Source organism: Microbulbifer maximicatervae (SeqCode), from assembly GCF_052467825.1.
This window is the reverse complement of the sequence record NZ_CP174327.1, coordinates 3,017,744-3,075,414: the sequence shown is the minus strand read 5'-3', so window position 1 is coordinate 3,075,414 and position 57,671 is coordinate 3,017,744. Positions and strand designations below refer to the sequence as shown.

Sequence of the window (57,671 nt, the reverse complement as noted above, 5' to 3'; positions counted from 1 at the left end):
CCTATGGCTTTGAAACCAAATTCGAATTTAATGATGGCTGGACTGTTACCGACAAATTCAGAATTTCTGATGTTAGCGGCAGCTTTATTTCCCCCTTTACCGATACTTTCGGCGATTACGGACCACAATCCACACAGGATATGGCTGATACCATTTGTGCAAATGCCGTAGGCAGTAGCGGAGAGGCCATAGACTGTAGCGCCGGCACAACGGTGACTTATGCCAATGGTGAAGAGGCCGAAGGCCTCGCCTATGTCGACCTGCTCTTTGATACAGAAATACACGATTTGGGTCTGATAGTTAACGACTTTAAAGTCGACAAATTAATTGGCGATAATATTGTTGTTTCCGGTGGGTTCTATTACTCCAACCAAAATATCAAAACCAGCTGGAATAGTTGGAATGCCCTAGTTCAAACTGTTGACGGCAGCAATTCTGAAAACCTCACCATAACTGCCAATGCCAACGGAGATGTACTGGTAGATGATGGGGTCTGGTCTGCAAGCTTTCTTTCCTGGGCCTGGGACCTGGAATATGAAACTTATGCACCCTATATGAATGTGGCGATCGACATCGGCGACTTTACCTTCGATGTCAGTGCCCGCCACGATATGGTCAATGCCAAAGGCTCCCTGGTTTCCAGCTGCTGCGGTGGTGATACAGACTACGATCTGAATGGCGATGGTATTATCAGCGATGTGGAAAGTGCTAGCGCTTCCGATGCCTTTGGATTCACCGGCGGCGTCATCACAATGGCCAATGGATCCACCCAGCTCGTTGACTACGATGCAGACAACACCTCTTTCTCTCTCGGTGGAAATTATATTCTCAACGACAGCATGGCTATTTTTGCCCGCTACAGCGAGGGTGGTCGAGCAATTGCCGATCGGCTTCTACAAATTAGCGGCGCCCTCAACAGTGACGGAAGCCTAACCGACACCACCGATGGCTTCGACTCTGTGGACCAGCTGGAAATTGGATACAAACTCTCAACCGGCGATCTGGATTTCTTTGCAACTTACTTCAATACGGTCACTGAAGAGACCAATGCAGAAATCACTAGCGGCTTAACGTTTGTACGCGAGTATGAAGCCCAAGGAATCGAGCTGGAAGCAGCCTACAGTTATGGAGACTTTTCCGTAAATGGAAACCTCACCTGGACCGACGCCGAAATTTCAAAAGATGCCAACGACAGTTCTGTCGTAGGTAATACGCCGCGCCGCCAAGCAGATTTCATTTACACGATTACACCGCAATATAACTTTGGCGATGACTTTACATTTGGTGCAAGCCTCCAAGGGTCTACAGAATATTTTGTTTCTGACTCCAACCAGTTGAAACAGGAAGGTTATGTCCTGGTCAATCTGTTTGGTTCTTATTACCTGACAGAAGACCTTACCGTTTCCTTTAATGTAAACAACCTAACCGATGAATTTGTTGTTACCGAAGTTGAAGAGTCTTACGCAGAAGTTGGAGACATAGTACGCGGACGGGCTATCAGTGGCCGCTCCACCAGCGTCAGTTTCAATTACGCTTTTTGATCGTTGTTCTTCCCTACTCTAGTAAGTGGTTTGCAGTTCTGCCCATAGCTTTGCAAACCCCGAGCGTCTGGCCCCCACCGGCGCTCGGTTTTTTTCTTTAAGAGACAATATAACCAGCTATAAACTATCAGTAGTGTAATTTCGGAAACCATCAACTGATAATACGAATAACTTATGTAACCCGGGGAGCGGATTAGGATGGAAATGCAAGGCAATGCGGTAGATACCTTGCTCGGCGGAATTGAAGCCGGTGGTACCAAATTTAACTGTGTGGTAGCCGCTGGGATTAATGACATCCGTGAGCGAGCCAGCTTCCCAACCACCGATCCAGAACATACGCTATCCAAGGTCGCTCAGTTTTTTCACGAAAGCAGTCAGCGCCACGGCACTGTTTCTGCGCTGGGCATAGCCAGCTTTGGTCCGGTAAACCTGGACCCAGAATCCGCCTACTATGGCTATATCACCCAAACACCTAAAGCTGGCTGGTCCAATACCAATATGGCTGGCTACTTCAGCCAAGCCCTGTCGGTACCAGTTGCTTTCGATACAGATGTTAATGGCGCCGCCCTTGGAGAGCACCTCTGCGGCGCCGCTACAGATGTTAAGAACTTTGTCTACGTCACCATCGGTACCGGTATCGGCGCCGGTATTATGATCGACGGGCAGCTGATCAATGGATCTATGCACCCGGAAATTGGGCATATGTTGATGCCTAGAGACAGCCAAAAGGATTCTTTTAAAGGCAACTGCCCATTTCATAACAACTGCCTTGAAGGACTGGCCTCAGGTCCTGCGATAGAGGAGCGTTGGGGACTGCGTGGCCAACACCTGGAACAACACCACCCGGCCTGGGACCTGGAGGCGGAGTATCTGGCCACTATGTGTGTCAACCTTACCAGCTGCTACTCACCACAGCGGATCATACTGGGGGGTGGAGTGATGATACAGGCGCACCTATTCAATCGCATAAGACAAAAATTCCTAGCCTTAGCCGGTGGTTACTTTCCCCAAGTCTCAGAAAGTAATATTGAACGGTATATCGTTGCACCAAAACTAGTGGGAAGGTCCGGTGAAATCGGCTCTCTGCGGATGGCCCAGCACCTATACAACACTAAAAACGTCATTGCCTAAACCAAGGAGGGGACATCCCCTTCCCGCCCATCTTCTTTTCAGTGGACGTGGTTCCCACGCACAATGTCCCTATTTCTGTGATCACGACCACTTCTTGGGCAAAAACTTGCTATGCAGAGTGATTCCTGCGGCAGTAACCCCCTCCCCAGCTAGCGATTCCCATTATCTATCTGTTAGGCTTTCATATAGATACCTCTAGTAAGCAGGGCGATAACAGGTAAGTTTCAGCGCCCCTCAGGGATAGCAATGAAAATAATTAGATTATTAGTGATAGGTATTCTTAGTGCCTTTTGCCAGCTGGCAGTGGCCGGCAGTGCCGAACCCACAACTTTCACCCGCCCGGGGATACTGTCCTACAACTTTTACTCTGATTTACTAGAGCGTGAGTACATTATTGACATAATGCTGCCTCTCTCGTACACCCCGGAAAACACCGATCGCTATCCAGTCATTTATATGACCGATGGCTTTCTGCATTTCCCTATGACAGCCCCTAACCTTCTTCAGGAACAGGTTCCCGATGAGTTTGGCAATGTCAAAATGCCCCCTGTAATTCTGGTAGGTATCTCCCACGCTTTTGACAGCCCGAATTTTTCTCAGCGAGTAATGGATTTCACCCCCGTGCCTGGTGTGATCAAAGGTGCCGAACTCGGTGGAGGCGCCGATCACTTTCTTGAGTTTATCGAAGAGGAACTAAAACCCTTTATCAATAATAATTTTAAAGGTAACGAAGAAGACGAAACCCTAGTGGGCCATTCCCTGGGTGGGCTTCTGGCTCTCCATGCACTTTTTAACCACACCAATAGCTTTGACCGATATGTTATTGGAAGCCCCAGTATTTGGTGGGCCGATAAGCAAATTTTAGATAGTGAATTGGCCTATGCAGAACGCAATGCCGATTTAGGAAAAAGTGTGTATTTATTTATAGGTGGAGAGGAGACTTGCAGTGAAATCGACTCAGTTTGCGCAGTAAAAGACTTCTCTCAACTAGTAAAAAGACTTAAGTCCCGTAACTACAATAGCCTTACCCTAAGAAAACGTGTATTTGATAACGAGAATCACGGTAGTGTTGTTAATCCAGGCTATGATCGAGGGATAGAAAAGGTCTTTAAGGCTAAGGTACTACCTAGAAAATATTCTTTCTAATAAACTTATTTTACCCTTTAGTAACACAATATTGATTAAGAATGAAATAACCCCCCAAAAGACTGCTTCACAAAATCGTAAGCACAAGAAAATAACCCTTCCCAGCTGTAGTGGCACACTACAGATCGATCTAAGATATTACAAAACTAATAGCCTATATTAGACAATTGACTAATGATCAAAGCCTTAACTGTAAACGATTGGCCAATCAAAAATCATTCTACCTATCGAATAGGCCAGAGAGTATAGATTTCTCTATGGTCCGGCAACAATAAAATCACCTAATCTGTTCTTCAGAGTTACCAGTGTATGGAGAGCCTGGGCATACCCAGGATCTCCCAAACTCATCGAAAAATCGCATTTAACCTAATCCCAGGCAAAGTTTCATCCCTAACAATTACTAGCCACACTTCAACAATTACGTTCTTTTGAAAATGTGCAAAGATTCTCTATGATCATAAACCAACAAATAAGGCTCTCTAAAAATCATAGAAGTAGCTCCTGGAAAACTAACTCCATCTTCTTTATAAAGCCAATCAAACTTATGACTAACTATATCAAATGCACCAATAGCCCCTAGCCTGCGATCTGTTGTAATTATATGATTACCATCAAGGATATAACCATCCCTTTGTGAATGTATGCACACTGATTCAAAATATGACTTATCCTGATAATTATCCTTTAACTTTCCACTTAACAAATCAAAAGCTGCGTAACTAGTTAACATTTGATGAAGGGTTCCTTTATCTTCATCAACCCTTAACCCACCCGAGAAAGTATCTATCTTCCATTCAATACTTCCTGTTTCGAGATCAAAGGCAATTACTTTGTTAGCCGCCTTAAAGGCAAATATGACAATTTCGCTACTTGCCCCAATTAAAGTAGGAAGATGTTTATCACTAGCCAGATCTACAGACCACTTAACCCCCCCCGTCTTTAGATCACGCCTACTAACGCCATTGAGCGATACCGTAAAGGCCCTATTTGTTTCAACCTTTATAAGCTCCCCAAAATTGGACTCCCACAGAATCTTATCTCGATAAACATCCTGAATGCCAACCTTCCCCTGAAAAAGAGAGTAGTCATAATCAGTCGCCACCACAATGAAGTTATCATCGTAAAGGTTAAAGTCACCAATCCCATTTTTAACTGGTACTGATTTCAGTGTGAGCAATTGACCATCAAAAAACTCATACCCATTGCATGAAATACAGACAAGTAAATTATCTTTTTGTATAAACTTATTAAAATTTTCTGCAACCGATAACTCATTTATGACACTTCCACTCTGCAAGTCATATTGCACTACCTTACTCTCTGATTGATAGATTAAAATTCCATCCACCAAAGAACAACCTCTCCTAACATTTTTTATTTCAGATAACTTTATAAACATCTAGTGCATATACCTTAATGTACAAAATCCATAAATGTCAGATGATTTATTAATTGCCCCTGGTTGGCAAAATCCACAAACTGTTGTGGTGAGGTGATTCCATGAGATATAAAGAAATCTGGATTACATGCAAACAAATTACTCGGCTTAGTAGTGTCCTGAATACATTATTAAATTGTCCCTTCACAGCATCACTTATATGGTCACTAAAATAATATTCAAAAATACTGCCACCTTTAATGTACGCTTCAATAGCGGAATCATCGGCGACGACTACCTCCAACATTTCTGTAATTGCATTCTGAGACTGTTTATTTTTGTATATTAAAAATAAATCTTTTTCACTTTGACTCAATTACCAATAGCTAGTCTGCATTTACCTTTTGATAGATATAGACGCCATCTCCACTAGCAAATACCTCTTTATCAGCATATTTTATCATCTTAAGTCCAAAGCGCTTATAAATCAGACTGAATTGTAAATATATAAGAAAAGAGTGGGTAAACCCCCACTCTTGAACTAAGTATTAGTCTAGCGACGCAAATACTCCTCTCGGGTTTTACGCATATTAACTACATGGCTCCTGCTAAGCCGGTCATGAATCAAGTTGCCCCCGAGAAAACAGTTGATAAACCAACCGATCTTCCCAAGCGCCAAACATAAAACAAAACTAACAACCCGCCATAAACCATGCCCATATCCAATGCGCTTGAAATTACGGTTAGTAACGCGATACCCCATTAAGTATTTACCCGGAGTACCCTGGAATCTAGAACTGTCCAATATCCAAGCAAAGAACAAGTACGCAATAATACAAATTCCGCCTGCCTGGAGAGTTGCCTCACTTTCAGGTCTATCGAGAGCGGCCATAAAAACAATTGAAGTTGGGAAGCCAATAACAACATAAATCAGTAATAGATCCAGAACAACAGCTATTCCTCTGGCCAATAAGTGGCCAAAAAAATACTGCTCGTAGTTCTCGACCAACCCTTCACCATTAACCCTTATGACTTCGCATCCCCCGCGAAGCCCCTGTAGTGGATCGATCTCAGACTCATGATTTTCCATGGTCCCGAACAAGCTATCGCACAGTTTTTCATCCAACGACTGGTATAAGTAGGGTGCGTTTCCCCTCCAATCAAATAAACTATCGCAGTACTGTAGGACGTTTGCGGAAACCAACCTTTGGGACTTTCTTTCCCCCTCCTTTTCTTGACCGGACTGATTCAACCGGGTAAAACGATCAAAAATTGAGAGCCCCAAGTTCCAGTTGTACTCCTCATCCAGCATATGCGAACTCTTTGCGAGAAAATACCATCTTTGCTCATCGTTAAGCTCGACATCACTGCTAAGAATTTCGTCTACCTGTTTGAGGACACGCCGATATTCCTCAATCCGCAAGTCTCTTTCCTGTTTCGATACCGCTTGCTCTTCCGAAATAGGTATAACTGCTTCGCTCTGAACACTTGATTCAGCCCTCTCCCCCTCTTTCTCTTCAATTGATACCGAGGGCTCCGACTTTGAAAGGCTTTCGGCTTTTTCTACCGCTAAGGTATCGTTTGTATCATCATCAGCCTGATCTACCCTAGCGGTGGAAACGATAGGTTCTTCGGCTTTTAGGGGGAGTAACTCTGAAGGTAATTCGCTGGATGAGAGGCCGTGATTACTACTCTGCAATTCTACATCGGCTTCTTCCTCTTCCTGCAACTGTTCAGCAAGTTGCAATGCCTGCTTATACGCAGAGTGCAAAACCTGAAACTCCTCAGGTTTTTCATCAGGGCGCGTTTGCTTCAACTTTTTAGCGTAGGCACGCTTGATAGCCCTGGCATCATTGACAGGGGTAATATCGAGGACTGCCCAAGGGTTCATTAAATCCAGTCCTCGCTATCCAACCGATCCAGAATTTCACCGACTTCTGTGCGCGCTTTGGTGATTTCTGTAGGGTTTTGTCGCTCAAGCACACTATCAAACGAAGCCAGCAGTCTGGCGATATACTCCCGCTGTTCACCCAGGCTCGACTCATATAAGCGTTCGCCACGAGCGATAATTGCCTGGTTTTTTTCATCTTCCCTTGGGTGGAACTTTAACTTTGCCAATTTCTCCAAAGCTTCAACTTTTTGTACTTCGGTAAGAGCACCCGGTGTGAATTCAATTAATTTATTGAAATTTTTCCTTGTGGAGACAACAGTAACGTCCACCTCCAGAAGCCCATTCATATCGTAGGTGTAACGAATATCAGCCGCTTCCTCACCCTTTGCTTTCTTAGGCACAGGAACTGTTAGCTCACCTAAGTAAACGTTCTTTTTCACCAGGCGATTTTCTCCCTGGTATACATCGACACACAACTGTGTCTGATTATCCTGAGCAGTCCACACCCGCCTTACAACGCTGACTGGTACAACGGTATTGCGCTCGATAATAGGCATAAAGTAGGCACCGAGCTGCGGATTATCTTCATTAATAACACCAGTTCCCAGGGTATAAGGACATACATCAGTCAGGACAATATCATCCAGTGCCGAGTTCTTTTCTTTTAAGCCAGCCTGAATAGCTGCCCCCATCGCAACGACAGTGTCCGGATCCAAATGACAGGCTGGCAGACGGCCAAACATTCGACCAACCATTGAACGAAACTGGGCCATGCGCGTAGAACCGCCAACCAATACCACTTCATCAATTTTCTGTGGGGGCAAATCTGCATCGCGCATTGCCCGCTCAATTGGCCGTTTCGCTCTTAACAACAGGGGGGTGCTGAGTTTTTCAAACCACTCTGGGGTCACCTGGAATTGCAGGGAGCGCCCATCAAGTTGTAATTCAAGTTTTTGCTCAGGCTGCTGGCTAACTCGACGTTTGGCACTCTCCATTTGCATATATAAGTTTTGCAAATCGCGAGGGCTTAAAGCCTCTTTATTAATATCAAACTCAGTCAGAGCATCATCGATCATTGCCTCAACAAAATCCTCTCCACCGAGGAAGTTGTCTCCGGCACTGGCATGAACTTCCATAATGCCATCGAAAAATTCCAGGATGGAAACATCGAAGGTGCCACCCCCAAGATCTAAAATAAGGAAGTTTCCTTCGCGCTTGTCGTGTAATCCGTAAGCAATGGCAGCCGAAGTTGGCTCGTTAATTAGCCGCTCTACTTTTAATCCCGCAAGCTCTCCTGCCAACTTGGTAGCATGGCGCTGATTATCATTAAAATAAGCTGGGACACTGATTACCGCTTCGGTTACCTCTTCACCAAGAAAAGTTTCAGCATCTTCTTTGAGCGCACGTAAGATTAACGAGGAGAGTTCTGTTGCACTAAATTTCTGTTTCCCCAGGGAAACTTTGTGGTCAGTGCCCATCAAGCGCTTAAACGCAGCCACAGTGGTACTACTGTGATTAATAAGACGTTCTTTAGCCGTTTTGCCGACTAGCAGAGTGCCAGAATCATCAAGCCCCACAACTGACGGGGTCAAAATTTCACCCAAACGATTGGGAATTAGTTTTACCCCTTCATCGGTCAGTACCCCGCAAGCACTATTAGTGGTTCCCAAATCGATACCAATAATGGCCATATTTCCCCTACCTACCCTTGGATTCGAATTGCAAAAACGATCGAATCTATAGAATTTTTAAGACATTAGTTTTAGCTATATTTATGGCGCATTATTCTAAGCGGCCTTGACCACAAATTGCCAGATAAGACACCGCTATAACACAATATCAGGGGATAGGTACTCACAAAGTGAGGCGTGATTAAGCGGTTAGTTGTGGCCCAAAGGGCTGGGCCACGAAAAGATAAATATGAAAATTAGGGGGCGCGACGTTCTATATTCCAGCTTTCATTTTCTTCACGGCGATAAATAAAACGATCGTGCAATCTATTTTCACCCCCCTGCCAAAACTCAACAGCATTGGGCACTACACAGTAACCGCCCCAAAATTCTGGCAATGGAATTGTTTTACCGGCAAAGCGAGCCTTCTCTTTATCAAACTGCTGCTCCAGTTCCTCCCTGGACGAAAGCGGCCGGCTCTGGTGCGAAGCCCACGCGGCCAACTGGCTATCCAGGGGGCGCGACTGGAAATAGGCCTCTGCCTGCTCGCGGGAAACAGGTTCCACCTTCCCATAAACAATCACCTGCCGCTCGAGACGGCACCAGGGAAACAACAGCGACACCTGAGGGTTAACGGCCATATCCCGGGCCTTGTCACTCTGTAAATTGGTATAGAAAACGAAACCCTTCTCATCGAATCCTTTCAGCAAAACAATCCGCTGCGAGGGGTGCCCGTCCGCGTTAGTGGTGGCAAGACACATGGCGCTGGCATCAACTAATTCTGCTTCAACAGCTTCTGCAAGCCACTTGCGAAACTGCTCCACGGGGGTCGGCTTCAATTCAGAGCGCCTTAAACCACCCATTTGGTATTCCCGACGCCATTGATCGATTTCCATGGTGATACTTCCTCGGTTGTTCTAGCTCAAAGTTTATTCAGCGAAGTGCCGGAAGGCTATTGTGCGGCAGCCACCTCGTCAAATTCCGCAAAATCTACTGACAGGTAAAGTAACCCAAGCGTACAAAGTTTCCTGCCGCAGTGCCGGGTGAATCTCAATTTTCCTGCGATATTGCCTGTGAAGATGCAGACTCTGCGGGTGCTTGCACGGCTTTTGGTGGGCCGCTAGGCTCACTGCATTTTTACACGAATAAGGAAAATGGTGCTTATGTCCTCTGCGCCCACATGCGCCCAGGTGCTGATGCGCCTGCTGCGCGAATACCAGGTAGAAAAAGTTTTCGGGATTCCCGGCGTACATACCATTGAACTGTATCGCGGCCTGCCCGGTAGCGACTTGATGCATATCACGCCAAGGCATGAGCAGGGCGCCGCCTTTATGGCAGACGGTTATGCCCGCGCCAGCGGCAAGCCCGGTGTCTGTTTCCTGATCACTGGGCCGGGGCTGACCAACGCAGCCACTGCGATGGCGCAAGCTTACTCAGACTCAATTCCTATGCTGGTTATTTCCGCCGTCAATCGCCGGGAAGACCTTGGCATGGGCCGTGGGCGCCTGCATGAGCTACCCCGCCAAAGCGATGCCAGTCGAGGCTTCTGTATCTGGCAGCACACCCTGACCCAGGCAGAACAATTACCGGAAGTGATGGCAAGGGCATTCCAGCTATTGCAGTCCAGCCGCCCCGGCCCTGTCCATATCGAAATCCCTATCGATTTATTCCCGGCTCCTATGTCCGGCAAGCTGGACGATTACCGCGCGGCACCCAATGCCATGGTACCGGCAGCCAACGCGACAGCTATCGCAACTGCTACCCAGTGGCTGCAAGCTGCCGAACGCCCAGTGATTCTGCTGGGCGGTGGCGCGCAATCTGCTGGAGAGGCGGCAACACAGGTATCAGAAAAAATTGCAGCTCCAGTCTTCCTGTCTCTGGCCGCCAAAGGCGTTGTCGATGAAAGACATCCTCTGTGTGGCGGAGCCAATCTCAGTTTTGATTGCGTGCGTGAGCGAGTGGAAGCTGCCGATGTGGTCTTGGCCGTTGGCACAGAGCTTTCGGAAACCGATCGCAATCTGGTGAAAGAGGATTACGCTTTCTCCGGCAAACTGATCCGCATCGACATTGATCCGGCTCAACTGGTATGCAATGCCCAGCCGGACCTGGCCATCTGCGCGGATGCAGCAGAAAGCCTTCAGCAATTAAGCGAAGCCTTGGTTCAGTGCGAAGAGAGCTCAAAACTGCGCGCAGAAAAAGAAGTTTCACAATTAATCGGTAACTGCCGCAAAGAGTGGTGGGAAGGTTCTGAGGAGCGCTTCCCTTGGGTTGAAGCTCTGCGCGAAGCCCTGCCCGATGAGGGAATTCTGGTTACCGACTCCACACAACTGGCCTATAACACTAACCACGCCTTGCCGCTGTACCATCCTCGCAGCCATATAACCTGCACTACCGGTTACGGCACGCTGGGCTTTGCCCTGCCCGCCTCGATCGGGGCCAAGTTATCCAGCGAGCGGGATGTAGTTGCCTTGATCGGCGATGGCGGCCTGATGTTTACTCTCGGTGAGCTGGCCGTTGCAGTAGAACAGCAACTGCCCCTGCCAATACTGGTTTGGAATAACAGCGGGTATGGAGAGATTCGCGACTTTATGGATGCCGCAGAAGTACCTCAAGAAGGTGTTAACCTTCGCACTCCGGATTTTGTCGCACTGGCAAAATCTTTTGGCGCTGAAGGTTGTCGCATCGACAAACCAAAGCAATTAGCTACGGCAGTCGCAGAAGCCCTGCAACGCAAAACACCAACAATTATCGAAATCACCGCCCCTTGAACTGGCGCGAAGCAAACGGAAGCGTGACATGACAGATTTCAGCAAGCTGCATACCGACAAACTGTTTATCAATGGTGAGTGGCGCGAGCCCCTCGGCACCAGTTCCCATCCTGTGATCAACCCCGCCACTGAAGAAATGATTTGCCAGGTGGTGGAAGGCTCTGCTGAGGATGTGGATATTGCCGTTGCCGCTGCCCGCAGCGCCTTTCGCAAGTGGCGCCATACCAGCGCAGATCAGCGCTCAGCCCTGCTAAATGCCATTGCTGACGGTATGGAGGAGCGCAAGGAAGACTTGATCCAGGCGATCTCACAAACCCTGGGTTGCCCCGCCCATATCACCCGTTGGTTGCATGTGGATGGCCCTATCTACGCCATGCGTTACTACGCCGGTCGCACTTCAATCATGGAAGAAACCGAAAAGGCAGCCCACTCGGTATTAATCCGGGAGCCGATTGGCGTGTGTGGCTTTATTACCCCTTGGAATTACCCTCTGCACCAATTTGTCGGCAAAGTGGCCCCGGCTCTCGCAGCGGGCTGCACCATGATTACCAAGCCTTCGGAAACCACTCCGCTACAGGATTTCGTCATGGCGGAGATTATCGAAGCAGCCGGTGTTCCTGCGGGCGTATTTAACCTGATCCCCGGTGCAGGCTCGGTCGTCGGCGCAGAGCTGTCATCGCACCCGGGAATCGATATGGTGTCCTTTACCGGCTCCACCCGTGCAGGTGTTGAAGTTGCCAAGGCTGCAGCGCCCACAGTTAAAAGGGTAACCCAGGAGCTGGGTGGCAAATCGCCTCTGATTATCACCCCGGATGCGGATCTTAAAGCAGCGGTTCGCTGGGGCTGCGAAGATGTATTTATTAACAGTGGCCAAACCTGCACCGCACTCACCCGTATGCTGGTTCCCGCTGAGCACTATGAAGAGGCGGTGGAAGTTGCCAAGCAGGTGGCTGAAGAAGTGGCCATGGGCACTGATGCCAATGCCTTTATGGGTCCCCTATCCTCCGCTCGCCAGCTGGAAATCGTGCGCGGCTACATCAAGAAAGGGATCGAAGAAGGTGCCCGCCTTGTGACTGGCGGCCTCGATCTACCCACCGAACTGGATAAAGGCTTCTATGTGAAACCCACGGTATTTGCCGACGTTCACAACGATATGGCCATTGCCCGGGAAGAAATCTTTGGCCCGGTGACCTGCCTGATCCCCTACAAGGATATGGATGAAGCCGTCGCCATTGCCAATGACACCGAATACGGTCTGTCCAGTGGCGTATGGGCTAAAGACGCCGAAAGCGCCATGCCTATTGTTCGTCGCATTGAAGCGGGCCTGTGCTTTGTCAACGGCGGTGAGTTTAACTACGACGCCCCCTTCGGCGGTTACAAGCGCTCCGGCAACGGACGCGAGTTTGGTGAGGCCGGTCTCGGTGAGTTTATCGAACTGAAATCCGTACAGCTTCCCGCATAAACTTCTGCACCGCCCTCTAATGGGGGCGGTACTGTTGACTGCTAATCCCCTCCCCGTTATCTTTGCTCGCACATCACGAGAGTGGCTGACGCCAACGCCAACCTGCCGACCGGGGCAAGGTGGTTCTCTCTCTGCGGCACACAAGGCCTGCGGGGAGGATGGGGCTCTACCAGAGCAAACCAACCGGATTAGCGAACATCACTTCGCCGCTTCCACGTCAGTCCTCCATAGTTTTACCATTGGAGGGACCATGTCCGAATCACCGTTTTCCAGTAAAGACATTATCGAAATTCAAATTGCCAGCCAAAGAAGCCACACGGCAGTACGCGCGGTGAGAAGAGGTGATCGTCAGTTGTTGTGGCAACTACTGTTCGACACTGCCGAAGAGGCATTAAAATTTGCCACCAGTTGCCGCGCCAGTGAGCACCCTATTTCGGCCCATGAGGCCTGCGAACTGGCGGGATAAAGTAGAACCAACAGGCGCCGCGAGCTCGCGCCCGTTACCCTGTGCCAAGAGCACCCGACAGGAGCTAAAAACAATACCATGTCAAAGCCAGAACAATTCTTTGAGCACCTGCGCAGCGAACTCAAACAGATCGATGCAGACGGCCTGTACAAACGCGAGCGGATTATTACCTCCCAGCAGGCCGCTGAGATCCAGGTGAACAACGACACCCAGGTACTGAATTTTTGTGCGAACAACTACCTGGGCCTGGCCAACCACCCGGACTTGATTGAAGCGGCCAAACAGGGGCTCGAACAATACGGCTTCGGCATGGCATCGGTGCGCTTTATATGCGGCACCCAGGACATTCACAAAGCGCTGGAATCGCGCCTTTCTGAGTTCCTGCAAACCGAAGACACCATTCTTTACACCTCCTGCTTCGACGCCAATGGCGGCCTGTTTGAAACACTGCTGGGCCCGGAAGATGCCATCATCTCCGACTCCCTCAACCACGCCTCCATCATCGACGGCGTGCGCCTGTGTAAAGCCAAGCGCTACCGCTACGCCAACAACGATATGGCGGAACTGGAGAAGCAGCTACAGGCCGCAGACGCCGCTGGCGCCAAGACCAAACTGATCGCCACTGACGGCGTTTTCTCTATGGACGGAGTTATCGCCAACCTCAAAGCCGTGTGCGATTTGGCCGACCAGTACAATGCCCTGGTAATGGTGGACGACTCCCACGCAGTGGGCTTCCTCGGAGACCACGGCCGCGGCACCCATGAATACTGCGATGTGATTGACCGCGTCGATATTATTACCGGCACCCTGGGCAAGGCCCTGGGCGGCGCTTCCGGCGGCTTTACTTCTGGCCGCAAGGAAATTATCGACATGCTGCGCCAGCGTTCGCGCCCCTATCTGTTCTCCAACTCCGTAGCCCCAGCGATCGTCACCGCCTCCCTGAAGGTGTTGGATATGCTGACTGAAGGCGGCGAGCTGCGTGAACAACTCCGCGACAACTCCGCTTACTTCCGCAAGCGCATGTCTGAAGCAGGCTTTACCCTGGCTGGTGCCGACCACCCGATCATCCCGGTGATGATTGGCGATGCTGCCCTGGCGCAGAAAATGGCTGACAAGATGCTGGAGCGCGGCATCTACGTAGTGGGCTTCTTCTATCCGGTAGTGCCCAAGGGCCAAGCCCGCATCCGCACCCAGATGTCCGCCGCCCACACTCGCGAGCAGCTCGACCAGTGTATCGATGCCTTCATTGAAGTTGGCCGCGAACTGAATATTATCTAAACCAAACAGCGGTGCTGATACGGTAATTCTCACAAGGAATTCACCGGAGCGGCACCGCGCCCTGCCATTTGTAGTTTTAAAAACAATGAAAGCACTATCCAAGCTGAAATCTGAAGTGGGAATCTGGCTTACCGATGTGGAAATCCCCACACCGGGCCACAACGACCTGCTGATCAAGATTCACAAAACCGCAATTTGCGGTACCGACATGCATATCTACAACTGGGATGAATGGTCGCAAAAAACTATTCCTGTCCCTATGGTGGTAGGCCACGAATATGTGGGTGAAGTCGTCGGTATGGGGCAGGAAGTTGCAGGTTTCCAGGTGGGCGACCGTGTTTCCGGTGAAGGCCATATTACCTGCGGCCACTGCCGCAACTGTCGCGCCGGCCGCCGCCACTTGTGCCGTAACACTTACGGTGTCGGTGTAGACCGCCCCGGAGCTTTTGCCGAGTATCTGGTAATCCCCGCGCTCAATGCCTTCAAGATCCCGGATAACATTTCTGACGATCTCGCCTCTATTTTTGATCCCCTCGGTAATGCGGTACACACGGCCCTGTCTTTCGACCTGGTGGGCGAAGATGTACTAATTACCGGCGCCGGCCCTATCGGTATTATGGCCGCAGCAGTCGCCAAACATGTTGGCGCACGCCATGTAGTTATCACCGATATCAATGAATACCGCCTGGACCTGGCACGCAAGATGGGCGCTACCCGCGCCGTAAACGTTGCCAAGGAAAACCTCAGCGATGTGATGAACGAGCTGGGAATGAGCGAAGGCTTTGATGTTGGCCTGGAGATGTCCGGCGTACCCGTCGCCTTCCGCGATATGATCGCCGCAATGAACCACGGGGGCAAAATTGCCATGCTCGGTATCCCCGCAGGTGAAATGGCGATCGACTGGGGGCAGGTTATTTTTAAAGGCCTGATGATCAAAGGTATTTACGGCCGTGAGATGTTTGAGACCTGGTACAAAATGGCCAGCCTGATTCAATCCGGCCTGGATTTAACCCCAATTATTACTCACCAGTTTTCGATCGATGACTTCCAACAAGGCTTCGATACCATGGGATCTGGTGAATCCGGTAAGGTTATCCTGAACTGGAAATAAGTCCCAATGGCTGCGGGATTGCCCGCAGCCATTCTCCCTGTGCCCTCAATTTACCACTCCCCTACCCCAAAATATCTTTGCGTTACCTGCCTGTTTCAACACTTTCGCAGTTGCTGCAGCTTAAATAGTTAACGACTGAAATAGATCTTCTATAACTTCGATTATTTTTTTAAAATCCTGGATCATTAGGTTCCAGCCGACCTAACACGCGATTCATTCAGCATCCCTGAAGCCTCTTTTTTACTGTACATCTTTATATTTATAGCGCCTGAACCTGGTACGATCGGACCGGATCGCTACCGCACTCTACTGCTGCAATAGGTCTTCCGGTTTTTAGTCCAATTGATTCCAAGATAACAATCAGGATAATAAAGATCATATTTACCGCGGCACAAATGTTAAAAGTAAGAACATGAAACTTTATTTAACTTTGGCATTACTTCTTTTTACACCATTTGTCATAGCAGATGAAAACCTCTTCTATGTGGGAACTTGGCAATCAAATGAAAAAAAGACTTTAGCCAGCATGAACAACGTGGAGGACATACCCGAGAAAACCCAAATGCTCTTCCGCTCCAATTTCTTTGGGCGTCTCGTGAATGTAGTTCGAGCAGATTCGTTTGCAACTTACATCATAGGGGAAAAGCCTGAGGCATTGACATTTTCACCACATACGATTGAAGTATTGAGTGCCGATACGATTCGTATCACATATTACGACGAACTCTCCACTTCTGATGAGACACGGATTTTAAAATACGAAAATAACTGCTACTCATTGCCAGTAACAAAATGGGAGTTTAGAGAATATTTTTGTCGTGTTGAATAAGACTCGCAACAAGCAGAAGTATACTCGCGTACTTCGAGTAATCGATCTCAGCTTCCCCCCCCATACTTTGGGAAGTTACACTTAGAGAGACTCTGAATAACTCCATAATACCCCTGCGGATCTTGAAGGCTGCATACGTTAGGCACAGTTCACCGAAAATGACCTGGTTGAAACGCAGCAGCTGTGGCATTCAACCCCCACCCTTCAGGGCCAACAGATTTGTTAAGAGGCTCCATAAGTAATCACCCAGTATGATCAAATACAGGAAGTTTCGAACGATGTTCCCACTTAAGAAATTCTGCTTATCGGCTTATAGCTTATTATTTGAGCAAATATGGTAAATTACTCCGCATCTAATTTTTTACAGATAGCCTTTATCACCCTATCGATTCTAGGTATTGCATTACTTTGGGCGCAAAACCGTTTTACAGCAATGCGATACTTGTTAGGCGCCACTGCATTATTGATGACATTTAATTTTGTAGAAGAAACGAAAGTAGTTAATCTTGGCTATTTAATCACGCCTTCGTTCTCATTATTGATGGGCCCATTATTTTTTGCTGTGGTTGCACAATTAATATCCACCAATTATCAACAACGGCGTAAACACTGGGTACACTTAGTACCAGCAGCAATCAGCTTATTATTTAATCACTGGCCGCAGTGGGTTTTAGCGGCCGGTACTTTAAGTCAGATTGTTTATTTCTCATTAAGTATAAAAGCGCTTATTCGATATCAACATATCTTGCCCCAAAACCGCTCCGATGCTAACAAATTGAGAGCTGATTGGGTTAAGCGTATCCTATGGGTTCTGGTTGGCGTTGCACTGGTGGATGCAGTGCGGCATAACTTGCAACCTTACTTACCCATTCCTCTTTTGCTCAGATGGTACCTTGTTATGCAGCTGAGCTATTTTTTGATTGTTTCTTTGCTTGTAATTCGCGCGGTTAGGGAACCGCAGCTATTTGCGGGTTTAACGGATGGTGAACAAGCCCTGGGCATATCCGTAATAGAGGATTGTGATAAGGGGAAGTGCAAAGCTGACGAAACGACTCAGGCGGATGCGCTTTTCAAGGAGCTTAACAAACAAGTTCATAGTCAACAGCTCTATCGCCTACCAAGGCTATCCCTCCGGGACTTGGCACAACATACAGGGCTTGGAGAGAAAGATATTTCCTGGGCCATTAATCAGGGCTATGGCGGTAACTTTAATGACTATGTTAATGCTCAGCGTTTGGCCGATGTAGTTTCGCAACTTGATTCAGTAAAAGAGAGTGATTCGGACAAGAAAGTTCGTCTCCTCGATATTGCACTTGAAGCGGGCTTTAACTCTAAATCCAGCTTCAACAGCCTATTTAAACGCCACCTTGGGATGACTCCTAGTCAGTATTTAGTAGCAAAACCCCAATAATGGTTACTTTGGACGTGCAAAATCTGGATTTCGGACGCTAGAAGCTGATAATTTTGGCATTTTGGCCTCTTTGATTCGCAAGAGGTCATAATGAAGTTATCTTCCTATTTTTCTCGCTCATGGAAAGCAGCGGTAGCTATTTTAGTTTTCATTAGCGTTGCTGCGCTCGGATCTTGGGGATATGCATGGTACATCCCTCCCTCTTCCTACGGGTTAGCTGAAAAGAATGCTCGTATTGTAGTTACCGATATCACAGTCATCGACACCCAGCATAATACAGCCGCAAGTAACCAAAACCTCGTCATTCAAGGTGGAAGAATTGCCCAAATAACTAGAGATGTAATACCTGAGATTGAAGGCGAGCTGAGGATTAATGGCCTGGGTAAATATGCGATGCCAGGCTTAATCGATATGCACAGCCATGTATGGGGTCGATCCGATCTATTAGCTATGTTAGCGCACGGAGTCACTCGCACAAGAGTTATGGCTGGCAATTCCCCTCAGCGTATTCTCAAAAAATGGATCGATACTGGGGATATAGCCGGCCCTCATATGGTGTTATCCGGTGCACCTGTAAATCAACATTCCCACTATGCCAGTGGCCGACACCACAAGTTTATTGGTAGTAAAGAAGAGGCTCGCCAGCTGGTTCGCCAGCAATATCAACAGGGGTACCAGCAAGTTAAAGTTTATGACGGTTTATTCCGTGAGGTTTTCTTCGCTATAGCTGATGAAGCGAAGAAGCTCGGCATGCCTTTAGCTGGCCACCCGCCTTTTGGTATTACTCTCAATGAATACTTATCGGCTAAACCGCAGTCATTAGAGCATGTGGAAATGATCTTTCAGGCACATTTGAACTACGACTATCAGCAGGAGAGCTTCGATGAAATTGTGCAGCAACTACTAGATAGCAACGTACCAGTTAGCCCTACTTTAATCGTATATGACAACGTAGCACAGATCGCGCAGCTTGGACCAGATTACTGGCACAGCATAGCTGATGATCTCGAGCTCAATCATCCCGCGATAAAAGCAATGGGTGAGCAGAAGGTTAATGGGATACATAGCGCTAAAGCGCAACAGGATTGGCAGGGTAAATCCAACATTTTCGGGGATATGGCCAAGCAGCTAAACCAAGCCGGTGTTGAGATAATGATAGCGTCTGACGGCGGAACCTTCTATACGCCCAATGGCTTGGGCACTATTCAAGAAATGCAACGATTAGTGGAGGTGGGGATCCCTGTTAATGATGTATTGCGAGCAGCAACCCATCACCCAGCAAAAGCACTGGGTATTAGCGATAAGGTGGGCTCCGTTTCCACAGGCTTTAATGCTGAACTATTGTTGCTCGAAGATGATCCACGAGAAAACTTGAACACCCTAACCAATCCCCTAGGGGTAATTTTGGATCAGAGCTACTTCGATAGACATAGCCTTAGTGAAATGAAAGAGCTAGCCAAAAGCACAGGATCGAAAAGTAATTTCTATTTTTGGTGGATTGTGGATAATTATATTTATTAGCGACCTTGCCAGTTAAATAAACTAAGAAAGTATCCCACAAAAGAGAAAGCCCAGCCGAATTAGAAGGGAACTCCATATTAACAGGTAGAGTCATCCCGCAAAATTAAGACATCCAAACCTACTAACACCCTAACTCGGAACCACCTAATTCGGCTAGCAAGCCATACAAACCTCGAACCTAAAGTTTAAAAGTAGATTTTTCAACCTGAGGTTCACTACCAGTGATTCAATGAGTTCGAAGTGCAAATTTACAAAATATAGGCACAAAAATGATCTTATTGGATTTTATTAAGTTTGTTTTAATATCAAAGCTACGTAAAATCGATGGATATGTATCGGCATATAAAGTTTACTTGAATGAGTCTCTATGAGGTCCAAATAAGCTACAAGAGAGACCTAAGAAGTCTGAAAAAGACTCATCTACTTAAAGGAGAACGCTAGAGCAATATAAGAATAAGTAAAAGGCGCTGACCCTAGGTGCTACCAACACCAGGGGCCAGCTAACCACATTGATATCTACACTATCAAAATGGCTATATGCATCATACGCTAGATACCCGCTCGTCTTCAATAAAGTGGAGTAGATCCAGCAGCTTGGAGCGTGTCCTCAAGCTCTGGGAGCGTTGCGCCCGCCTTTTCTTCTTCTATGCCTATCGTTCTCGCGCCCCACCTCTTTCAAATCCCACACATTACTTCTTGAATCTTCCCACTACGGAAGGCCATCTTCTATTTTGAAATTCAGCAGGAACGAAATATGTTAATTTTAAACCGCCGAGTTGGTGAAAACCTCAGAATTGGGGCAAAGATCTCAATCACAGTATTGGAAGTTAAGGGAAACCAGATAAGCATCGGCATAGACGCCCCAAAGTCAATATCTGTGCACCGTGAGGAGGTCTATCTGCGTATTAAAAAGAACAAGCGGTAATAGATAATAGCTACTGATCACAAGTTTGATTTTGTACTACTTAGTGAGTCTATAGCTCGTAAACCCAATAGCGGGAAGAGCTGAAGCAGCGGCTTTGTGTACAGTATTTCAAATCCCATGCCTGATTGAATTGACAGGCATTCAAAGCCAGCAAGATCTATCGAGATCCTCATCCTGCGTACAGCAAAATCACTAACACTCAAAAATAGCTTTCACCTAAGCTCAATAATGTACTCACATCGCCACTATAGAAGCTAGCCGCTTAACCATCTCTCAATGATCAGTGCCAAGCAACAATACTGCACACAGCCCTGCCCTTTAGCTGCTCCACGTCCTTAACTCGGCTAAGGAGAGCCAGAACCTCTCCTTAGCCGCCTTAATACTTTGATCTGTTAAGCAGATAACCACCACATAAATTACTACTTCAAACAAAAATAGAGCCAATTTTCCCCACTAGACTTCTACTACTCAATCGTCAGTTATTCAGAGCAACTGTTCCTAGGATTCCACTCTGTTTATAGCCCACTTTCTGTATATTTTTTGCCGTTTCAACCTATCTTACACGAGGTCCAAATAAAATTAGCAAGCGCTAGCTCGTCATATTTTCGATCATCATGACCGTTATTTTCTTACTAGCGAGAAATAACGCTGAAATAGTATATAATTCAACAAGTTAAGAGCTTTCTGATATTGTTTGATAGTAGTCATGATGATCGTTTTTCCATTTGGTACGATTAGCCCAAATTCTTATAATCTTCTGATTTCACACGGAAATTGATCTCTCTCTAACTAGATTGATTCCGAGATAGCAATCAGGATAATAGTGATCAGAATGATTACTATATAAATGTTATGTGTAAGCACGAATGAAGAATATATTAGCCGGATTAATAGCCATACCACTATCGATAGTGTCGATTATTTCCTGGCCTTACATATACAATTACCACCTCTTTTCGTTGGCACAACTTAAGGATGGTATAAACATCGGCGACCAATATGTTTCGGTGATGGAAAAGTTTGAGCAGTACCAACAGGAGCATAAAGACACTGGCGAGCTACAGGTTAAATTTGAGCCCGAAAGGCTTTTTATATACCACGTAAACGCCTTTGATGATTGCCAACTTATTGTAACATTTAGTTCTACAGGCAAGGTAAGTAACATTGCATACATTGGAGATTAAACACATAACAAGGCGGTCAATGATCGCCTGCGGCTGGACCTCCTTACGCTGCGCTCCAGTCGGCCCATTACCTTGGCGTTAAGCAATAAAGCTATGGCAAATATAAAATTAATTATTTCCAAATTTGAAATTATGGCAGGATGCACTCTAATTCTTGTATCTGTGTTGGCGCATATCCATAGTTATACTTGCTTTTTATTTACAGAAGGATGTGGGATAGCCGAGGGACTGTACGCTTTATATGGCATTGTCTTCGGGTCGTCATTAACAGCCGCTGGTATTATGCTTCTTCACTTTTCAAAATGGCCTGCATGGCTAGGGCAGTTACTTCTAGTGTATGTTGCAATATTCTCGGTTACGGTGTAATAAATGCTTAATAAAGCGTGCTATGATCGCCCTTCAGGCTGGACTGCTAAAAGCGCTGCTTCGCAGCAACACGGCCCATTCACTCAGCGCTAAGCATCAAAAATGAAAATATACGGATATTCTAAGTCCTCAGGTGATGAACTACTGGAATTGGCTGAGGTAACAATTTCGGCAAATCCAGAGTGTCTAAGATCTTTGGCTACTTTTTTGGTGCATTGTGCAGAAAGTACCAATAAAAAAGGCTGCTCCTGGAAGCATGGGCACTTCGAAGAGGGCGAATCTCCACCTGTATTAGTAGTTCACAATCCATATTCGGAGTAATTTATGCTTAACAAGCTAATGAACTTCACGCACGAAGGGCGCGCGCCGGACAGTCTACGCTACGCTTCGGCTGCCGGTTATTAGAGCGTTATGTTTCAAAATGGTAAGGAGTACTTATGAAAGAGAAAGAAGGATTTTTTAAAAATCTGAATCCATACGTGGCCATTGTAATAGCTATGGTATGTGGTTTAGGTTCCCTATACTTCGGCACAAAATTAATCCCAGTATTCTTTGAAGTTGCCGAGCTAATCGACAAAGGAACACCAATTGGGGCTAAAGGCGCAGCTGTAATCGGCTTTCTCGCCATGTTTGGAGTTTTCACCTATTTTTTAGCCCTGTGGTTTCAACTGGCGCAAAAACGAGTCGTAGAGGCATTCTATGGCTAAACATAACAAGTTGCTCAATTTCGTTTCGGTCGCAAAAGACGCGGCCTGCACGGGACAGCCTACGCGTTGCTTCGGCTGCCCATTAGCAAAGCGTTAAGTTTCTATGAGGTTTTGATTAATGTTCAAATATCTATTAGCACTACATATAGCGTTACTTCCTTTGATGACATCGGCTCAAGAGCGAGAACACTTATCCGTCGAAGTTAACGGAAAGAATATAGGCTATGTATGTAAAGGTACCGGGGAATTGACGATACTGCTCGTCGCAGGTATGGGTCTGAACGTGCAATCAACATATAAAAATACATTTAGAAATATTGATCCTGCTAACTATAAGGTGTGTATGTACGATCGCGCCGGATATGGCATGAGCACTTATAGCGATCCAAAAGTTAGAACTATGTCTGAGCTAGCCGATGAGCTAACAACTCTTACTGAGAAGTTAGAATGGAACAAAGTAGTGCTTGTTCCCCATTCGTTCGGAGGCCTAGTGGCAAGAGCTTTTACCAACCAAAAACCTGAAGTTGTTAAAGGTATCGTGTTTGTAGATGCGGCACACGAAAGCTGGTATCAGGACATGAAGTCATCAATGTCACGGGAAGGCTGGAAAACCATGGAGTGGATTATGGATTGGGAGCGTAATCATCACTCTTTCGAGGATTTCGAAGAGGCTTCATCACATACATCAATTTATTCAATTCCCAGTGACTTACCTATCACTGTCATGTCTAGAGGCATTCCTCACGTCAGTATTCGGCAGACGAAAATGAGCTATAAAGATGTAGATACATACACTAAATCATGGGATCGGTCTCAAGAAAAACTAAGGGCTATCACTCGCAATGCGGAGGTAGTTACTATGATGTATGCGTCGCACCTTTTTGACGAATCTGACCCATGGATAGTTATTGAGCACATCGAGAAAATGATCTCAAAAATTGAAAACGAAACTTAACAAGTCAAGTCAAAAGGACGCCAATAAAATTGGCGCCCTTGCTTGAAGCGTTATGCGCATTGAGAATTGATAGGAGACTAGTGGTGAATGGATATGAAAGTTATCTTGATATATCAATGCTTTCTAAAGTTGTCTCTGAGTTTTCGTGGCCAGCACCCTACAAATTGGAGGATGATCTACCGGATCGTTTGATTATTGTATTTCCAAAGTGCGAACTCTATTTTAGCGTAGATGTTGATGGGGAAAGTGAAGTTAGTTTCATTTGGAATACGGGTGGCCGAGAGAACAACATTGAATTAATCGAAGCTCTAATGATTGTTGTTCCAGGCTTTGAAAGAATGAAAGAGCCATTTTCAGAGCTGAATCTTATTAATGATAGATCTTTGCCTGTTACTCCTACAGTCGTAAAAAATAATTTAAGAGATACTTGTACTGTTTTGATAGAATATTTCAGTAAGTCAATTGTGGGCGATTTTAGTTGGGCTGCGAGATACAGCGCATAACAAGCACATGCAATCTGACCTCCGGCCACTGATTTGGGCGTTATGCATCTAAAGGAAATTCGAATTGCCCCCAGTTAGTGAAAAGCTACAATTATTAGAAGATCTTTTAAAAGCAATGCCGTGCATTGGCCGCTGCCAATTTACGTATCATGGCATTGATATTTGCGCTGAATCTAAGATTGCTGGAGCTAGTTATGAATACACATTTAAAAATAGCGCAGGTGTAGTTCTGCAATTTGTTTTTTATCCCGAGTTTAAAGAAGAGCCTGACTATTTGCTTTGCTATATCGAGAGCCCTAAATTTGAAGAAGAAGCTAATTTGGTGTCTATTCTTAAAGAGTTTGACATTAATCTCAACCTATCAAATTTAGATCAATTTCAAGGCGATTTTGGGGCTAAAGCTACGGCGTTAGTAGGTTTAATAAACCAGACGTTGGGTCGCCCAGAATTATCGAATATTCTCGTTGGCATTTCTGGTGTAAGCGTGCCGGCATTTAGTATGCGTGATTAATACATAACAAGTGACTATGGTTACTCGTCAAGTTTTTAAGCCATACTTTCATCCCAGTAGGTGTTATTTTTCACCATCGTATTCAGGATGGTAATCTGCTTTCTCATGCAGGCAATCAGAGCAACCTTTTTAGGTTTGCCAGCGTCGACTAATCGCTTGTACATCGGCTTTAGTTTGGGATGATGCTGTATGGCCGACATGATGGAAACAAACAAAACCGTTCGTACACGATGCCTTCCACCCCGAATATATCTCTTTCCCTGGAAGCTGCCGCTATCACGGTTCATCGGAGCGATACCTACAAGTGCAGCGATTTCTTTACGGTTCAATTTTCCTAGTTCGGGAAGTTCACTCATCAGCGTATAAGCCAATACATTTCCGACCCCTTTGGCACTCAACAATAGGTCGCGCCTTTGCCGCCACTCAGACACACTGTTAACCAGTTTATCCAGTTGCTTGTCGATACCTTGTAACTCTTTCTTGATGGTGTTTAGAATGGTCTGGATAGGTTTGTGTACTGATTTCGGCATCCTCTGAAGCCGATTCTTTTGCATTGTACTCATCTCTAAACACTGACTTCTTACAGCCAGTAAGTCACTGATCTCCCTAAGCTTTTCTGGCTTTAGCTCCGATAGTCTTGGCTTCATGGCCTCACCAAAATGTGCAATATCCATTGCATCTAGCTTGTCAGTTTTGGCGAGGCGCCCTGCGGATTTAGCGAAGCTTCTTATCTGTGAAGGGTTGCAAACAACAACAGGTAATCCTGCTCTGTCAGCGGCGCAAACAAACTCTAATTCGAGTCTTCCTGTAGACTCTATTAATACTCTTTGAGGTTTAAGAGGTTGTAATTGTTTAATGGCATCCTTAATGCCATTTTTATCATTGGCAACACTAAAGAATTGGCCAGTAGGTCTCACATAAATATCGAGTTGTTTACTGCTGGTATCGATACCGACATTGATCTCTTGAGGTTCCATAAGATAAGCTATCTCCGCCTTGCTATTCGGGCTCGAGGCCCACATGACTATCCGAGTTATGCCTAGTGAGTGCTTATCACGTTCATACTTGTTATCGGTCTTTTACGAACCAGCCAAGCAGCGAACTGTGATAAACAAGGCCTTCGGTGGCCGCCGAAGGTGGGTCTCAATTTACCCGTTAACGAAAAGGATTTTCAACATCAGAATCAGACAAGAGCAATCATACAAGTCAATCAACTACGTGCCTTCGGCGCCGGACAGCTAAAAGCATGGCTTCGCCACAACACTGCCGGTTATTGAGGCGTTAGGCTCAAGACTTACATTAACTACTGTGCCGCAAAATTGAATGCTTAATTAAATAATATTTGTCAAATATGAAGATGGGAAAATATGAGAGTTGATATACATACTGAAAGAAAGTATGAAAACCTAGTAGTAGAAATAATCACTGCCTTAGCAGACTCAAATAACCCTAAAAAAAATAAAAAACCTCTTACTTTCGCAAGAAATTTCCAGTTCATACGATACCGAGTTGCTTGATAAAATACTAGAGCAAAAAGAATTAGAAATTCTCGAGCACTCAAGCCAAATTAAAATTAAAGCCGAAACCAATCATTCTTGTGTATCAATAGTTATAAATCCTGAATGCCATAGTTTCTACGAGGGGATCAAAGAATCAATTTTCAAAGTTCTTTCATTTATAAAACTAGATTTAATTGAACCTCCATCAGTTTGGAAGGCATATGATTTTTCTAGAGTTATTGAGAAGAAAGAAAAATTAAAGCTTTCAAATTCGATATTTGATGAACGAAACGGAAGGTGTGATTACTTAATATTATTAGGACAATTCGATCAGGTATCAAAAGATTTTTACTATCTAGATGATGAAAAGGAAGCTTCTTTATTGTGCAGCTTAGGCATCTGTGAGCTTGCAGAATGGAGTCAAATTGAACTCTACAGTGCCACCAATCAATCAGATGGAACATCTGGAGTTAGTTCGGCAAACGAAATATCACATTTAATATCTGGTAATAATGAGTACATTTCAGTTTGCGGTGAAGGCGTTTATGATTATGATGCATTAATTATGAAAGCCGTTAAATATCAGTTAGATGAATACTTAGACTTGAACTATCCATCCAACACTCTTTGTGATTTTGCTGTAAAAGCAGGTACTGAAGGGCTTGGATTTAGCTTCTCTTTAAGTAAAGAAATTGATGTAGAAAATCTCCTTTCATTCATTAAAAAATCACCCGTAGGTGTGCTTTTTGAAGAAATATTTAAGTCTTTATTCTTATCTTTTAAATGGCAGGCTATTGATGGAGATGATATTCATGCTTTAAGCTTTCAGAAAGCTAGTGAAGATGAAGATTATTTTGAACCTAAATATTGGGGGCAACCACTTGTAGAATATCACCTTGGTGTACCTGTACATATCTTGTTAAAAGTGCTTATTTCGTACGGACTTGTTGAGGAGCGTCCAGCTGTAGGAGGTGGCAAGCCAATAAGATATATAACTATAGCAGGACTTAAGTATGGATATAATAGAAGGACAGATAATGGAGGAAATACAACCTGTTGGTATGAAGAAACTATAGAAGAGCTAAAAGATAAATATCTATCTCTCTCAAATATCGAAAAATTTAAAAGTGATATGAAAAATCATGGTATCAGTGACTCTTACCGTGAGCTGCTCACTATGACTAAGCTATTAAAGTTACATTTAAGCAGCTATACAGCAGCGCAGGTAAATAAAAAATTACTGAAATCTGGAATATTGATTGAAAAGAAAAGGATAAGTAGATCAAATAGGGGGATTAAGAAGTATAAAGCCCTTAGTGACTTAGGCTTAATGTATGGTGAAAACAGGATATCTGATTATTCTGAAGAAACTTATCCTTACTACTATTCTGATAAATTCGTGGAAATGATAAAAAAACATACATAACTATTAAAAAAATCTGATTTGCTACATATATTATATAATCAACAATTTATAGAGTATCAACCAGCCATATAACAAAAAATTCCACGGAACTGCAACTGAGGCGCAGCCCCTGAATTTGGCGTTGTAGTAATCGAGTAGAAATAATATGGAAGAAGCAATTACATACGTAAGCCTAGCAGTAGGCGTGGCAAGTTTCGCATTTGCCATCTATCAAACTAATGAGAAGAGAAAACTCAATGAGTATTTAAGAGCAAATAATTGGTTCAACTATCAGGGAATGGAAAATACTAACGGAACTGTTCAGTTGGCCAAGTAGCTTTATCTAGAACATCACAAAGATAATCTCGTTCCAGATTTACTGGATAGTCTATCCATGACCGATGCACACAGGCAAGAGCTGTTAAAGAAATCAATACGACAAATTCAGATCGCAGCGCCTTCATTAAAATCAAAAGATATTGAGCGTTGGAAAAAAGAAGGGAAGATTTCCGAAGGCAAAGAGAAGCTGTTTACCCAGTTTTCCATAGACGCGGAGTTAACTGCGCCATAACAACGCAAAGCAACCGATGTCTTACCTTATGCATTTTTTTGCACAGTTGCTGCGCCCCCTTTTTGTGCAAAAAGCACTCAAACCAAGCTGCCTTGATTGCGGTATTAGAAAACAATTGGAATAAAATAGAATATGAAAATTGCTATATCAGGTTCACACTGCACAGGAAAGACAACTATTTTAGACGATCTCGGTGGTTCGCTTGATAACTTTGAAATTATAGAGGAGCCATACATTCTACTTGAAGAGAAGGGACATGAATTCAGCGACTCACCAAGTGAAGATGATTTTATATCTCAGCTAGACTACTCCATTGAATTGATAACAAGTAGTCAGAACAATAGATTGTTTGAACGTTGCCCATTAGATTTCGTCGCTTATATAAATACTATAAATAATAACTCGGTATCACTAGAAGAATACCGTGAACAAATTCTAGAAGCGATGGAGCTAATCGACATTGTCATTTTTGTCCCGGTGGAAAATCCTGATAGAATTAGATGTCCTGAGTCGGAAAATCCAGAACTGAGAAAAGAAGTCGATATTCAACTTCAAGATCTAATATATGAATTTGAAGATTCTAGTGGCTTTCGAGTTATTGAGATTAGGGGAAATCCCAAAGAAAGAATCAAACAAATTACGTCATTTTTAGACTCAATCTGAATTTTTCTAACAGGTCGTTCCTGCTGACCCAAATCCGCCGCCGCTTCGCGTCCCTGGATTCGGTCAGCTGAACTTAGTGTTAGATTGAAGGCAAGGAGGTCAAGTATGGAAGATCAAGTCAGGCTAGGTAAATATGCTTTTCGTTTTGCAGCTATCTATTTGTTATTGTTGGTAGGCATGGCAATAGTGTTGAGCATTCTTGAAATTGACTCAAATTCAGGCGCAACAATGGGGGCACTCATGGGTTCGGCTATGGCGACAGCAATAAAATTTGTTCAGGATAATAAGCGTCCACCAACTAAATCAGAGAAGAATAGACTTGCTTTAATATCGCTACTAGCATCTTGGATAGTATCATTATTACTGATGAGCATATTACTTTTGGCGGGTAGCCCGGGTGCTGAAATACTAGAATCTATAAAATCAGTTAATCTAATGATCATCATCACTATAGTTGTAGTACTGTCACTTATTTACTTTCTCGTCCTATCATTTTCCTATGGTTACTTAGCAAAAAAACAGTATGAAGCAATGCTTAAGCAAGGAAAAATCTAACAAGTCAATCAATGTTACCTTATCGCTGTACCTTAATAGCATGGCTTCGCCATATTGAGGCATTATGACGCATACGCACTATGAGAGATAAATTCGGTGGTACAACCCTGGCTATAGCAGGCTTCTTGCTATGCATACTAACTGTCATAGATTCAATTGATGGTAGCTTTACTTATGTAAGTAAAATGAATGGTATCATCGAAATCACACTCACCCATGGTGCTCTGAATTTCTTTTTTAGTCTTTTTGTTCAGGTTTTCATTAGTTTGGCTGTGGCTGCACTCGGCTTAGGTATCTACTTTAAACCCAAGTTTTAGCCTCATAATAAAGCCATCAACCACCGTTCGCATGTGGGCTGGACGATCACTACATTGCTTCAGCTGTGCTTTATCGCTACGCTATCAGAACTAAACTAACTGCGCTCCCGACGGTTATAGGTGCTCATGAGGCTATTCATCATCTTATTACTATCCTTACCTGCAATATGTATCGCAGACACTAAGGTTATGTTTTCTTGTGAGCCCATTGAGGGTGAGACGAGCTTCCGGGTAAAAGGTTACTTTTATGAAACAGCCCAAGGCAACAATATCGGTATGGCTCATAGCTATGCCATATTTGGAGAGTTCGAAGCTATAGAAGGTTGTCGCGCCCCTTGGTATGAGAAGTTCCCACTTAGTGGCTCTACAAGTGTTAAATTCATGCTCCACTGGCGAGAATACATGCCAGATTGCATGCAGAGATTCATGATCCCTCAGGTTTCCACTACCGGCCACATGTGGGTTTCTAGAAAAGGGGAGATGAATACAAAAAGCAGAACTATTCGGGCCAATTGTCATGTCAGTAAAATTACGGAGTAAGGACCTAAAAATTTACGCAATCGAGACAAAGTGATGCGCACCTCGCCCCTTTGTAAGGCGTTGGGTGAATACACGAGAGAAGAGTGAAACTATATCCAAAAATGGAAAACCGCTTCAGGTATCCGGCGACAAAATTTATGGTCGATCAGGTACTACTGTAGGAAGAATTAAAGGCGAAAAAGGTGTTTGCCCCTGATGGACGTTGTGTCGAAACTATTGTAAATGATCGTCTCATTTTTCGTTCGACTCATAGTGAATCTATATACAGCCCTTTCGTATCAGTAAATCGTGCTGGCCCAGCCGCCTGGGATGATGAGCCAACCATACCAGATTAAACATTAATTTATGAGGCAAGTACAACTACCTATTTCTTACTAGTTATTTTCATAGCTTTAGTTGCTTCAATTATCAAAGGCTGGCAGAAAGGCTAAACACATAACAAACAGCAACCGGAACAGAACAGCCGCTCAAAAAATATGCGGGCTAGACGAGCTATGTTTCAATTCGAGCTCTCTTTTACAGATCTTTAGGCGTAGATAGTTACGCTAACACCATTCACATATCCATTTAACAATATGATAATAAAATAAAGAAATTGCTCTTTTTTACAATCGCTTATTTTTCACAACTATTTTGCTAAACTGTGATGCAACCTCGATCGCGAGGTCCGATCCTGAAAAGTAGACTTTGACACATATAATCTAAAAATTTTTGTTGGGGACGCTTACTTTCCTATGACCCGATATAAATATATAGTTAGGTTCGAGCAATCCACATATCCCAATATTTCGATATAAAATAAATAAGGCCAACCCCTATTTTTAGAAGCAAGATCCATATATAGAAAATACGAGGCATCTAACTATGAAGTTAACCAATGCGCGAAATATCCAAATCATAGCTTTTCTGCTGTTGGCGCTAGTAGTTACACAGGCACTCTTTACCATGATGTATGTTGCAGAGATTAACCCCTCACGGAAACTTTTCTGGGGGCTGGAGGGCTTGCTATTTACCATTCTTTCAGCTTTTGCTGGAGCGGCCATGGTGCAGACTAAAAACCACCATGTAGGGTGGTCCGCTATTGCATTCAGCTCTGTATTCAATGTGGTGCAAGTTAGCATTGGCGCCACTATGTTTATGCCATTTCGGGAGGTCGCTAGCCAATTAGAGACGCTTGGAGCTGCAGCGGGGGCCGTTGTGGCTTTTTCATTTATGATCTATTACGCGGCGAAATTTTTGCTGGGCTTTGCTGCTCTTATTTTTGGAGTTGCCAAAATGAATGGAAGCTCCAAAGTACTGGGAGGTTTGACTGCCTCAGTTGGCGTTATTGCAATGTTTGCTAATGCTATTTCGATTACGTTTGGACGTGATTCGTATTTACCCTCATCTGTTGCTGGAGCATCGGGTGTTCTTGCAACCTTACTCTTGGCGATTTGTCTTTTGACTATTGCCCGAGAGGACTAATATACGAAATTCAATCTAACAATCAAGTCGGGCGTGACTTCACAACAGATTGCTCGGCCGCCCATTTATGACTAATAGAAAGAGACCTTTATAGTGGATGAACTAATATATAGCAAAGAAGAGATCCTGTCGGCTCTTAGAGATATCAATGAATTCGTGGTCTCACTGGATCAAATGAATAAAGTACACCACGAGTTTGGTGAAGAGGCGTGGAAGGATGAAATTATTGATTATTTTCAGAGTGCAAGGGTAAGTGATAGGCTAGCGCAAGTACGCTCGATGCTTTCAAAACCGTTTCCGAGTGAGATTGGACCCGATGATATGGATGAGCTGGAGAGGGAAATGCAGGGGGTACAGTATTGGACTTTTAAGGAGTACCTGGCAAAGAAAAATGGCAAGGCGTAGCGTAGGGCGTTTAGCAATGCATTCGTTTACACTCCCCCGGCAAAGAATAACTCACCCCACTTTCCAGAAACCGCTTATCGAAAGCGTTAAATTTCGGTAAGGTGATCGGTTATTAATATTTAAGAAAATCGTTTCCAGCCTATCATAGGCTTTCTTAAGGAGCCATCTACAAAAAAGAGGGACATGCTCGTAATGATATTCTCAAGTAGCATCATTACACTTAACAAGACTAGTCAACGCCACCTACTATGAGGGTTGGATCTCCATTCTTGGGCTTCGAAGGCTTAAATTAAAAATTTGCCTCTTCACGGAACTCAAAATTATTGTGTTAAACGACATGAATAAAATCCGAAGAAAAACCCTAACCAAAATTACTTTAATTATTTTCCTAACAGGCATAGCTTTCTATATGTCAATTGTATTTAGGTAGAATAAACCTGTAAGTTACATTAGGAAAAATCAATTTCGAGCTTTCCCAACAGATAACTTATTAGCAGATGAACTAAAATTATTTGGGCGAGATGAATTGCTAGTCTTTATTTATATTTTCTCTGCTACAAACGATCCTGTGCTATTGGAAGCTTCTGTTAAATATGATGACTCCGAGTATTATAGATTGATCAGGTACAGACCAGGAGTTTATTCAAATGGGAAGAAATATGCCTTCGTTGAGGAGGGTAAAGGTGGTTGGTTTTCTTTGGACGGAACAATGGTTTCAAATCCTGGCTGGTACACGGGTAGGATAAAACCAGTGAGCTATGAAGTAAGAATGGGCAATTTATATTTCGTAAGGTAAATGCTTACCAAACAAAGGCACTCGATATCAAAAGTACCACTCCGAACCTCTCCACTATTCAATTGTTACACACCCATCTGTAACTTTGCCTTACCACCCTTTCTTTCTGTAAAGTAATGGTTATTTATCATACGAGGGTTATCAGTGCGAAAGGAATTCTCTAAGGCTTGGCGAAGTCCGAGTCATTGCGGCATAGAGCTTTTTCACGCCTACTTCCATAAGTTTTCCTTTGCCAAGCATTGGCATGATGAACTCGCTATTGGAATCTTCCTTTCTGGCGTAGAAAAGCTCGATTATCGCGGTGAAACAGTGACTCTTCCTCAGGGAACACTTGCTGCGCTTAATCCAGGGGAGATTCATACCGGTTTTTCCGGAAGTGACTCTGGTTGGCACTATCGTATGTTTTACTTTGACACGGCGCTCATTGAGGAAACCCTCAGGGAACACACTCTGCTGAATCAAACACCCGTACCATTTTTGAAAGGGCCACTATTGGATGATCCCGAGCTTTTTCAGCTCCTTTACAAGCTACATAGCAGTCTTGAAATGAACGCCTTATCCCTTTCAACAGACTCTCTACTCACACTGGCGATTAGCCAGCTCTTTGCCCGTCACGGCGACCAAAAGATCTACCCGAAGCCATCCTCTAACAAACAGGGAGTCTTGAAGGCCCGTGCTTATTTACAGGAAAACTGGCAAAGAAATGTGACACTGGATGAGTTGTGCCAATTAACTGGCATGAGTCGATATCAGCTAATTCGTAGTTTTAATGCCCAGTTTGGCGTTCCTCCACATCAATTCCTAATCCTCCTAAAAACCCAAAGGGCCCGCGCATTATTTCGTGCGGGAGCCCAGGTGGCCGAGGTGGCTATCGACTGTGGATTTTTTGATCAGAGCCACTTGAGTCGAAATTTCAAGCGTGCATTCGGTATCACACCTGCTCGCTACTTGAAGTCTGCTCAGCGCAATTTTGTACAAGATCCTTCCTTCTACTCTCTCTAAGCTCACCTATCTCTGGGAAAACAAAGCGCACCGTTAAACAGTGTGAGCTACTTCTCATAGCGATATCTCTTCTATGACATGAGTAATATATATGAGCTTAGAGTTTCTATTAGCCTGGTTGGCAGTAATGTTCCCATTAATTTTTAGCCCAGGACCTGCCAATATCACCTTTGCTGCAGCCGGAGCCAGCTTGGGTATTCGTCGCTCCTTACCTTTACTGGCAGGCATAGACATTGTATTTCTAATGAAGGCCTTATTGGTTGGCTTCGGATTTATGAGCTGGCTAATTCACTACCCTATGGTAATGACCATCTTACAGTGGACTGGTGCCATCTACTTAATTTACCTTGCTTACGTTTTTATAAAGCCTAATAAAGAGCCTGGAAAAACTGCCACCAAATCGGTAAGTATTTGGCAGGGAATGCTAATTCAAAGTATGAATATTAAAGCTTGGATGATAGTAATTACTATGTTCTCTGTGTTCGCACCAAAGCAAGAGGAGAGCAATGAAAGCAGTGTTATCACCTTGATTATTATGATCACCATACTCAACTTTGTGACACATTTCTCATGGATCGCTTTTGGTCGGACCTTATCGAAAGCACTTATCAGCGATAAAAATAGAAATCTGCAAAACAAGCTTTTTGCACTCAGTCTGCTTCTTGTCGCTGTGTGGTTAATTGCTGATAACCCTACCGCTATTAGCCTAAATGCTGTATGACTTGGAGACTTAGCTCAAAGGTTTAATTTATGAATCAAGCGGCCACTGGTAGTCCCCTGCACCAACAATGAGAAAAGGACCACGCCAAATACCATAGATTGAATTGTCCACCAATAGGGCAATTCAACTGGAAGAGAAAGTACCAGAGCGACCGCAATAACCCCTCGCAGCCCGCCCCAACTCATTAACAGACGCCAGGATTTCGGTATCGGGGGGCCAACAAAGCGAGTCAGAGGTGCCACTAAGAATACAGATAATGCTCTAGCTCCTAAAGCAGCCGCTGTAGCAATAAGCATTGCCAACCATTGGTGGGTAAACATCTCAAAAGTAATCACCAACCCCATAATCACAAAAATAATGCCGGTAAAAAACAGCCCCATCCACTCCCAAGTTGGACCCGCATGAATCAAATAGGTGTTATTTTGCTTACTTAAACACGCTCGAGCAACAATTGCACATATCATTACCGAAATGATACCTGATACATGAAAGATACTTTCCGCCAAATAGAAACTACCAAATGCAGCGATTACTAAAGTCATTAAAGCCGCACTGGGAGATCGTAGAAACAATATGACAAGAGTGGTTATCAAGCCAAAAATAAGCCCAATCGCAACGCCACCGAAAAATACCATGCAAAAATATAGTGTCACTGAAGTCGCGTCCAACGAAGGGGCTGCAGCCCCCATCGATGAGCTTTCAACGATACCATAGGTAGCTAGCCCTAATACTAACGAATAGAGAACTACAGCTGCAGCATCATTGAAGAGGCTCTCTCCATCCACCAAGGTTAAGAGATCTTCTCCTGTTTTTTCCTGACGCAACTTATTAACTACAGAAACCGGGTCAGTAGCCGCTAAAATAGCCCCGGTCAGCATGGCCGCCACCCAAGGAAAACCCTCAGGATGACCAATGCCGTAATAAGTAATTGCTGCAATAAGAACTGCACAAATTACCAAACCGAGTGTAGAGAATAACAGTACAGGTCCAATCCAGCGCTTTAAGACTTTGGGTTCCAACTGCCAGGCGGACTCAAAAATTAATACCGGTAAAATAACAAAGAATACCAGCTCTCTGATACTGGTTGCACGCAAACCTGTATCATAATCAATTATGGGAAGTAACAAAGCCGCCAGCACTCCTGCGACAAGGCAGCCAAGTGTATTATCAATACGTAAGATCCTTGCAATGCCCAATCCAATAACTGCAGCGGCAGCGAGATATAACCCCTGCCCTACAACAGTGACTATATCATTCACCTATCCACTCCCATTACCAGTGCATTCTAACTTCGAATATAGACACATTCTCACTGAACACGCCCATCTACAAGTAGAGACTTTACAAGTTTTATATAAGACTCCACATACAAGTGCGCACTCTCATGGCTAGTTAAGGGCTCACAGTATCCAAATACAAAAATAGCGTTTCTACTGGTGGTATACGTAATTACCATTAGCGGGTGTGCGGCATGGGTTTGTACGACCATACCTGACTCAATTTCAAAGTATCGAAGCTCTCCGGCTAGCCGCTGCATATTGCCGGCATTAGAAACACAAATACCAGATGGAAATACAGTGCCTTCTGCTATCAACATTTTTGCAAAATTTTTCACATCAGAAAATTCGTAATGAGTATCAAAGCTTATTGCAAATGGAGCCTCTTTATTCAAAATCAAACGCAGCTGTTTATCTAAGCCTTTAGCTAAAGACTTTAGACTTTTAGAAAGCATCTCTTCTGTAACACATAAATTAGCTGTTGCTGAAAAGGATCCGACTTCATCCAAGCTTATTGATGGCTTGCATAGGCCACGAATATCTATCGTTACAACTATTTCAGTCTCCCCTGGGAAAGTAGGCATACTCTGCGCAGCGAAAACGGCTAGAGCTCTAAATAGTGAACTTAGTGAAACTCCCCAATTTTTAGCAGTTTGTGATAGAACTTCTGCTACTTCAGGAGGCATCAATTTAAGAATTGAGTTTCCTTTTCTGTCTTCAATAGGTGCCGCTTGCTCTACTTCCCATCTTCTACAGCTATTGGATTTCTGTATGCTAAATAGATCGACATCCTTAAACCCTGCCAAGTGAAGATATTCACCCGCACTTTTTCTTAACGGCTTAGGTTCTTGGCTAATATAGCTTCCCTCCCCCTCCAGAAAGCTGTCTAAATCACGAAAAAGTGCCATTATTGACCGGCCATCCAATGCAGCATGGTTACTAACAATGATGACCCACTTAACTTCACCATTCACATTAACATGCAAGGTAACCCCATAGGCGCAGCTTTCTATGTCAATAAATTGATTTTGCTGCCTAAGGTATTCACTTTCGTATTCTAATGGTTCATTTAACTGCTTTATGCTTAGAGGCACCTTTTCAAAGCTGACATCACAAACCCAAAAAGGCTTGGCGCCCATTTTGATCCTCGCCCGAAGCATTGGGTGTTTTCCATGTAAAAAGATAAAGCCTCTGCATAACTGTTCGACAGTAACAGAATCGCAGAGACGAACAAACGATATTAGCTGAGTTCCACCACGAGACTCACTAGTCAATTCAACAAATAGAGCTTCTTGGGGGCCCAACTCACGTGAGAGTGGCTCATTCTCCATGCAGGCCTCACATTTGCTAATGGGTAGATCACCTGTGATACAAGAAGCACTCTCCTCAGTATAGGAAAATAGTTAGAAACTGTTTGTTGATATTGGCTATTGATACAGAGAGCGTATCACTAAGACAGCCAGCACAATCACAATGTAGTTAACAATCGATTGATTCCTTCGTCTATACAGATTAAAAGGTTAAAAATACATTGCTAATGTATAGATATCTTATTATTCCTTACTTAAATAGGATTCAACTAATCTTCATATGAAAAGCAATTCTTAATGACCTCTACAAGAATTTCTTTCCACCAAACCGTCATCACTACGATGGAGAAACTCACCGCAACCGAGTACGAAATAGCAAATACGCTTAGCAATTTATGTATTTAAATTAACAGCTTAAACAACACAAAATAAGAACAATTCAATTCTCTTGTGAAACCCTTACATAAAAACAAAAAAGCATTCTAGAAACCCTGAATAAAAATCAACGAATTAGACTACCAATAATATCCATATACCGCTTTACATACAGAAGAACACTATTTCGACTCAAAAGTGGTTCACAGTAACCAAATACAAAAACTGAATTCTTATTGGTTGTATACGAAATTACCATCAATGGGTTTATTCCATTAGTTTGAGTCACCATTCCTTTTTCGATATCAAAAAATTTCATCCTCCCACCTAATTTGTTCAAACTCCCTACATTAGATATGCAAATACCAGCAAAGAAGGATTCAGAGCCAGAGATTGTCTCTCTTGCCATAGCCTCCACCTCAGCAACAGTGTATGCAGACACTATTTTTTTTGCCAATGGACGTTGTTTAGTTAATACCGTGTATATTTGGGACTGTAAATCTTCAGCAAAATCTATAATATCAACCGATGTAGGATCTTCAGGAATAGATAACTGAATAGTTTGCGAAAAGGAACCAATGTGCTCTAATGGAATCGGGGGGGTACATAAGCCTCTTCCATCCAAAGCTAAAATAATCTCCTCTCCCTTTTTATAGGTCGGTAGGACTACTGAAGCAATGGAAGCAATTGCACAAAGAATTGCGGTTAACTTTACTCCTCGGTCCTTACCTATTTTTGCTAGCTGATGGAGATCTTCAGGACACAATAGTCTCGCTATTGCACCAGCCTGCCGTTTACTTGCCGGTGCAACCTTCTCAACAGGCCAGTTTAATTTTTGATCATCCGCATCATGAAATATATGTTTTTCACCTGCATATCCAGCAGCTTCTAAAATTTTAGCGATACTTTCTCCAAGAGGTTGTGTTTCATTGCCTTTAAAGGGTTTATTTTTTTGCACTAACTGATCCAACTGTAAAAACAGAGTCATAATAGAACGACCATCCATAATCGCATGAATGTTGTTGACAATAACCCACTGCACTAAACCTTCATGATTGCAAAATATACTTAGACAATATGCATATCTATCACTATCTATATATTTTCTGGCTTGATTTGAGTATTCTCCCTCAAAATCCATCTCCTCATCTAGCCGGTACACATCTATAGGGATTTCGGAAAAATCCACATCACAAACCCACCGATATTTATTATCTTTCTCGACTCGAGCTCGCAAGAGAGGATGATACTGATGTAGTATTTCAAGGCCAGAACGTAGCGTATCAATTGCTAGAGGCTCACAAACTCGAATAAAAGAAATAAGTTGCAGCCCCCCTTTTGACTGCCTAGACAGCTCTACATAAAGAGCTTCTTGGCGCCCCATCTCCCGAGAGGGTATCTCCGATTTCATGGCTGAAACTACCGTACCTAATAGGTATTCATACCAATTATAGAAAATAATAAAATTACATATAATTCAAACAATTACGGCATAATAAGAGAAGTGACTCACTATCTCGTAGCTATGCACACCTAGCGGCTTTGTAGATAAGCTCACTTTCAGTTGATATCATAATGACAGCGTTGCATCTGCTCACTAATGATAGCGCTAAATATTCAAACAAGTCGCCATGGGTATTTTCAATATACAAAATAGAATTAAATATTAACCCAGGGTCACCAGCTAGATAATCAAAGTTCTCAATTGAAATTAGACAAGGATAGCAATATGAAAGATAACATGGGAATACAAGAGGTTATTGACGAACTATATAGTGGAATCTCTGGCCCTTCAGGTTTTCAACGCGACTGGGAAAGACAGGCATCATTATTTTCCTCTGATGCGAAAATGATTCGCACATTTGTGGATAGCAATGGCAAGCCCCAGTCTACGATCCTCAGCGTCCAAGAATATCCAGAAAATTTTGAAAACCTAATTGCAAATCGCCCTTTCTATGAAGCTGAAATACACAATATTATCGAGCAATTTGGAAATATTGCTCACGTCTTCAGTGCTTATGAGGCCTGGAGCGATAAGGAGAAAACCCAATTCCTAAAAAGAGGGATAAATAGTATCCAACTTTTGAACGATGGCGAATCCTGGAAGGTAGTGCATATGATTTGGGATGACGAAAGACCCGGGCTGACAATGGAATCGAAATATAACCCCGCAGTCACTGCCTAAGCAGTATTTACGAGTACAATTAGACCCTAAGAGGCATTGCCTCTTGGGGAAACCAAACCCAGACTTATTTTCCTCTCCAGGTAAATCCGCTAAGGCTTGCAATCCTTCAAAATTAAGGCGTAAACTGTACATTAATACAGTTATCGCTAAAAAAATGTCAGATCATCCTTCCACTAAAGCGCCATCCCCATGCAAGGGCCGAGGAACCGCTTCTAACCTCCCTGGGCGCTTTGCTGAACTATCCAGCTCCCGTGAAACTGATGGCTGGCAAATGGAGCCTGATCAGCCGGTGAGACTAATAACCTCATCCATTGAGGAAAAGGCGAAAACTATTATCTCAACTAATCAATCACCAGACATCCCTTTCTCCCAATCGATAAACCCCTACAGGGGATGTGAGCATGGGTGTATCTATTGTTATGCCCGCCCAGCCCATGCCTATATGGATTTATCGCCAGGCCTCGATTTCGAGACCAAGATTTTCTACAAGCCGAATGCTGCTGAGCTTTTAGAGAAAGCGCTACGAAAGAAGAGCTACCAGTGCAGTCCCATCGCTCTGGGAGCCAATACCGATCCCTATCAACCTCTGGAACGAGAGAAAGAGATAACCCGTAGTTTGTTGGAGCTTATGCAGGAGTTTCGCCAGCCGGTAACCATTGTCACCAAAAGCCAGCTAATCTTGCGAGACCTCCCACTGCTGGCAGAAATGGCACAAGATAACTTGGCCCAAGTCGCCATTAGTGTGACCACGCTAGATAATGCCCTTAAGCGTAAGCTTGAGCCAAGGACCGCTGGACCTGCTGCTCGTCTGCGAACAATTGAACAGCTGAGTACAGCGGGCATTCCTACCGCAGTACTCGCTGCGCCTATGATCCCCGCTCTCAATGACTGTGAGCTGGAGTCGATTCTTGCAGCTGCACGGGAATCAGGGGCTGTAAGAGCCGCATATATCCTATTGCGCCTCCCCTATGAAGTTGCCCCTCTATTTCGGGAATGGTTAGAGGTACACTACCCAGAAAGAGCAAAGCATGTCATGAGCCTGGTGCAGCAAAGCCGTGCAGGTAAGGACTATCAAAGTGAATTTTCCCAAAGGCGAACTGGCACAGGCATATTTGCTCAACTACTCCAAAGACGCTTTCAAGTGGCAATGAAAAAGCTGGGCTTGGATCATCGGCGCCTTACCTTGGATTGCTCCCAGTTCAAGCCGCCGCCTCGCACTAATGAGCAGCAGGATTTATTCTCTTGAATCTATGGGCTATATAAAAAAGAAGGAAGAGCTGGGCGTGAATTGGTTTCTCTATCTTGTTCGAACGGCCAGAGGAACACTCTATACCGGTATAACCAATGATTTAGAGAGGCGTTTTGCTGAGCACTGTAGTGATGGCCCAAAGACGGCAAAAGCACTACGAGGTAAGGGGCCCCTTACGCTCGTGTTCTCTGTGGGGCTACCCGATAAATCAACCGCCTTGAAAATGGAGATAGCCATTAAGAAGTGGCCAAAATCAAAAAAGGAAAAACTAATACTTGGCTCTCATTCCCTGCCAGAAATTTAACTTGCAGAGAAAGCCATTATCATTTTGGTGTTAACAACCATGCCTCTTCTCTTGCAGGAACCTTGCCTTTAAGTCCACCAACAACGTCTCTTGTCGCTAATACTTGTAGGCTATAATCGGCATCATAATATTCGTAAATCAAACGGCTCCCAACAGAAAAAGGTGGGCCAGGCATCTGAGTTTGTTCATACTCGAAGGATACGAGGAGTTGAGGTGCAACTTGGGTAATAGCCATTAAGTGTCTGACATATTGCTCACGAATATCTGTGGGGAGGGCTACCAGTGCAGCCCGATCATAAATCGCTACAACCGGCCCCAACTCCTCTCTACCCAAATCGAATATATTGCCAACAAAAATATCGATGTTGGCACCAGAGTAGCACTTCAGATTACCAACCTGGCCTACCTGTGGGATTACTGCCATTTCACTGAAGAGCTGCTTCACGGCCTCCTCATTGAGTTCACAGCCAGCGACTGAGATATTCTGCTCTAATAACCAAGCAATATCTTTGGTTTTGCCACATAGCGGCAAGAAAATCCGATCACCCGGAGACAGGGAGAGACTGGAAAAGAACTCTGTCAACAACGAATTGCCGGCCGCCTCGTGAAAGCCAATATCATTTCTTTTCCACTTATCATGCCAAAATTCTTCCTTCAAAACTGGCTCCTACAATCCAAGGTAAAAAAATAGATAAGAAACAAATTACATCAATGAAGAAGTGTTCTGTAGTATTCCATTTCGATACTACTTTCAGACTCATAGGGTTCAGTAAACGCCAAAGCCGTAACAAATACCATTGCTGTAGATAGCAATATACGTTTTAACATTGAACTACACCTCTATTCAATCTTACTGACCCCCTTACAACCCTTTCCCTCAAGCACTCAGATTAATCTTTCAACAAGTCCTTACTGCTCGTTGCTGACGCGGCCATAAAATATCAATCAGGCCGGCAAATACTGCACCGATAGATACCGTTGCAATCAGTTGAAAATAGGCATCCAAGGTAATGTCCAACTGCGCAAGAAACGCAATAATGATACCAATGGCATAGCTGGTGACATTCCGAATACCAGTCACCATTCCCATTGCCCATACACTGATAATTGAGAAGAGAAGTGCAATCGGCCCAACCAGAATACTTGGGTCAATTTGCCATTTATGTGCCGCTGTTTGAGCGCCCAACCCCAACCCCAGCCCGGTCACCACACATGCGAGATTGTAGGCACCTGCACGCCAATCACGCCCTCTGGAGTAATAGGCAATAACACCCAACACCGCTACCCATATTGGCATTCCGCCCAGATAACCGACGAGTGCCGCAACAATGAGAATTGCAAGGATTGGTGACTTCAGTAACTGGGGGGACAAGCTTTTACGCTTGGTTAAAACACTGGGCCACTTCATGATTTCCACTCCTTCGAGGACACCCTGATAAGAGGTAAGATTCCTTGCCTAAAACGTAAAACCCGCCAACACTCTGAAAGGATCTATCAGAACCATTCCTTGATATGAAGCTATTTTCAGATAGTTCCCACTCTGGGGGATAGAAAACTTCTTCCGTATTCTTGCCCAATCTTGCAATCAGCAGGCAGTAGCACGAAGCACACAAAACAGACTCACCCGCCGGCCATATGCAAAAAAGTTGAAATGCATAAATTCGACTGATCAAGGCTACTCAAGCGACCTCGTATTCAGGCCGGCAGAGTGTGGGAGCTGCATTCTATTAGATTCTCAGAGGAGTTTTGTCACAGCCCATTACAAGCGTTACCAGGGAATTTCTGTCCCGTCATAGTTATAAAATCGACCCGTTTTTGCTGGCGTTGCTGATAAAAGCAGCTTTTTTAGTCCGCCGACACTTTCCTCAGCAGAAATCAGTGCTCCGGGACCGCCCATAGCCGTTTTTACCCACCCGGGATGCAAAGCGAGAACCGTGATTCCTCTCGGCTCTAAATCGATAGATAAGCTTTTGACGACCTGGTTTACGGCTGTCTTTGAAGTTCGGTAGATATATCCCCCGCCAGAGCGATTATCAGCGATACTCCCAACCTTGCTGCTCATCACCGCGATTAGCTTGTGCTCACTGGCCGCAACATTGTCACAAAAAGTTTCTGCCATCATGTAGGGGGCGATAGTGTTGGACTCTAAAACTCGACGCCACTCTGCGCGGTCAACAGCGCCAAATCCCACGCCCTTCGGCCCGTAGTAACCTGCATTGTTGAGCAATATGTCTATCGGCTCTCCTTGAAAGGCCTTACCTAGAGAGATCATCTGTTCGTAGTCGGTCACATCTAGGCGAATCAACTGTATCGAGGGGTAGTGCTCTTGCAACACCGCGAGCTCAGCAGCTTTCTTCGGTTCCCGACAACAAGCCAGGACCTTCCAGCCAATTTCGGCAAACTGGGCACACAACTCAAGCCCAATTCCGCGATTGCAGCCAGTAATTAAAATCGTGCCGGACATTGGCGCTCCTTAAATGGTATTCTTGCGGGAAAGCGATCATAGCAACTGTATAGCAATGTATTACACTCTCAGCGACATACTGTGGCTTTCCCTGTTCTTTGTGGTTCTTTGGTATATCTGGGCCAGTATGGCCGCTAAAGAGCACGTCCGGCGAGCCGCTTCTGATCACTGCCGACAGCTCGGTGTCCAACTGTTAGACGACACCGTGCTTTTGGTTCGTACTCGAATCAAAAAGGATAAGAGGGGGTTTTTCAGCCTTCACCGCAGTTACAAGTTTGAGTTTACTTCTACAGGCGAACATCGCTATTCAGGCACTGCTGTACTTCACGGGAATCGCATCCAACAGCTACAGCTTGCCCCCCACCACGTAAGTTAGAGGTACCCATGCAACGCGGCATATATCGTCACTACAAAGGAAATCTGTACGAGGTTTTACATACCGCAAAACATAGTGAATCCGAAGAAGTTATGGTTGTGTACCGAGCCCTTTATGGAAGCTATGGTGTCTGGGTGCGACCCCAAAGAACATTTAATGAAACAGTTTCTAAAAATGGCGTTAAATCTCCACGCTTTGAATTAGTCCAGGCATTTGACATAGCTGCCTGACCTGACTGAAATATAATTAATTTTGGAGGGGCCATGCTTCCTCCAAAGTCACTTTATCTGTCTATTATTTTTTCCAATAAGATAAGCAACTTTCTCCAGTTATATCTGCACCCAATCCAACTCAATCTTTTGTCTAACTTGCTGGTACTCAGGTGTACTATCAGCTTACAACTGACCCCGAAAACCCCCAGTGTTTATTAATCGAATTACTTATAATTTTAATTTGGAATAATTTTGCGCCAACTATTCGTTGGATCTTTCAGCCTTTGAAATAAGCTCTTTCATTCTATTCTTCCCGCCTGGTCAAGATTTCATTATTGCGACATAAATCGGTCAAGTCCGTGCAATAATCGATTTGTAACTTGTCGGCATGCGAGGCTTACCGATGAATCTAAAGAGTTTTGATGTGTCCATAGTGCTGTATATGGTTGAGCGGGCATCACGCCCCAGCTCTCGCCGGCGCTATCTGTGGCTATCTAAATCTGGGGATGGGTGGGCAGCCGGGGCACTTTTATTCACCTATGTATGGCTCAATTCAGCCATTCAACTGCTGTACTTGGCATGTACCGCAGTTGCCTTGGAACGCGGATTGTACTGGGGGATAAAAAACACGACACGACGACTTCGCCCGCCCCAAGCAATCCCGGGCATGCGTCCCGTAATTGTGGCGCACGATCGTTTCAGCTTACCGTCGGGCCACACCTCATGCGCCTTCCTATTTATAACCGCGATGTCTATACAGGTGAGCCCTATGTGGAGCTTCGGTTATATCTGGGCCACCGGTGTCGGAGCCGCCAGGGTTGGCCTGGGAGTTCATTTCCCGTCTGATATTTGTGCCGGCGCTATTTTGGGGACCAGTGTCAGTTTAATTGTGAGTGCTGCCTTTTTATGAAGATACTTTACGGCGTTCAATCCACGGGTAATGGGCACATCAGTCGCTCCCGTGCGCTGGCTAAGCAATTCGAAAAGTATCCAAATCTCGAGGTCCAGTGGTTATTTTCAGGCCGTCCAAGAGAAAGCTTATTTGAGATGTCTTCTTTTGGAGACTATTGGTGGCGGGAGGGAATGACTTTTATCCACAGTCACGGCCGCTTGAATAGTTTCGCAACACTACGAAACATCAATGCAGTAAGATTCATCAAGGATATAAGAACACTGCCGGTTAATAATTTTGATTTAATTATCAGTGACTATGAACCTGTTACGGCCTGGGCAGCGAAATTTAAGAAAAAACGCAGCATCGGTATCGGCCATCAATACGCCTTTGAATTCCCGATCCCTGCACCTCGCAATAAGTGGGCATCCCGCACAGTACTAAAGTCATTTGCCCCAACACAAGAGAGTATCGGTTTGCATTGGCACCACTTCGGCAACCCAATACTACCGCCAATCGTCCCTCAGAAACCTGGACTCTCCCAAGAATTGGGTGAACATATTCTAGTTTACTTGCCTTTCGAACAGCCTATTCCGATGCTGGACGAACTTTCCAGGCTGCCCTATCGGTTTATCGTCTACGGTATACCCCACAATTTACCTACCTCTAGTAATATTCAAGTTAAGGCCCCCTCAATTAATGGCTTTCAGAAGGATCTGGCAACCTCTAAAGCAGTAATCTGTAATAGCGGATTTGAATTATTGGCTGAAACCCTGGCTCTGGGAAAACCCATTCTCAGTAGGCCTCTCGCCAATCAATTTGAGCAGGAAGCCAATGCCAAAGCGCTCGATCAGCTCAAACTGGCCACAATCGTAAAACAGATAAATGCCCATACGATCGACAAGTGGCTAACCAACTGCCCCCCTCCACTTCGGATAGTTTGGCCTGATGTGGCTCAATCACTGGGCAACTGGATTGCTTCCGGGTGCCGACAAAGCCCAGCTGAACTATCCTCCCAGCTGTGGCGCAAGGTGGTACCAAAGCCCGTTGCAGACGCAGCACCAGTATTTCAAAGAATATCCCAGTAAAAGCACTCTAATAATCGCCAAGTCTATTCATAGAATCAGTCATTGCCCAGTGCACCCTCTCCACGTTTACATATACACTTGAATCGTAGTGTTCCAGCATAAAAATATTCAATGGAAAACTACCTGGAAATTAAACGGATTACCCAAAAAGAATAATGTAAGAGGTAAACATGGCCCATCAGCTGCTCAACGAGCGTGAAATCGATTTTTTGCTTTACGAATTTTTAGATACCGAGGCCCTAATCAATCGCCCTCGGTACAGTGAGCATTCCCGTGAAATTTTTGATGCAACACTGAATACTGCACACACCATTGCAGAAAAATTTTTCGCTAATCACAACGCCAAAGGCGATGAGATTGAACCGAGCTTTGATGGTGAAAACGTCAGCGTTATCGAAGAAACCAAACAGTCCTGGGATGCTTTTGCCTCTGCAGGATTTCTTGCCGCTCACTGTGATGCTGAGGAAGGCGGGCTGCAATTGCCAGAGGTTATTCTGCGCACAGCACTCGCTTACATGGCTGCAGCAAACGTTGCCAGTGCTAGCTACCCGTTCTTGACCATAGGCGCGGCCAATCTGGTACGGACTTTCGCCAGCGAGTCGCTTAAAAAGCAATTCCTTCCACAAATGTTGGACGGGCGTTTTGCCGGGACTATGGCACTAACTGAACCGGATCAGGGCTCCGCGCTGTCAGACATTCGCACTAGCGCCCTACCAGAAGAAGACGGCAGCTACCGCATTCATGGGCAGAAAATGTATATTTCTGGTGGCGATCAAAACCTCACTGAGAATATCGTTCACCTGGTTCTGGCAAAAATTAAAGGCGCACCCGCAGGTGTGAAGGGAATATCGCTTTTTCTGGTTCCCAAATTCCTTCTGGACGAGCAGGGGAAACCAGTAAAACGCAATGATGTAAAACTCGCAGGCCTGCTACATAAAATGGGCTACCGCAATACCACATCAACGGTATTGAGCTTTGGTGAGGACAGTGGCGCTGTAGGCTACCTGATCGGTGAACCCCACCAGGGCCTGAAGTATATGTTCCAAATGATGAATGAAGCCCGTATCAGTGTGGGAGCTGGCGCTTCTGTACTTGGATACCAGGGGTACACTTACTCCCTTGAGTACGCCAAAGGCCGCCCGCAGGGGCGTATGCCCTCTAACCGAGATCCTGAATCCAAACAGGTCCCTATCGTCCAGCATGCCGATGTTCGCCGTATGCTACTGATGCAAAAAGCCTATGCTGAAGGTGGCTTAAGCTTGAGTGTTTATGCCACCTCACTTTACGAGGATGAGCATACAGCCCCTACAGAAGAGCAGCGCAACAGTGCTGCAACACTGCTCGATCTGCTAACTCCCGTAGTAAAATCCTGGCCCTCCAAGTACTGCCTAAAAGCTAATGAATTGGCGATTCAGGTTTTGGGGGGAGCGGGTTATATTCGTGAATATCCGGTAGAGCAGTTATATCGAGACAATCGCCTTAACGCAATTCACGAAGGTACAGAAGGCATCCATGCCCTGGATTTACTGGCCCGGAAAGTACCGTCAAAAAATCTTGCTGGCTACCAACTGTTACAGGCAGAGATCCGCAATACGATTATGCAGGCCAGGGATAAACCTAAGCTCGAATCTATGGCCAAAATGCTGGAAGAAGCCCTGGAAAAGTTGGATGAGACAAGTTTTGCATTATTCTCCCAGCTTCAGGAAGATGTGGATCGCGGCCTGGGTAATGCCACCCTATACTTGGATTTATTTGGCTGTACCGTAGTCGCCTGGTTGTGGCTACAGCAGGCAGTTATCGCAGAAAAAGCACTGGAAAAAAATCCTAACAGTGAAGCTCAGGGTTTTTACCAGGGTAAATTACACACTGCGAAATACTATTTTGAATGGGAGCTGCCAAAAACAGAGACAGCTATCGCACTGCTGAAATCAGGCAATAGCGTTCCTTTCGACATGCAGGAAAATTGGTTCTAGTTAAACGACTTGTCGAGCAAAACGGAAATTACAGTTGTACCGTAATTTCCGTACCTGCCTCAGGAAGAGGGACTGCATTTATTTGCCCTTCATAGCTCTCAACAATATCCACTACCACGGCAAGTCCAATACCCTGCCCAGGTTGCTGTTCATCGGCACGAACGCCCCGCTGGGTAACCGCTTGCCATTTCTCACTGTCCAGCCCTGGGCCATTGTCTTTAACCCGAATAGACAGTTTGCGAGTATCTTCCATATTCTCAACGGCAACCGATAATTTCCCGTCACCATATTTATAAGCGTTATCCAGCAAGTTACCCAGGACTTCCATCAGGTCACCTTCGTCACCATAAAACAGGGTGTTTTCAGCACAGGAACTTTCGACATCACACGGCTTACTGCGATACACCTTTTCAAGCGCATCCAGTATTTTATGGAGCAGTGGCGCGACCGGTGTCCCCCTTATAATGGATTTCGGCGAACTGGTTACTGCCCGCTGCAGTTGATAACTGATAATACTGTCCATCCGCTGCACCTGATCCGTTAGCGTCTTGCCGGCGGTTGTTGAATCTCCAGAAAATTTAAGACCTTTCAATACCGCTAATGGCGTCTTCAGGCTGTGGGCCAGGTCAGCTAATGTATGCCGGGTTTTTTCTCTCTGGCGGCGCTCATTTTCAATCAACAGATTTAAGTTATCTGTCAGTGGGCGCAGCTCCCGCGGAAAATTACCCTCCAATCGATCAGCACCCCCACGCTGCATTTCCTGAAGCGCATTAGCCAGGGCTGTCAGCGGGGCAAACCCCCAGCGCAGAACCAACCACTGTGCAAGGATTAATAACAATGCTCCCAACCCCAACCAGTGCCACATGGTTGAGCGAAACTGCCCCACTTGGGCCTGTAGCGGGGCCGCATCCTCGAGCACTGCAAAGGTAAACAAATTTTCATCTTCCAGCCCCCAGGCAACCCCTTGGCGGAAACTGCTATAACTTCCCTCTTCTCCCGGAACCGATACCTGCGAATAGGACTGCTGCCCCTGGGAAAGCGGATAGAACTCCAGCTGCGGCATTGCCAGGGCTGACTCCGAACGCCAGATAATCTCACCCTCCCGATCAATAACAGCGCCCACCAAGCCGGAATCAGGCTGGTTGAAGCGTTGCTCGGGCAAACTCGGGGGCAGAATCAGGGTTTTACCTTCCGGCTCAGCAACCGCCAGCAGGGTGTAAATGTAGACCTGCAGCTCCCGCTGCTTGGCTTCATTCAGGGAGGTGCGATAGGCGTGCTCGAGGACTCCAGAGATAAGAAGAATAAAGCCGACCAGCACAAGACTGGTAACCAGGGCCAGACGCCCCTTTAAGGAACCCAGAATATAGGAAAGCAGGGGGAAATTGATGGATCTCACTGCGGAATCACAAAGCGATAGCCGCGCCCGCGCAGAGTCTCGATAGGCTTAAGCTTGGCTGCCGCATCAATTTTTTTCCGCAGGCGTCCAATAAACACCTCTATCACATTGCTGTCCCGGTCACAGTCCTGTTCATAGATATGTTCTGTCAGGGTGGTTTTTGACACTACCTCATCCGGATGTAGCATCAGGTATTCAAGTACCTTGTACTCAAACGAAGTCAGGTCCAATTCAACTTCATCCACACTAACCCGTTGCGCACTGGTATCCAGAACGATAGGTCCGGCTTTAATCGTCGGCGATGAGAAACCTGCGGAACGGCGCACCAGGGCATTCAACCGTGCGAGCAGTTCTTCAGTATGGAAGGGTTTTACCAGGTAATCGTCCCCACCAGCTTCCAGGCCGGAGACCCTTTCCTGCCAGTGTCCCCGAGCCGTTAAAATCAAGATAGGAAAATGCTTCTCTTCACGGCGCAGTGTTTCAATAACCTGGATACCATCAATTTTGGGTAAACCCAGGTCCATTACTGCAACGTCGTAGGGATATTCCCTCCCCAGATAAAGTGCCTCTTCTCCATCGGGGGCTTCGTCAACGGTGTACCCGGCCATGCGCAGGGACTCTGCCAGCTGCTGCCGCAGTAATGCTTCATCTTCAACTAATAGTGCGCGCATAGTAATTACCTTATTGCGGCTCGCAATTATTCTGCTATCGGGATATACGGCCGCTCTGTTTATCGACAAACACCACATAAACCTGGCTTTTGGCCGACAGTCCCTTCACCCGATACACGGCTCGCCCCTGTTTTTTGGTCTCAGAAATGGCGAGAATTTTTCCACCAAAGCGTTGTTTTACGATTGAAGCAGCCCGATCCCTTGAGATTTCTCCCCCTTGAACACGAAGAAAGTGGGGCTGGAAACTCTCCCGCTCATAAGCGGGGTAGCTGTGTACCGTGGCACTGCAGAGCGCCGGCAAAAACACAGCGGTAAAAGCAATAAAGCCAAGTAAGGTACGATTCAGTTTCACGGTGCGGCTCCTGTGGATATCCAATTTTCCACCCTTTATAAACTCCCTGCCGCCCTCAACCGGGCTCAAAGAGCCGGTGAGACGTCGACATGGACCCGGATTCTATCGCCCGGATGATGGTCAGTGCGAGTCAAGTAAACTTGCCCATTATACCGATAGCGGACATCGTATCCGACTAATTCCCTTCTTGTAGAGTATTCATCTACAACATGGCAACGGGACTCTGTTGCATAGTGGACTGGAGCATTGGCACGGCTGATCTGGTTACCTACCAGGGCGCCCACCAAAGCCCCTGCGATTGTGGCGCCGCCACGATTGTGACTGCGATGATAACCGTAGCGTCCACGGTGGCCGTGATCGCCTAAGTTATTGCCGATTGCAGCACCTATAAGTCCACCCACTACAGTACCTGCCGGGGAAGTCGGCTCGCGATAGGCAACCTGTTCATCGCGACACTGAGTCGTCGGTGTAACAACCTGAACATCGGTGTAGACGGGAGTAACCTCGGTAACTCGCGCATAATCATAGCCACCCGCAGCATAGCCTCGGGGGCCCGCGCTGGCAGTAGAACTTAGACCCACCAGTGCCGCAACTGCCGCACCCGCGATTAGCTGTTTGTATAGTTGCACGATATATCTCCCGCTAGTCATCAACGGGAGCCAGATTACTTAAGATGATCTGAATAGACGCTGAATTACACTGTCGTACCAGCGTAGCAGCGAGGTAAAACGATAAGCCAGCCTCTCAGGATTGGAATTTGAATGGCAGGGCACTATTCAGGAGCCCCAGATGAACTATCAGTCTCCTCATCACCCTCTCGTCGGTCACTGGACTCTCGATCACGCCTAGGCCGAGAATCCTGGTGCCTTCTCCCCCTTTCGTGCTCCCTTCTGGGCCTATCTCCTCTCGCCCGGTCTTCTCTGTGCCGGTTTCCTCTAGGTCTATTTTCATCGGACCTGTCCCTCCTAGGCCCATCTTCCCTGAGTCTATCCCCTTGCGCTCGCTCTCCCCGAGCCCTATCACCTCTGGGCCTTTGCGGTTCACTCCTATCGCCCCTAGCTTCCCGCCAGCGCTCGCGCACTTGCTCTCTCTGTTCGGGGGACATCTGCCGATATCTCTCACGGGCCTCACGGATACTCTCACGCCTGCCTTCCGGCAGGGCACGGTACTGTCGATAAGATTCCCGCAGCTGATTACGGCGTTCCTGGGGCAAAGACTGCCATTTTTCATAGCGCTGCCGAGCATTGTCACGCTGCCCAGGGCTCATTGAGTTCCATCGACGCGCACCCCGCAACAACCTCTCCTGCTGGCTATCAGACATGTTGGGCCAGCGCTCTTCCATGCCCTGTAACAGCTTGCGATCACTATCACTTAGGCTTTTCCACTCCACCGACCACGCCATACCAGCCCAAAGCAGTGAGGCTGCCATCAAACAAGTTGCGACCAGGGTTTTAATCATGACTGTCCCCCAGCCATATATCTTTGCTTTTGGTGCCTTCTTGGGTTTGCCCGGGACCTTGAACCAACTCGGGATCTTCAGGGATAACGACATCACCTTGTTCATCGACCCACTCTTCCAGGAATAACAGGAATTCCTCCGGCAGAGGCTCAGCTTCCTCCGCCTCGGTAGTACCTGGAAATACGAGCGCACACATAGATATGATGAATAAAACACTACGAAGAGTGCCCATCCAACTCCTCCGCCAACCACTGATAAAACTCCATATCCTCAATCATCTCGATATCCATATCTTCATCCAGCAGCCAATCACCACTCACTAGCAGCTCTGTACGACTTTCATTATTGATAACAGAACTGGGCCACCATAGAGCAAGAAATAGCACTGCGGCAGAAGCCGCTGCAACTGGAAGGTATGGATACAAGGTATTGAGTGAAAAGTACCGTTTTTTATTATTTTGATCTTGCGCTGCGGAGCGGATTCGCCGCAACTCAGCCAGGGTTTCCGTATCGAGCGATCTCTCTCTACGTATAACAGCGGCACTGGCCGCTCCGAGTATACGCTTCTCGTTAGTCGATGAATTGTTTTCTAAATTACTCATTCCATCGCCTCCAAATGAACCCGCAGGCTGCGCAATGCTCGAGAGAGGTGAGTCTTCACACTTCCCTCGCTACAAGCCATAGCCCCTGCTGTCTCACTGACATTAAAGCCTTCAACGCAGCGCAACAAAAAAGCCTGCTGTTGACGCAGAGGTAACTTTTCAATGGCGCGGTCAATGGCATCAATCGTACGTTCACCAATTAGGACACTATCCGGGCTGCGGCCGTTGGGGTCGGGAAATTCACTCAGATCCCATTCATCGCCTTCGCTATTAATAGGAAGTTTATCTTTCAACAGCTGCCACCGGGACAGGTTTTTCTTGCGACGATGCCAATCGGTTATGCGGTTATTAAGAATGGTAAAAAATAATGGGCGCCACTCCGCACTGTCTCGGCAGCTATAGCTTTTGACGAGTGCAAGCATAGAGTCCTGAACTATATCCAGCGCATCATCACGGTCCCCTACAGCATATTTCGCCATAGTGAATGCCCGCTTTTCAACTGAAGCGAGAAACTGATCCATAAAAGCCGATTGAGGTCCCTTGACGAGGATGCAATCCTTCTACGGCTATTGCGGAGCCTCTAAATAATTCCGTGATATTTCTTTGGCTGTCAGGGCAGCTCACAGTCTAGGCGCGGCTTCACAGGAGTGTTTAAACCTTTTGAGAAGTCGCAGCACAGAGTATGAACCACTCTGAAATCCCCGTAGGACAGACTTAGAAGGCCCCAGCTACTGCATAGCTCTTGCAAAGGACTAAGGCCTTTATCAGCAGGCTGCGCCTAGCGACTGCAGTCTTCCAAGACTATAGAAATATCACGGAATTATTCAGAGGCTCCTTAGTTTGCCGCAACCCACTAGATAATGCCTGCTACAACCAACAATCACTAATCGTTATTGTTGTCACGGGATCTACGATGGTGCTTTTTTGTCCGCTCGCCGCGTTCGTTCTTCCGATCGTATCTATTATCTATTCGTTCGCCTTTTTTATCGAGGCGCTCGTTTATTTTCTCACCTTTGTTATCCAGGCGCCTATCGATACGATCACCTTTTTTATCTAAATGTGCAGCTAATTTATCTCTCCCATTAGCCGCAGCCTGCTCAGACCGCTGGTCCAAGCGCTCATTAATACGATCACCTTTATCATCGAGGCGCTCTTCAATGCGATCCCCCTTTCGATCGAGACGATTTTCAATACGGTCGCCGCGATCATGTCCATCATCCTCACTACTTTCAGCTTGCAGCGAGAGGGGAAAACCAAGGCTAAGCGCCAGTACTGACAGTCCTATCAGTTTATTCATAAGTTGCTCCAGTTCCGTGAACAAAAAACTCAATGCATTAACAGCACTGACTATAACGTCAGGCACTGGAGCTGGTTGACAGGACTCCTATGAAAAATCAGCGAAATAAGAAGACAAAAATAATCGGTGCACAAAGTACCATTCTCTGTTCAACCCTCTACAACTTCCGGGCCGGGCACTTCATCCCCGAGCCAGCGTTGTGTCAGGGTGCCAGCGGTCATAGCGCCGTTAACATTCAGCGCGGTTCGCGCCATATCAATCAGAGGTTCAACAGAAATCAGCAGAGCCGCGATAGTGACTGGCAACCCCATCGCCGGCAATACCACTAAGGCTGCAAAGGTAGCCCCACCACCAACGCCCGCTATACCGAAAGAACTGATCATTACAACCGCCACTAAAGTAGCAATCCATACCGGGTCCCATACATTGATCCCCATGGGGACTGCCACCATCACTGCCAACATGGCCGGATAAATGCCGGCGCAGCCGTTTTGCCCAATAGTCGCACCGAAAGATGCAGAGAAATTGGCAATTGCTGGAGACGTACGCAGCTGGTCCACCTGAGTCTCGACATTCAGGGGAATAGTTGCAGCACTGGAGCGGGAGCTAAAGGCAAAGACCAGCACCGGCCATACCTTGGTGAAATAGTGCAGCGGATTGATACCATTAATCAGTAGCAGCAGACCGTGCACCAGGAACATCAAACCAATAGCCGTAAAGGAGGCCAGCACAAAACTCAATAAGTTAAGAATATCCCCCATACTGGATTTAGCGATCAGGCCCGTAACCAAAGCCATCACGCCGTAAGGGGTAAAAGCCATCACTAGTCGCACCAGCTTCATAACCCAGACTTGAGCCACATGAACGAAGCGCTCAATCGCTGCGCCCTCTTCGGGAAATTCACGGCGAACCGCCAAGGCTGCCAATCCTAAAAGCACCGCGAATATAACCACCGCTATAACAGAAGTAGAGCGAGCCCCGGTCAGGTCCAGAAAAATATTGCGCGGCACAAAAGAGGTAATAATCTCAGGAATGGAAAGGTCTGTGACCTTGCCAATGCGCTCATTCAGCACTTCCACTCGCGCAGCTTCCCGGGAACCCTCAACCAATCCCGCAGCCGACAAACCAAATAGCTCGGCCATAGCCACGCCAATTAAAGCGGCCACCGCCGTTGTTCCCAATAGCACCCCCAGGACTGAAATACTGATTTTGCCCAGCGCCTGGGTATGGCTGACTTTAACTACCGCCACTAATATGGAAGTCAGCACCAGGGGCATCACGAGTAAATACAATAGATTTACGTAACTGTCCCCTATCATCTCTACCCAAGGTATCACCTCTGCGGGTGCAGCCCCCCATCCGCGAGACAGTTGCAGGGTGCCTCCAAAGATAACCCCAAGAATAAGGCCTGCCAGCACTGCTGGTGCGAGGGAGTCACGGCCTCGCTGCCAGCGAAAAAGTCCGTATATAAAAACAATAAATAGAAGCAGGAAAGCAAATGAACTGATATGCATAAGGTCTGGGTCCCACCCGGAACGAAAGGGGAAAGTGGCGGCATGCTATCAGCGATCCGCCACAAGCCTATAGATGTGTTAGTTATAGTTTTATAAAGTTTGGGAGCTTCTAATAATCCACTGTTACCCCGCCGGCTTTTACCAGCACTCCATTAGTACTCGCTATAGATTGAGAGCCGAAATGAAGTCGTCTCTATCCTGCGGCCCAACCAATGTTTTATGCCAGCGACCATCGGTACCAATAATGAACGTAGAAGGCAGCACCTCCGGCTTCTCCTGCCCCCAGCGCCCTTGCGGTTCGGCCACTAGAACGGGAAAAGTAATACCCAACTTATCCGCCTGTTTTTGTATTTCCGCAATCGGTAAATTGTCGAAGTTCACCCCAACAACAACGACATTGTTGTTACCGTCGGCCAGTTGGTTAAGGACCGGGATCTCCTCTCGACAGGGCTTACACCACTCTGCCCAATAGTTAACCAGCAAAACCTTACCCGATACATCCAACTCTTCCCCATCAATGGCTAGAAGCGATTTATCGTCTTTAGCGCAGGCGCTTATTCCGCATACCAACAAAAGAAAGGTGACCGCTGCTGCTCTTGCCATCTTCACTTTGACTATTTTCATCAGGCCCACTTTCTCCCCCGCTTTCAGAGTTTGTTTGCTTATCATCAGTCCCGCCGTCGTGGCCCAGCTCAAGGGGCTTATCTTCAGCTTCCTTTTGCTCGGCCTCCAGGAACAACTCTCCAACAGTGATACCTAATTGCTCCCGGGTTGACTCTCTGGCATTGGCAAAGCGTTGCTCTACCTCTCCATACCAGGGCAATCCATCCAGACTCGCAGGAATTCCACTGGGCATCCAATCCGAACTCAGCCAACCTGCCAATTCAACCAGGGACACCGTATTCAGGTCCCTCAGCAAAACATAATCATTGCGATCAGTCTGGGTCACCATACGATTAGCCTGAAGGATATTCCGCAACCTTCGCCACTGAACAAACTTGATTCCCATACGGGAAATATCTCGCTCCTTCAGAGGCCTCCCCTTCGCGCATTTCTTATACATCTGCCAGAGAACAATAAGGAGGGCAACCAGGTCAGAATGCTCCCGCTCTTGGGTCGCAGCTTGATAAACCGATAGTGTGCGCACCAACACACAGCCGGCCAATACCAGTATCCACATCAGATAAATCCAAAGCAGGAACAGGGGAACAACAGCGAATGCCCCGTAGATTGCCTGGACCGAACTCCGCGCTACCAACAAGCCGAATAAGTACTTCATAACCTCGAAAACAATCGAGATTATGATCCCCCCCTCTATTCCGTGGCGCAACGGGACATAGCAATTGGGCACAGCGATGAACAGTAGGGTAAAAACTATGGAGCTGAAAACAAACGGCAGAATCCTGAATAACAACGAAGTTACTTCAAAGGAATCAGCCCCACCCAAGAAAAATTTTTGAGAAAAGACAAAAGTACTTGTCGCCAGTCCCGCCCCTAATAGGATTGGACCGAGACTCAATATCGCCCAGTACAAAAGAAAACTCGAAACGCCGCTGCGGCCTTTTTGGACGTCCCAGATAGAGTTAAAGGTCCCCTCGATACCGCGAAGGGTCAAGCCCGCAGTAATGATCAGCATCGCGATACCAACGCCAGTCAAACGCTGTGCCTGTTCGGAAAAACTGCTGATATATTTTTGGATCTCGCGCCCACTCTGAGGCAAAAAGTGGGTGAACAGTTGATCCTGTAACCTACTCTGCAAGCCGGCAAAGTCGGGAAACAGTGACAACATGGCGTAGCTCACCGTCACTAGGGGAACTATGCCAAACAGTGTCAGGTAAGTGAGAGCAGCCGCGCGTTGCCGACAATCCTTTTCATCAAACAGTTTCCACAGTGACGTCGCAAAGCGCAGCCAGTGGTTTCCCCAATCCTTTACGGTGCTTCTCATTGTGATCTCTCTATGCCTGAACATCTCGCCCAGGCCGC

59 protein-coding genes and 1 riboswitch (1 of these 60 cut by a window edge) are annotated in these 57,671 nt (G+C 45.8%); of the genes, 36 read left to right on the top strand and 23 right to left on the bottom strand.

From position 1 onward, the window contains the following. The 3 genes from ACJJII_RS13685 to ACJJII_RS13675 form a co-directional block, all read left to right on the top strand. Positions 1-1,541: the 3' portion of a TonB-dependent receptor gene (locus ACJJII_RS13685; RefSeq protein WP_444916586.1), read on the top strand. The gene continues 964 nt to the left of window position 1, outside the view; only the last 1,541 of its 2,505 coding nucleotides appear in the window; its start codon lies beyond the left edge, outside the window; its stop codon occupies positions 1,539-1,541. A gap of 198 nt (positions 1,542-1,739) precedes the next feature. Beyond that, a complete protein-coding gene (locus ACJJII_RS13680) occupies positions 1,740-2,672 on the top strand; it encodes an ROK family protein (RefSeq protein ID WP_444916585.1) in 933 nt (310 codons plus the stop codon). Positions 2,673-2,918: 246 nt separating this feature from the next. Continuing rightward, positions 2,919-3,818, top strand: coding sequence for an alpha/beta hydrolase (locus tag ACJJII_RS13675; protein WP_444916584.1), 900 nt, complete (start codon positions 2,919-2,921; stop codon positions 3,816-3,818). Positions 3,819-4,236: 418 nt separating this feature from the next. On the opposite strand, the gene ACJJII_RS13670 is transcribed toward ACJJII_RS13675, so the two are convergent. From ACJJII_RS13670 to pdxH, 4 genes are all read right to left on the bottom strand, one after another. Then, on the bottom strand, positions 4,237-5,217 hold the full coding sequence (locus ACJJII_RS13670) for a BamB-related PQQ repeat family beta-propellar protein (RefSeq protein WP_444916583.1): 981 nt from the start codon (positions 5,215-5,217) through the stop codon (positions 4,237-4,239). Between the two features lie 532 nt (positions 5,218-5,749). After that, positions 5,750-7,087, bottom strand: a complete 1,338-nt coding sequence (locus tag ACJJII_RS13665) for an RDD family protein (RefSeq protein WP_444916582.1) — start codon at positions 7,085-7,087, stop codon at positions 5,750-5,752. Further along, complete coding sequence (locus tag ACJJII_RS13660; protein WP_444916580.1) at positions 7,087-8,778, bottom strand: Hsp70 family protein; 1,692 nt, start codon at positions 8,776-8,778, stop codon at positions 7,087-7,089. Before ACJJII_RS13660 ends, ACJJII_RS13665 begins: the two co-directional genes overlap by 1 nt. A 236-nt stretch (positions 8,779-9,014) precedes the next feature. Continuing rightward, positions 9,015-9,653, bottom strand: coding sequence for a pyridoxamine 5'-phosphate oxidase (gene pdxH / locus ACJJII_RS13655; RefSeq protein WP_444916579.1), 639 nt, complete (start codon positions 9,651-9,653; stop codon positions 9,015-9,017). Positions 9,654-9,920: 267 nt separating this feature from the next. Here pdxH and ACJJII_RS13650 point away from each other — a divergent pair, with 267 nt between their 5' ends. The 14 genes from ACJJII_RS13650 (at position 9,921) to ACJJII_RS13585 (ending at position 24,754) form a co-directional block, all read left to right on the top strand. Next, positions 9,921-11,525: a 5-guanidino-2-oxopentanoate decarboxylase gene (locus ACJJII_RS13650; RefSeq protein ID WP_444916578.1), complete on the top strand. Its 1,605-nt coding sequence runs from the start codon at positions 9,921-9,923 to the stop codon at positions 11,523-11,525. A 28-nt stretch (positions 11,526-11,553) separates the two neighbouring features. Beyond that, entirely contained in the window at positions 11,554-12,987 is a 1,434-nt protein-coding gene (locus ACJJII_RS13645) for an aldehyde dehydrogenase family protein (RefSeq protein WP_444915999.1), read from the top strand. Positions 12,988-13,052: 65 nt separating this feature from the next. Continuing rightward, a riboswitch (SAM-I-IV-variant riboswitch) is annotated at positions 13,053-13,179 on the top strand. A gap of 58 nt (positions 13,180-13,237) precedes the next feature. Next, on the top strand, positions 13,238-13,453 hold the full coding sequence (locus ACJJII_RS13640; protein ID WP_108732493.1) for a hypothetical protein: 216 nt from the start codon (positions 13,238-13,240) through the stop codon (positions 13,451-13,453). Between the two features lie 78 nt (positions 13,454-13,531). Then, on the top strand, positions 13,532-14,731 hold the full coding sequence (locus ACJJII_RS13635) for a glycine C-acetyltransferase (protein WP_444916577.1): 1,200 nt from the start codon (positions 13,532-13,534) through the stop codon (positions 14,729-14,731). A gap of 85 nt (positions 14,732-14,816) precedes the next feature. After that, positions 14,817-15,842 carry an L-threonine 3-dehydrogenase, zinc-binding type gene (gene tdh, locus ACJJII_RS13630; RefSeq protein WP_444896565.1) on the top strand — a complete coding sequence of 342 codons (1,026 nt, stop codon included), beginning with the start codon at positions 14,817-14,819 and terminating at the stop codon, positions 15,840-15,842. Positions 15,843-16,254: 412 nt separating this feature from the next. Continuing rightward, a complete protein-coding gene (locus ACJJII_RS13625; RefSeq protein ID WP_444916576.1) occupies positions 16,255-16,671 on the top strand; it encodes a hypothetical protein in 417 nt (138 codons plus the stop codon). 334 nt (positions 16,672-17,005) lie between these two features. Beyond that, a complete protein-coding gene (locus ACJJII_RS13620; RefSeq protein ID WP_444916575.1) occupies positions 17,006-18,082 on the top strand; it encodes a helix-turn-helix domain-containing protein in 1,077 nt (358 codons plus the stop codon). Between the two features lie 90 nt (positions 18,083-18,172). Next, a complete protein-coding gene (locus ACJJII_RS13615; RefSeq protein WP_444916574.1) occupies positions 18,173-19,603 on the top strand; it encodes an amidohydrolase family protein in 1,431 nt (476 codons plus the stop codon). A 754-nt stretch (positions 19,604-20,357) separates the two neighbouring features. Next, a complete protein-coding gene (gene csrA, locus ACJJII_RS13610) occupies positions 20,358-20,528 on the top strand; it encodes a carbon storage regulator CsrA (protein ID WP_444916573.1) in 171 nt (56 codons plus the stop codon). A gap of 1,652 nt (positions 20,529-22,180) precedes the next feature. Next, a complete protein-coding gene (locus ACJJII_RS13605) occupies positions 22,181-22,399 on the top strand; it encodes an Imm32 family immunity protein (RefSeq protein WP_444916572.1) in 219 nt (72 codons plus the stop codon). A gap of 116 nt (positions 22,400-22,515) precedes the next feature. Next, positions 22,516-22,785, top strand: a complete 270-nt coding sequence (locus tag ACJJII_RS13600) for a hypothetical protein (protein WP_444912537.1) — start codon at positions 22,516-22,518, stop codon at positions 22,783-22,785. Positions 22,786-22,903: 118 nt separating this feature from the next. Beyond that, positions 22,904-23,740: an alpha/beta fold hydrolase gene (locus tag ACJJII_RS13595; RefSeq protein ID WP_444916571.1), complete on the top strand. Its 837-nt coding sequence runs from the start codon at positions 22,904-22,906 to the stop codon at positions 23,738-23,740. A gap of 83 nt (positions 23,741-23,823) precedes the next feature. Beyond that, positions 23,824-24,243 carry a hypothetical protein gene (locus ACJJII_RS13590; RefSeq protein WP_444916570.1) on the top strand — a complete coding sequence of 140 codons (420 nt, stop codon included), beginning with the start codon at positions 23,824-23,826 and terminating at the stop codon, positions 24,241-24,243. 64 nt (positions 24,244-24,307) lie between these two features. After that, the gene (locus tag ACJJII_RS13585; RefSeq protein ID WP_444916569.1) at positions 24,308-24,754 is read left to right on the top strand and encodes a hypothetical protein; all 447 of its coding nucleotides are present in this window, start codon (positions 24,308-24,310) and stop codon (positions 24,752-24,754) included. A gap of 35 nt (positions 24,755-24,789) precedes the next feature. Here the strand turns inward: ACJJII_RS13585 and ACJJII_RS13580 are convergent, their stop codons facing one another. Beyond that, on the bottom strand, positions 24,790-25,731 hold the full coding sequence (locus ACJJII_RS13580; RefSeq protein WP_282931844.1) for an IS110 family RNA-guided transposase: 942 nt from the start codon (positions 25,729-25,731) through the stop codon (positions 24,790-24,792). 532 nt (positions 25,732-26,263) lie between these two features. On the opposite strand from ACJJII_RS13580, the gene ACJJII_RS13575 reads away from it, so the two are divergent. The 11 genes from ACJJII_RS13575 (at position 26,264) to ACJJII_RS13525 (ending at position 34,692) form a co-directional block, all read left to right on the top strand. Then, complete coding sequence (locus ACJJII_RS13575; protein ID WP_444916568.1) at positions 26,264-27,679, top strand: hypothetical protein; 1,416 nt, start codon at positions 26,264-26,266, stop codon at positions 27,677-27,679. A 145-nt stretch (positions 27,680-27,824) separates the two neighbouring features. Beyond that, the gene (locus tag ACJJII_RS13570; protein ID WP_444916567.1) at positions 27,825-27,995 is read left to right on the top strand and encodes a hypothetical protein; all 171 of its coding nucleotides are present in this window, start codon (positions 27,825-27,827) and stop codon (positions 27,993-27,995) included. Positions 27,996-28,052: 57 nt separating this feature from the next. Next, positions 28,053-28,229: a hypothetical protein gene (locus ACJJII_RS13565; protein WP_444916566.1), complete on the top strand. Its 177-nt coding sequence runs from the start codon at positions 28,053-28,055 to the stop codon at positions 28,227-28,229. Between the two features lie 132 nt (positions 28,230-28,361). Next, positions 28,362-28,892 (top strand): AAA family ATPase, encoded by a 531-nt coding sequence (locus tag ACJJII_RS13560; protein WP_444916565.1) that lies wholly within the window; start codon positions 28,362-28,364, stop codon positions 28,890-28,892. A 105-nt stretch (positions 28,893-28,997) separates the two neighbouring features. Continuing rightward, the gene (locus ACJJII_RS13555) at positions 28,998-29,447 is read left to right on the top strand and encodes an ABZJ_00895 family protein (RefSeq protein WP_444916564.1); all 450 of its coding nucleotides are present in this window, start codon (positions 28,998-29,000) and stop codon (positions 29,445-29,447) included. An 80-nt stretch (positions 29,448-29,527) separates the two neighbouring features. Beyond that, positions 29,528-29,764 (top strand): hypothetical protein, encoded by a 237-nt coding sequence (locus ACJJII_RS13550; protein ID WP_444916563.1) that lies wholly within the window; start codon positions 29,528-29,530, stop codon positions 29,762-29,764. 1,404 nt (positions 29,765-31,168) lie between these two features. Continuing rightward, positions 31,169-31,768, top strand: a complete 600-nt coding sequence (locus tag ACJJII_RS13545; RefSeq protein ID WP_444916562.1) for a thiamine biosynthesis protein ThiC — start codon at positions 31,169-31,171, stop codon at positions 31,766-31,768. Between the two features lie 93 nt (positions 31,769-31,861). Continuing rightward, positions 31,862-32,173 carry a hypothetical protein gene (locus ACJJII_RS13540; RefSeq protein ID WP_444916561.1) on the top strand — a complete coding sequence of 104 codons (312 nt, stop codon included), beginning with the start codon at positions 31,862-31,864 and terminating at the stop codon, positions 32,171-32,173. A 526-nt stretch (positions 32,174-32,699) separates the two neighbouring features. Further along, complete coding sequence (locus ACJJII_RS13535) at positions 32,700-32,969, top strand: hypothetical protein (protein WP_444916560.1); 270 nt, start codon at positions 32,700-32,702, stop codon at positions 32,967-32,969. A gap of 144 nt (positions 32,970-33,113) precedes the next feature. After that, positions 33,114-33,971 carry an AraC family ligand binding domain-containing protein gene (locus ACJJII_RS13530; protein WP_444916558.1) on the top strand — a complete coding sequence of 286 codons (858 nt, stop codon included), beginning with the start codon at positions 33,114-33,116 and terminating at the stop codon, positions 33,969-33,971. 91 nt (positions 33,972-34,062) lie between these two features. Next, entirely contained in the window at positions 34,063-34,692 is a 630-nt protein-coding gene (locus tag ACJJII_RS13525; RefSeq protein ID WP_444916557.1) for a LysE family translocator, read from the top strand. A gap of 14 nt (positions 34,693-34,706) precedes the next feature. Here the strand turns inward: ACJJII_RS13525 and ACJJII_RS13520 are convergent, their stop codons facing one another. The 3 genes from ACJJII_RS13520 to ACJJII_RS13510 all read right to left on the bottom strand — a co-directional run bounded on the left by ACJJII_RS13520 (position 34,707) and on the right by ACJJII_RS13510 (position 39,065). Beyond that, on the bottom strand, positions 34,707-35,951 hold the full coding sequence (locus ACJJII_RS13520) for a cation:proton antiporter (protein WP_413664988.1): 1,245 nt from the start codon (positions 35,949-35,951) through the stop codon (positions 34,707-34,709). Between the two features lie 50 nt (positions 35,952-36,001). After that, positions 36,002-37,300 (bottom strand): condensation domain-containing protein, encoded by a 1,299-nt coding sequence (locus tag ACJJII_RS13515; protein WP_444916556.1) that lies wholly within the window; start codon positions 37,298-37,300, stop codon positions 36,002-36,004. A 481-nt stretch (positions 37,301-37,781) separates the two neighbouring features. Beyond that, on the bottom strand, positions 37,782-39,065 hold the full coding sequence (locus ACJJII_RS13510; protein WP_444916555.1) for a hypothetical protein: 1,284 nt from the start codon (positions 39,063-39,065) through the stop codon (positions 37,782-37,784). A 318-nt stretch (positions 39,066-39,383) separates the two neighbouring features. On the opposite strand from ACJJII_RS13510, the gene ACJJII_RS13505 reads away from it, so the two are divergent. The 3 genes from ACJJII_RS13505 to ACJJII_RS13495 all read left to right on the top strand — a co-directional run bounded on the left by ACJJII_RS13505 (position 39,384) and on the right by ACJJII_RS13495 (position 41,392). Further along, positions 39,384-39,839 (top strand): hypothetical protein, encoded by a 456-nt coding sequence (locus tag ACJJII_RS13505; protein ID WP_444916554.1) that lies wholly within the window; start codon positions 39,384-39,386, stop codon positions 39,837-39,839. Positions 39,840-39,993: 154 nt separating this feature from the next. Beyond that, positions 39,994-41,085 (top strand): PA0069 family radical SAM protein, encoded by a 1,092-nt coding sequence (locus tag ACJJII_RS13500; protein ID WP_444916553.1) that lies wholly within the window; start codon positions 39,994-39,996, stop codon positions 41,083-41,085. Then, positions 41,060-41,392 carry a GIY-YIG nuclease family protein gene (locus ACJJII_RS13495; protein WP_444916552.1) on the top strand — a complete coding sequence of 111 codons (333 nt, stop codon included), beginning with the start codon at positions 41,060-41,062 and terminating at the stop codon, positions 41,390-41,392. The genes ACJJII_RS13500 and ACJJII_RS13495 overlap by 26 nt, the downstream gene beginning before the upstream one ends. 19 nt (positions 41,393-41,411) lie before the next feature. Here the strand turns inward: ACJJII_RS13495 and tmpT are convergent, their stop codons facing one another. From tmpT to ACJJII_RS13480, 3 genes are all read right to left on the bottom strand, one after another. Next, positions 41,412-42,050, bottom strand: a complete 639-nt coding sequence (gene tmpT / locus ACJJII_RS13490; RefSeq protein ID WP_444916551.1) for a thiopurine S-methyltransferase — start codon at positions 42,048-42,050, stop codon at positions 41,412-41,414. A 240-nt stretch (positions 42,051-42,290) separates the two neighbouring features. Beyond that, positions 42,291-42,800, bottom strand: a complete 510-nt coding sequence (locus ACJJII_RS13485; protein ID WP_444912525.1) for a DUF1097 family protein — start codon at positions 42,798-42,800, stop codon at positions 42,291-42,293. Positions 42,801-43,160: 360 nt separating this feature from the next. Further along, positions 43,161-43,856, bottom strand: coding sequence for an SDR family oxidoreductase (locus ACJJII_RS13480; RefSeq protein ID WP_444898051.1), 696 nt, complete (start codon positions 43,854-43,856; stop codon positions 43,161-43,163). A 55-nt stretch (positions 43,857-43,911) separates the two neighbouring features. On the opposite strand from ACJJII_RS13480, the gene ACJJII_RS13475 reads away from it, so the two are divergent. From ACJJII_RS13475 to ACJJII_RS13455, 5 genes are all read left to right on the top strand, one after another. Then, complete coding sequence (locus ACJJII_RS13475) at positions 43,912-44,232, top strand: DUF3301 domain-containing protein (RefSeq protein ID WP_444915977.1); 321 nt, start codon at positions 43,912-43,914, stop codon at positions 44,230-44,232. 8 nt (positions 44,233-44,240) lie between these two features. Further along, a complete protein-coding gene (locus ACJJII_RS13470; protein WP_444916550.1) occupies positions 44,241-44,462 on the top strand; it encodes a DUF1653 domain-containing protein in 222 nt (73 codons plus the stop codon). A gap of 406 nt (positions 44,463-44,868) precedes the next feature. Further along, positions 44,869-45,354 (top strand): phosphatase PAP2 family protein, encoded by a 486-nt coding sequence (locus ACJJII_RS13465; protein WP_444912523.1) that lies wholly within the window; start codon positions 44,869-44,871, stop codon positions 45,352-45,354. After that, positions 45,351-46,424 carry an MJ1255/VC2487 family glycosyltransferase gene (locus ACJJII_RS13460; RefSeq protein WP_444916549.1) on the top strand — a complete coding sequence of 358 codons (1,074 nt, stop codon included), beginning with the start codon at positions 45,351-45,353 and terminating at the stop codon, positions 46,422-46,424. Before ACJJII_RS13465 ends, ACJJII_RS13460 begins: the two co-directional genes overlap by 4 nt. Before the next feature lie 170 nt (positions 46,425-46,594). Next, complete coding sequence (locus ACJJII_RS13455; protein ID WP_444898056.1) at positions 46,595-48,397, top strand: acyl-CoA dehydrogenase; 1,803 nt, start codon at positions 46,595-46,597, stop codon at positions 48,395-48,397. Positions 48,398-48,425: 28 nt separating this feature from the next. Here ACJJII_RS13455 and ACJJII_RS13450 read toward each other — a convergent pair whose 3' ends face one another. The 12 genes from ACJJII_RS13450 to ACJJII_RS13395 form a co-directional block, all read right to left on the bottom strand. Then, positions 48,426-49,793, bottom strand: coding sequence for an ATP-binding protein (locus tag ACJJII_RS13450; RefSeq protein WP_444916547.1), 1,368 nt, complete (start codon positions 49,791-49,793; stop codon positions 48,426-48,428). Continuing rightward, positions 49,790-50,464, bottom strand: a complete 675-nt coding sequence (locus ACJJII_RS13445; protein WP_444905914.1) for a response regulator transcription factor — start codon at positions 50,462-50,464, stop codon at positions 49,790-49,792. Before ACJJII_RS13445 ends, ACJJII_RS13450 begins: the two co-directional genes overlap by 4 nt. Before the next feature lie 34 nt (positions 50,465-50,498). Further along, complete coding sequence (locus ACJJII_RS13440) at positions 50,499-50,816, bottom strand: PepSY domain-containing protein (protein WP_282931896.1); 318 nt, start codon at positions 50,814-50,816, stop codon at positions 50,499-50,501. 65 nt (positions 50,817-50,881) lie between these two features. Continuing rightward, positions 50,882-51,445, bottom strand: a complete 564-nt coding sequence (locus ACJJII_RS13435) for a glycine zipper 2TM domain-containing protein (RefSeq protein WP_413664972.1) — start codon at positions 51,443-51,445, stop codon at positions 50,882-50,884. A gap of 143 nt (positions 51,446-51,588) precedes the next feature. Continuing rightward, positions 51,589-52,275 (bottom strand): DUF3106 domain-containing protein, encoded by a 687-nt coding sequence (locus ACJJII_RS13430; protein WP_444916545.1) that lies wholly within the window; start codon positions 52,273-52,275, stop codon positions 51,589-51,591. Next, entirely contained in the window at positions 52,268-52,507 is a 240-nt protein-coding gene (locus ACJJII_RS13425) for a hypothetical protein (protein ID WP_444898060.1), read from the bottom strand. The genes ACJJII_RS13430 and ACJJII_RS13425 overlap by 8 nt, the downstream gene beginning before the upstream one ends. Then, positions 52,491-52,877: a hypothetical protein gene (locus ACJJII_RS13420; RefSeq protein ID WP_444916544.1), complete on the bottom strand. Its 387-nt coding sequence runs from the start codon at positions 52,875-52,877 to the stop codon at positions 52,491-52,493. The genes ACJJII_RS13425 and ACJJII_RS13420 overlap by 17 nt, the downstream gene beginning before the upstream one ends. Continuing rightward, on the bottom strand, positions 52,874-53,398 hold the full coding sequence (locus tag ACJJII_RS13415) for an RNA polymerase sigma factor (protein WP_444898061.1): 525 nt from the start codon (positions 53,396-53,398) through the stop codon (positions 52,874-52,876). Before ACJJII_RS13415 ends, ACJJII_RS13420 begins: the two co-directional genes overlap by 4 nt. A gap of 362 nt (positions 53,399-53,760) precedes the next feature. Next, a complete protein-coding gene (locus ACJJII_RS13410; protein ID WP_413664967.1) occupies positions 53,761-54,174 on the bottom strand; it encodes a hypothetical protein in 414 nt (137 codons plus the stop codon). A gap of 149 nt (positions 54,175-54,323) precedes the next feature. Then, a complete protein-coding gene (locus tag ACJJII_RS13405; protein ID WP_413664966.1) occupies positions 54,324-55,688 on the bottom strand; it encodes an L-cystine transporter in 1,365 nt (454 codons plus the stop codon). Positions 55,689-55,850: 162 nt separating this feature from the next. Beyond that, complete coding sequence (locus ACJJII_RS13400; RefSeq protein WP_444905920.1) at positions 55,851-56,291, bottom strand: TlpA family protein disulfide reductase; 441 nt, start codon at positions 56,289-56,291, stop codon at positions 55,851-55,853. Continuing rightward, entirely contained in the window at positions 56,230-57,633 is a 1,404-nt protein-coding gene (locus ACJJII_RS13395) for a YihY family inner membrane protein (RefSeq protein WP_444905921.1), read from the bottom strand. Before ACJJII_RS13395 ends, ACJJII_RS13400 begins: the two co-directional genes overlap by 62 nt. Positions 57,634-57,671: the final 38 nt, after the last annotated feature.

Coding starts and splice junctions, on each gene's coding strand:
- ACJJII_RS13680 (WP_444916585.1), top strand. CDS start 1,740: ATGGAAATGCAAGGCAATGCGGTAGATACCTTGCTCGGCGGAATTGAA.
- ACJJII_RS13675 (WP_444916584.1), top strand. CDS start 2,919: ATGAAAATAATTAGATTATTAGTGATAGGTATTCTTAGTGCCTTTTGC.
- ACJJII_RS13670 (WP_444916583.1), bottom strand. CDS start 5,217: ATGTTTATAAAGTTATCTGAAATAAAAAATGTTAGGAGAGGTTGTTCT.
- ACJJII_RS13665 (WP_444916582.1), bottom strand. CDS start 7,087: ATGAACCCTTGGGCAGTCCTCGATATTACCCCTGTCAATGATGCCAGG.
- ACJJII_RS13660 (WP_444916580.1), bottom strand. CDS start 8,778: ATGGCCATTATTGGTATCGATTTGGGAACCACTAATAGTGCTTGCGGG.
- pdxH (WP_444916579.1), bottom strand. CDS start 9,653: ATGGAAATCGATCAATGGCGTCGGGAATACCAAATGGGTGGTTTAAGG.
- ACJJII_RS13650 (WP_444916578.1), top strand. CDS start 9,921: ATGTCCTCTGCGCCCACATGCGCCCAGGTGCTGATGCGCCTGCTGCGC.
- ACJJII_RS13645 (WP_444915999.1), top strand. CDS start 11,554: ATGACAGATTTCAGCAAGCTGCATACCGACAAACTGTTTATCAATGGT.
- ACJJII_RS13640 (WP_108732493.1), top strand. CDS start 13,238: ATGTCCGAATCACCGTTTTCCAGTAAAGACATTATCGAAATTCAAATT.
- ACJJII_RS13635 (WP_444916577.1), top strand. CDS start 13,532: ATGTCAAAGCCAGAACAATTCTTTGAGCACCTGCGCAGCGAACTCAAA.
- tdh (WP_444896565.1), top strand. CDS start 14,817: ATGAAAGCACTATCCAAGCTGAAATCTGAAGTGGGAATCTGGCTTACC.
- ACJJII_RS13625 (WP_444916576.1), top strand. CDS start 16,255: ATGAAACTTTATTTAACTTTGGCATTACTTCTTTTTACACCATTTGTC.
- ACJJII_RS13620 (WP_444916575.1), top strand. CDS start 17,006: ATGGTAAATTACTCCGCATCTAATTTTTTACAGATAGCCTTTATCACC.
- ACJJII_RS13615 (WP_444916574.1), top strand. CDS start 18,173: ATGAAGTTATCTTCCTATTTTTCTCGCTCATGGAAAGCAGCGGTAGCT.
- csrA (WP_444916573.1), top strand. CDS start 20,358: ATGTTAATTTTAAACCGCCGAGTTGGTGAAAACCTCAGAATTGGGGCA.
- ACJJII_RS13605 (WP_444916572.1), top strand. CDS start 22,181: ATGAAAATATACGGATATTCTAAGTCCTCAGGTGATGAACTACTGGAA.
- ACJJII_RS13600 (WP_444912537.1), top strand. CDS start 22,516: ATGAAAGAGAAAGAAGGATTTTTTAAAAATCTGAATCCATACGTGGCC.
- ACJJII_RS13595 (WP_444916571.1), top strand. CDS start 22,904: ATGTTCAAATATCTATTAGCACTACATATAGCGTTACTTCCTTTGATG.
- ACJJII_RS13580 (WP_282931844.1), bottom strand. CDS start 25,731: ATGGAACCTCAAGAGATCAATGTCGGTATCGATACCAGCAGTAAACAA.
- ACJJII_RS13570 (WP_444916567.1), top strand. CDS start 27,825: ATGGAAGAAGCAATTACATACGTAAGCCTAGCAGTAGGCGTGGCAAGT.
- ACJJII_RS13565 (WP_444916566.1), top strand. CDS start 28,053: ATGACCGATGCACACAGGCAAGAGCTGTTAAAGAAATCAATACGACAA.
- ACJJII_RS13560 (WP_444916565.1), top strand. CDS start 28,362: ATGAAAATTGCTATATCAGGTTCACACTGCACAGGAAAGACAACTATT.
- ACJJII_RS13555 (WP_444916564.1), top strand. CDS start 28,998: ATGGAAGATCAAGTCAGGCTAGGTAAATATGCTTTTCGTTTTGCAGCT.
- ACJJII_RS13550 (WP_444916563.1), top strand. CDS start 29,528: ATGAGAGATAAATTCGGTGGTACAACCCTGGCTATAGCAGGCTTCTTG.
- ACJJII_RS13545 (WP_444916562.1), top strand. CDS start 31,169: ATGAAGTTAACCAATGCGCGAAATATCCAAATCATAGCTTTTCTGCTG.
- ACJJII_RS13525 (WP_444916557.1), top strand. CDS start 34,063: ATGAGCTTAGAGTTTCTATTAGCCTGGTTGGCAGTAATGTTCCCATTA.
- ACJJII_RS13515 (WP_444916556.1), bottom strand. CDS start 37,300: ATGGAGAATGAGCCACTCTCACGTGAGTTGGGCCCCCAAGAAGCTCTA.
- ACJJII_RS13510 (WP_444916555.1), bottom strand. CDS start 39,065: ATGAAATCGGAGATACCCTCTCGGGAGATGGGGCGCCAAGAAGCTCTT.
- ACJJII_RS13505 (WP_444916554.1), top strand. CDS start 39,384: ATGAAAGATAACATGGGAATACAAGAGGTTATTGACGAACTATATAGT.
- ACJJII_RS13500 (WP_444916553.1), top strand. CDS start 39,994: ATGTCAGATCATCCTTCCACTAAAGCGCCATCCCCATGCAAGGGCCGA.
- ACJJII_RS13495 (WP_444916552.1), top strand. CDS start 41,060: ATGAGCAGCAGGATTTATTCTCTTGAATCTATGGGCTATATAAAAAAG.
- ACJJII_RS13485 (WP_444912525.1), bottom strand. CDS start 42,800: ATGAAGTGGCCCAGTGTTTTAACCAAGCGTAAAAGCTTGTCCCCCCAG.
- ACJJII_RS13480 (WP_444898051.1), bottom strand. CDS start 43,856: ATGTCCGGCACGATTTTAATTACTGGCTGCAATCGCGGAATTGGGCTT.
- ACJJII_RS13475 (WP_444915977.1), top strand. CDS start 43,912: ATGTATTACACTCTCAGCGACATACTGTGGCTTTCCCTGTTCTTTGTG.
- ACJJII_RS13470 (WP_444916550.1), top strand. CDS start 44,241: ATGCAACGCGGCATATATCGTCACTACAAAGGAAATCTGTACGAGGTT.
- ACJJII_RS13460 (WP_444916549.1), top strand. CDS start 45,351: ATGAAGATACTTTACGGCGTTCAATCCACGGGTAATGGGCACATCAGT.
- ACJJII_RS13455 (WP_444898056.1), top strand. CDS start 46,595: ATGGCCCATCAGCTGCTCAACGAGCGTGAAATCGATTTTTTGCTTTAC.
- ACJJII_RS13445 (WP_444905914.1), bottom strand. CDS start 50,464: ATGCGCGCACTATTAGTTGAAGATGAAGCATTACTGCGGCAGCAGCTG.
- ACJJII_RS13430 (WP_444916545.1), bottom strand. CDS start 52,275: ATGATTAAAACCCTGGTCGCAACTTGTTTGATGGCAGCCTCACTGCTT.
- ACJJII_RS13425 (WP_444898060.1), bottom strand. CDS start 52,507: ATGGGCACTCTTCGTAGTGTTTTATTCATCATATCTATGTGTGCGCTC.
- ACJJII_RS13420 (WP_444916544.1), bottom strand. CDS start 52,877: ATGAGTAATTTAGAAAACAATTCATCGACTAACGAGAAGCGTATACTC.
- ACJJII_RS13415 (WP_444898061.1), bottom strand. CDS start 53,398: ATGGATCAGTTTCTCGCTTCAGTTGAAAAGCGGGCATTCACTATGGCG.
- ACJJII_RS13410 (WP_413664967.1), bottom strand. CDS start 54,174: ATGAATAAACTGATAGGACTGTCAGTACTGGCGCTTAGCCTTGGTTTT.
- ACJJII_RS13405 (WP_413664966.1), bottom strand. CDS start 55,688: ATGCATATCAGTTCATTTGCTTTCCTGCTTCTATTTATTGTTTTTATA.
- ACJJII_RS13400 (WP_444905920.1), bottom strand. CDS start 56,291: ATGGCAAGAGCAGCAGCGGTCACCTTTCTTTTGTTGGTATGCGGAATA.
- ACJJII_RS13395 (WP_444905921.1), bottom strand. CDS start 57,633: ATGAGAAGCACCGTAAAGGATTGGGGAAACCACTGGCTGCGCTTTGCG.